Origin of the sequence: Tunturiibacter gelidiferens (assembly GCF_013410115.1) — a bacterium.
Taxonomy (GTDB): Bacteria; Acidobacteriota; Terriglobia; order Terriglobales; family Acidobacteriaceae; genus Edaphobacter; species Edaphobacter gelidiferens.
On the sequence record NZ_JACCCV010000001.1, the window covers coordinates 57,672 to 115,342 of the forward strand.

Annotated in this window: 51 protein-coding genes (2 of these 51 cut by a window edge); 31 read left to right on the plus strand and 20 right to left on the minus strand. The window is 59.7% G+C overall.

Annotation, left to right across the window (positions count from 1 at the left end; all coding sequences use genetic code 11):
- Positions 1-3,586, plus strand: partial view of a transcription-repair coupling factor gene (gene mfd, locus HDF12_RS00185; RefSeq protein ID WP_179580237.1) — the 3' portion only. It extends 164 nt beyond the left edge of the window; 3,586 of the gene's 3,750 nt are visible here — the last part of the coding sequence; its start codon lies beyond the left edge, outside the window; the stop codon is at positions 3,584-3,586.
- A 14-nt stretch (positions 3,587-3,600) separates the two neighbouring features.
- On the opposite strand, the gene HDF12_RS00190 is transcribed toward mfd, so the two are convergent.
- A complete protein-coding gene (locus tag HDF12_RS00190) occupies positions 3,601-4,533 on the minus strand; it encodes a DUF2950 domain-containing protein (RefSeq protein WP_179580239.1) in 933 nt (310 codons plus the stop codon).
- A complete protein-coding gene (locus HDF12_RS00195) occupies positions 4,530-5,846 on the minus strand; it encodes a DUF3300 domain-containing protein (RefSeq protein ID WP_179580240.1) in 1,317 nt (438 codons plus the stop codon). Before HDF12_RS00195 ends, HDF12_RS00190 begins: the two co-directional genes overlap by 4 nt.
- Positions 5,847-6,116: 270 nt before the next feature.
- On the opposite strand from HDF12_RS00195, the gene HDF12_RS00200 reads away from it, so the two are divergent.
- From HDF12_RS00200 to HDF12_RS22105, 6 genes are all read left to right on the plus strand, one after another.
- The gene (locus tag HDF12_RS00200; RefSeq protein WP_257025536.1) at positions 6,117-6,521 is read left to right on the plus strand and encodes a DUF3224 domain-containing protein; all 405 of its coding nucleotides are present in this window, start codon (positions 6,117-6,119) and stop codon (positions 6,519-6,521) included.
- A gap of 102 nt (positions 6,522-6,623) precedes the next feature.
- Positions 6,624-7,055 (plus strand): cupin domain-containing protein, encoded by a 432-nt coding sequence (locus HDF12_RS00205; protein ID WP_179580242.1) that lies wholly within the window; start codon positions 6,624-6,626, stop codon positions 7,053-7,055.
- A gap of 42 nt (positions 7,056-7,097) precedes the next feature.
- On the plus strand, positions 7,098-8,885 hold the full coding sequence (locus tag HDF12_RS00210; protein WP_179580243.1) for a DUF885 domain-containing protein: 1,788 nt from the start codon (positions 7,098-7,100) through the stop codon (positions 8,883-8,885).
- 3 nt (positions 8,886-8,888) lie between these two features.
- Positions 8,889-9,566, plus strand: a complete 678-nt coding sequence (locus tag HDF12_RS00215) for a hypothetical protein (RefSeq protein WP_179580244.1) — start codon at positions 8,889-8,891, stop codon at positions 9,564-9,566.
- Positions 9,567-9,583: 17 nt separating this feature from the next.
- A complete protein-coding gene (gene galU / locus HDF12_RS00220) occupies positions 9,584-10,465 on the plus strand; it encodes a UTP--glucose-1-phosphate uridylyltransferase GalU (RefSeq protein WP_179580245.1) in 882 nt (293 codons plus the stop codon).
- Positions 10,462-11,244 (plus strand): ferritin-like domain-containing protein, encoded by a 783-nt coding sequence (locus HDF12_RS22105; protein WP_257025279.1) that lies wholly within the window; start codon positions 10,462-10,464, stop codon positions 11,242-11,244. Before galU ends, HDF12_RS22105 begins: the two co-directional genes overlap by 4 nt.
- A 132-nt stretch (positions 11,245-11,376) precedes the next feature.
- On the opposite strand, the gene HDF12_RS00230 is transcribed toward HDF12_RS22105, so the two are convergent.
- Both HDF12_RS00230 and HDF12_RS00235 read right to left on the minus strand, forming a co-directional pair.
- Positions 11,377-11,763, minus strand: a complete 387-nt coding sequence (locus HDF12_RS00230; RefSeq protein ID WP_179580246.1) for a carboxypeptidase-like regulatory domain-containing protein — start codon at positions 11,761-11,763, stop codon at positions 11,377-11,379.
- 38 nt (positions 11,764-11,801) lie between these two features.
- A complete protein-coding gene (locus HDF12_RS00235) occupies positions 11,802-12,002 on the minus strand; it encodes a hypothetical protein (RefSeq protein WP_179580248.1) in 201 nt (66 codons plus the stop codon).
- A gap of 157 nt (positions 12,003-12,159) precedes the next feature.
- On the opposite strand from HDF12_RS00235, the gene HDF12_RS00240 reads away from it, so the two are divergent.
- The 3 genes from HDF12_RS00240 to HDF12_RS00250 all read left to right on the plus strand — a co-directional run bounded on the left by HDF12_RS00240 (position 12,160) and on the right by HDF12_RS00250 (position 15,221).
- A complete protein-coding gene (locus HDF12_RS00240; RefSeq protein ID WP_179580250.1) occupies positions 12,160-13,707 on the plus strand; it encodes a M20/M25/M40 family metallo-hydrolase in 1,548 nt (515 codons plus the stop codon).
- Positions 13,708-13,979: 272 nt separating this feature from the next.
- Complete coding sequence (locus HDF12_RS00245) at positions 13,980-14,249, plus strand: DUF1905 domain-containing protein (protein ID WP_179580252.1); 270 nt, start codon at positions 13,980-13,982, stop codon at positions 14,247-14,249.
- A gap of 144 nt (positions 14,250-14,393) precedes the next feature.
- Positions 14,394-15,221 (plus strand): rhomboid family intramembrane serine protease, encoded by an 828-nt coding sequence (locus HDF12_RS00250; protein WP_179580254.1) that lies wholly within the window; start codon positions 14,394-14,396, stop codon positions 15,219-15,221.
- Between the two features lie 181 nt (positions 15,222-15,402).
- On the opposite strand, the gene HDF12_RS00255 is transcribed toward HDF12_RS00250, so the two are convergent.
- Entirely contained in the window at positions 15,403-15,963 is a 561-nt protein-coding gene (locus HDF12_RS00255; protein WP_179580256.1) for a hypothetical protein, read from the minus strand.
- A gap of 526 nt (positions 15,964-16,489) precedes the next feature.
- On the opposite strand from HDF12_RS00255, the gene HDF12_RS00260 reads away from it, so the two are divergent.
- The gene (locus tag HDF12_RS00260; RefSeq protein ID WP_179580258.1) at positions 16,490-16,936 is read left to right on the plus strand and encodes a hypothetical protein; all 447 of its coding nucleotides are present in this window, start codon (positions 16,490-16,492) and stop codon (positions 16,934-16,936) included.
- 228 nt (positions 16,937-17,164) lie between these two features.
- Here HDF12_RS00260 and aspS read toward each other — a convergent pair whose 3' ends face one another.
- The 3 genes from aspS to HDF12_RS00275 all read right to left on the minus strand — a co-directional run bounded on the left by aspS (position 17,165) and on the right by HDF12_RS00275 (position 20,928).
- On the minus strand, positions 17,165-19,021 hold the full coding sequence (gene aspS, locus HDF12_RS00265) for an aspartate--tRNA ligase (RefSeq protein ID WP_179580260.1): 1,857 nt from the start codon (positions 19,019-19,021) through the stop codon (positions 17,165-17,167).
- A gap of 61 nt (positions 19,022-19,082) precedes the next feature.
- A complete protein-coding gene (gene hisS, locus HDF12_RS00270) occupies positions 19,083-20,375 on the minus strand; it encodes a histidine--tRNA ligase (protein WP_179580262.1) in 1,293 nt (430 codons plus the stop codon).
- A gap of 31 nt (positions 20,376-20,406) precedes the next feature.
- A complete protein-coding gene (locus tag HDF12_RS00275) occupies positions 20,407-20,928 on the minus strand; it encodes a gamma carbonic anhydrase family protein (RefSeq protein WP_179580264.1) in 522 nt (173 codons plus the stop codon).
- A 150-nt stretch (positions 20,929-21,078) separates the two neighbouring features.
- Here HDF12_RS00275 and rpsU point away from each other — a divergent pair, with 150 nt between their 5' ends.
- From rpsU to HDF12_RS00290, 3 genes are all read left to right on the plus strand, one after another.
- A complete protein-coding gene (gene rpsU, locus HDF12_RS00280; protein WP_014267628.1) occupies positions 21,079-21,276 on the plus strand; it encodes a 30S ribosomal protein S21 in 198 nt (65 codons plus the stop codon).
- 284 nt (positions 21,277-21,560) lie between these two features.
- Positions 21,561-21,974, plus strand: coding sequence for a zinc-ribbon domain containing protein (locus HDF12_RS00285; RefSeq protein WP_179580266.1), 414 nt, complete (start codon positions 21,561-21,563; stop codon positions 21,972-21,974).
- A 51-nt stretch (positions 21,975-22,025) separates the two neighbouring features.
- On the plus strand, positions 22,026-22,934 hold the full coding sequence (locus HDF12_RS00290) for an MBL fold metallo-hydrolase (protein WP_179580268.1): 909 nt from the start codon (positions 22,026-22,028) through the stop codon (positions 22,932-22,934).
- 109 nt (positions 22,935-23,043) lie between these two features.
- Here HDF12_RS00290 and rpmA read toward each other — a convergent pair whose 3' ends face one another.
- Positions 23,044-23,319 carry a 50S ribosomal protein L27 gene (gene rpmA / locus HDF12_RS00295; protein WP_179580270.1) on the minus strand — a complete coding sequence of 92 codons (276 nt, stop codon included), beginning with the start codon at positions 23,317-23,319 and terminating at the stop codon, positions 23,044-23,046.
- 94 nt (positions 23,320-23,413) lie between these two features.
- On the minus strand, positions 23,414-23,740 hold the full coding sequence (gene rplU / locus HDF12_RS00300) for a 50S ribosomal protein L21 (RefSeq protein ID WP_179580272.1): 327 nt from the start codon (positions 23,738-23,740) through the stop codon (positions 23,414-23,416).
- A 738-nt stretch (positions 23,741-24,478) separates the two neighbouring features.
- Between rplU and HDF12_RS00305 the strand changes: the two genes are divergently transcribed.
- Positions 24,479-24,721: a hypothetical protein gene (locus HDF12_RS00305; RefSeq protein ID WP_179580274.1), complete on the plus strand. Its 243-nt coding sequence runs from the start codon at positions 24,479-24,481 to the stop codon at positions 24,719-24,721.
- A gap of 11 nt (positions 24,722-24,732) precedes the next feature.
- On the plus strand, positions 24,733-25,503 hold the full coding sequence (locus HDF12_RS00310) for an SDR family NAD(P)-dependent oxidoreductase (RefSeq protein ID WP_179580277.1): 771 nt from the start codon (positions 24,733-24,735) through the stop codon (positions 25,501-25,503).
- 77 nt (positions 25,504-25,580) lie between these two features.
- Here the strand turns inward: HDF12_RS00310 and HDF12_RS00315 are convergent, their stop codons facing one another.
- Positions 25,581-26,537, minus strand: coding sequence for a helix-turn-helix transcriptional regulator (locus HDF12_RS00315; RefSeq protein WP_179580279.1), 957 nt, complete (start codon positions 26,535-26,537; stop codon positions 25,581-25,583).
- A gap of 116 nt (positions 26,538-26,653) precedes the next feature.
- On the opposite strand from HDF12_RS00315, the gene HDF12_RS00320 reads away from it, so the two are divergent.
- Positions 26,654-27,157, plus strand: a complete 504-nt coding sequence (locus HDF12_RS00320; protein ID WP_179580281.1) for a DinB family protein — start codon at positions 26,654-26,656, stop codon at positions 27,155-27,157.
- A 41-nt stretch (positions 27,158-27,198) separates the two neighbouring features.
- Here the strand turns inward: HDF12_RS00320 and HDF12_RS00325 are convergent, their stop codons facing one another.
- Positions 27,199-27,660: a gluconate 2-dehydrogenase subunit 3 family protein gene (locus HDF12_RS00325; protein WP_179580283.1), complete on the minus strand. Its 462-nt coding sequence runs from the start codon at positions 27,658-27,660 to the stop codon at positions 27,199-27,201.
- 216 nt (positions 27,661-27,876) lie between these two features.
- Here HDF12_RS00325 and dut point away from each other — a divergent pair, with 216 nt between their 5' ends.
- The 4 genes from dut (at position 27,877) to purF (ending at position 33,428) form a co-directional block, all read left to right on the plus strand.
- A complete protein-coding gene (gene dut / locus HDF12_RS00330; RefSeq protein ID WP_179580285.1) occupies positions 27,877-28,329 on the plus strand; it encodes a dUTP diphosphatase in 453 nt (150 codons plus the stop codon).
- Positions 28,330-28,384: 55 nt separating this feature from the next.
- The gene (locus tag HDF12_RS00335) at positions 28,385-29,281 is read left to right on the plus strand and encodes a DUF5996 family protein (protein ID WP_179580287.1); all 897 of its coding nucleotides are present in this window, start codon (positions 28,385-28,387) and stop codon (positions 29,279-29,281) included.
- Between the two features lie 44 nt (positions 29,282-29,325).
- Positions 29,326-31,845, plus strand: a complete 2,520-nt coding sequence (purL, locus tag HDF12_RS00340; protein WP_179580289.1) for a phosphoribosylformylglycinamidine synthase subunit PurL — start codon at positions 29,326-29,328, stop codon at positions 31,843-31,845.
- 179 nt (positions 31,846-32,024) lie between these two features.
- The gene (gene purF, locus HDF12_RS00345) at positions 32,025-33,428 is read left to right on the plus strand and encodes an amidophosphoribosyltransferase (protein ID WP_257025537.1); all 1,404 of its coding nucleotides are present in this window, start codon (positions 32,025-32,027) and stop codon (positions 33,426-33,428) included.
- A 190-nt stretch (positions 33,429-33,618) separates the two neighbouring features.
- On the opposite strand, the gene HDF12_RS00350 is transcribed toward purF, so the two are convergent.
- From HDF12_RS00350 to purD, 5 genes are all read right to left on the minus strand, one after another.
- Positions 33,619-34,494, minus strand: a complete 876-nt coding sequence (locus HDF12_RS00350; RefSeq protein ID WP_179580291.1) for a sugar phosphate isomerase/epimerase family protein — start codon at positions 34,492-34,494, stop codon at positions 33,619-33,621.
- Positions 34,495-34,544: 50 nt separating this feature from the next.
- A complete protein-coding gene (locus tag HDF12_RS00355) occupies positions 34,545-35,456 on the minus strand; it encodes a VOC family protein (protein WP_179580293.1) in 912 nt (303 codons plus the stop codon).
- Positions 35,457-35,534: 78 nt separating this feature from the next.
- A complete protein-coding gene (locus tag HDF12_RS00360; protein WP_179580296.1) occupies positions 35,535-36,029 on the minus strand; it encodes a DinB family protein in 495 nt (164 codons plus the stop codon).
- A gap of 115 nt (positions 36,030-36,144) precedes the next feature.
- Entirely contained in the window at positions 36,145-37,095 is a 951-nt protein-coding gene (locus HDF12_RS00365) for an aldo/keto reductase (RefSeq protein ID WP_179580298.1), read from the minus strand.
- Between the two features lie 174 nt (positions 37,096-37,269).
- Positions 37,270-38,562, minus strand: a complete 1,293-nt coding sequence (gene purD / locus HDF12_RS00370) for a phosphoribosylamine--glycine ligase (protein WP_179580300.1) — start codon at positions 38,560-38,562, stop codon at positions 37,270-37,272.
- 124 nt (positions 38,563-38,686) lie between these two features.
- On the opposite strand from purD, the gene HDF12_RS00375 reads away from it, so the two are divergent.
- Positions 38,687-39,292 (plus strand): hypothetical protein, encoded by a 606-nt coding sequence (locus tag HDF12_RS00375; protein WP_179580302.1) that lies wholly within the window; start codon positions 38,687-38,689, stop codon positions 39,290-39,292.
- A 69-nt stretch (positions 39,293-39,361) separates the two neighbouring features.
- Here HDF12_RS00375 and HDF12_RS00380 read toward each other — a convergent pair whose 3' ends face one another.
- Positions 39,362-41,236: a YXWGXW repeat-containing protein gene (locus tag HDF12_RS00380; protein ID WP_179580304.1), complete on the minus strand. Its 1,875-nt coding sequence runs from the start codon at positions 41,234-41,236 to the stop codon at positions 39,362-39,364.
- 419 nt (positions 41,237-41,655) lie between these two features.
- Here HDF12_RS00380 and acnA point away from each other — a divergent pair, with 419 nt between their 5' ends.
- From acnA to ilvA, 9 genes are all read left to right on the plus strand, one after another.
- Positions 41,656-44,562 (plus strand): aconitate hydratase, encoded by a 2,907-nt coding sequence (gene acnA, locus HDF12_RS00385; RefSeq protein ID WP_179580306.1) that lies wholly within the window; start codon positions 41,656-41,658, stop codon positions 44,560-44,562.
- Positions 44,563-45,124: 562 nt separating this feature from the next.
- On the plus strand, positions 45,125-47,140 hold the full coding sequence (locus tag HDF12_RS00390) for a glycosyl hydrolase family 28-related protein (RefSeq protein ID WP_179580308.1): 2,016 nt from the start codon (positions 45,125-45,127) through the stop codon (positions 47,138-47,140).
- 516 nt (positions 47,141-47,656) lie between these two features.
- Positions 47,657-50,134, plus strand: a complete 2,478-nt coding sequence (locus HDF12_RS00395) for a RelA/SpoT family protein (protein WP_179580310.1) — start codon at positions 47,657-47,659, stop codon at positions 50,132-50,134.
- Between the two features lie 239 nt (positions 50,135-50,373).
- On the plus strand, positions 50,374-51,612 hold the full coding sequence (gene trpB, locus HDF12_RS00400; protein ID WP_179580312.1) for a tryptophan synthase subunit beta: 1,239 nt from the start codon (positions 50,374-50,376) through the stop codon (positions 51,610-51,612).
- 10 nt (positions 51,613-51,622) lie between these two features.
- The gene (gene trpA, locus HDF12_RS00405; protein WP_179580314.1) at positions 51,623-52,384 is read left to right on the plus strand and encodes a tryptophan synthase subunit alpha; all 762 of its coding nucleotides are present in this window, start codon (positions 51,623-51,625) and stop codon (positions 52,382-52,384) included.
- A 115-nt stretch (positions 52,385-52,499) separates the two neighbouring features.
- Entirely contained in the window at positions 52,500-52,763 is a 264-nt protein-coding gene (locus HDF12_RS00410) for a chorismate mutase (protein ID WP_179580316.1), read from the plus strand.
- 88 nt (positions 52,764-52,851) lie between these two features.
- Positions 52,852-53,871 carry a 3-deoxy-7-phosphoheptulonate synthase gene (gene aroF / locus HDF12_RS00415; RefSeq protein ID WP_179580318.1) on the plus strand — a complete coding sequence of 340 codons (1,020 nt, stop codon included), beginning with the start codon at positions 52,852-52,854 and terminating at the stop codon, positions 53,869-53,871.
- Positions 53,872-53,889: 18 nt separating this feature from the next.
- Positions 53,890-54,744 (plus strand): prephenate dehydrogenase, encoded by an 855-nt coding sequence (locus tag HDF12_RS00420; RefSeq protein ID WP_218892274.1) that lies wholly within the window; start codon positions 53,890-53,892, stop codon positions 54,742-54,744.
- Between the two features lie 49 nt (positions 54,745-54,793).
- Positions 54,794-56,035 (plus strand): threonine ammonia-lyase, encoded by a 1,242-nt coding sequence (gene ilvA, locus HDF12_RS00425; RefSeq protein ID WP_373563824.1) that lies wholly within the window; start codon positions 54,794-54,796, stop codon positions 56,033-56,035.
- Positions 56,036-56,059: 24 nt separating this feature from the next.
- On the opposite strand, the gene HDF12_RS00430 is transcribed toward ilvA, so the two are convergent.
- Positions 56,060-56,701, minus strand: a complete 642-nt coding sequence (locus HDF12_RS00430; protein WP_179580320.1) for an energy transducer TonB — start codon at positions 56,699-56,701, stop codon at positions 56,060-56,062.
- A gap of 41 nt (positions 56,702-56,742) precedes the next feature.
- On the minus strand, positions 56,743-57,671 hold the 3' portion of the coding sequence (locus HDF12_RS00435; protein ID WP_179580322.1) for a D-alanine--D-alanine ligase. It continues 286 nt past the right edge of the window; the window shows 929 of its 1,215 coding nt (coding positions 287-1,215); the start codon falls outside the window, past its right edge; the stop codon is at positions 56,743-56,745.

Sequence of the window (57,671 nt, forward strand, 5' to 3'; positions counted from 1 at the left end):
AGCCCCCTGCGTCATCATCGTCGCCGACAACAAAGCCGCCGAAGCCCTCCAGGCCGCCGTAATCGCAGCCTGCGAGCTCACCGGCGCACTCCCCGCCGTATCCGTCCTCCGCCTCCCCGCCCACGACGTCCTCCCCTTCGAAAACCTCTCCCCCCACCCCGAGATCCAGGAGACCCGCGCCGCCACCCTCTGGAAGATCGCCACAGGCCAAGCCAAACTCGTCATCGCACCCGTCGAAGCCGCCTGCATGCGTCTCTTCCCCCGCGACTACTACCGCGCCCTCACCCTCCATCTCAAGATCGGCGAAGAGTACATGCCCGACATGCTCGTCGAGCACCTCCTCTCCGTCGGCTACGCCAAAGTCGACGTCGTCGAGATGCCCGGTCAGGTCACCCTCCGCGGCGGCATTCTCGACGTCTACTCCCCCGAGATGGACCGCCCCGTCCGCATCGACTTCTTCGGCGACGAGATCGAATCCATCCGCCGCTTCGACCCCGACACCCAGCGCTCCGCCTCCACCCTCGACAGCGCACTCCTCCTCCCTCTCACCGAAACTCCCGTCACCGACAAGCTCCTCACCGCCATCAACGCCCGCCTCACCCGCGCAGGCAAAGCCGGAGCAGCCCTCGAAGGCGGCGAAGAGCCCGCCGAACTCCTCACCCACGTCAGCACCCGCACCGGTGAAGCCACCATCTTCCCCGGCTGGGAGTTCTTCGCTCCCGTAGCCGGCGCCAACCTCACCCTCCTCGATCTTCTCAGCGCCTCCAGCCCCGCGGCCCCGCGCGTCTTCCTCGAAGAACCCGCAATGATCAAAAACCAGGGCGAGCGCTGGTGGAACAAGATCGAGCAGCGCCACGAGCGCTCCGGCATCGGCAACCTCGTCCGCCCCGAGGACATCTACCTCTCCCCCTGGGATCTCGACGACCGCCTCCACAAATTTTCCGGCATCGAACTCGACCAGCTCGGTGCCGTCGACATCCTCGACGCCGACCGCAGCGATCTCTCCGAAGTCGACTTCGCCACCCGCCCCACCATGCGCTTTCACGGCTCCATCCCCGCCATGATTGACGCCATCAACGCCCTCATCAAACAGGAAGCCCGCATCCTCCTCACCGCCCCAAACCAGGGCGAAGTCGAACGCCTCGCCGGCCTCCTCCAGGAGTATCAACTCCCCTACCGCCTCGGCTCCCGCAACGAGCAACACGGCAGCTCCACCGTCTACACCGAGTCAAGCTACCTCGGCGGAAACACCATCGACCTCCGCACTCCCGTCATCGTCAAAACCCCCATCGCCGCAGGCGTGCAAATCCTCGAGCTTCGTGAACGAGCCCTGGACAAAGGCACAGCCCACGGTCAGATCGTAATCTTCGGCGCGCAAGACCTCACCGACGACGCCGACGTAACCACTCGCCCCGTCCGCCGCGGCAAATCCAAAGCCGCCGCCTTCATCTCCGACTTTCGCGACCTCGCCGTCGGAGACTACGTAGTCCACGTCGAGCACGGCATCTCCCGCTACTGCGGCCTCCGCGTCATCGAAGAGAACGACGCCCCGCCACTCGAACTCATGATCCTCGAGTTCGCCGACGAAGCAAAACTCTACGTCCCACTCACGCGCCTCGACCTCATCCAGAAGTACCGCTCCAGCGAAACCGGCCCACCACCCGAACTCAACAAACTCGGCACCCAAGCCTGGCAGAAAACCAAAGCCCGCGTAAAAAAGGCGATGGCCGACATGACCGCCGAGCTGCTCAAGCTCTACGCGCAGCGCCAGGCCGCCGTCGGCACGCCCTTCTCGCCCGACACCAACATGCAGCACGAGTTCGAAGACGCCTTCGACTTCAACGAGACCGACGACCAACTCACCGCCATCGCCGACATCAAGGCCGACATGGAGTCCACTCGCCCCATGGACCGCCTCCTCTGCGGCGACGTCGGCTACGGCAAAACCGAAGTCGCCATGCGCGCCGCCTTCAAAGCCGTGCAGGACAGCAAACAGGTAGCCGTGCTCACTCCAACCACGGTACTCAGCTTCCAGCACTTCGAGTCCTTCAAGAAACGATTCGCCAACTTCCCCGTCAACATCGAGATGATCTCCCGCTTCCGCACCGCCAAAGAGAAAAAGATCATCCTCGAAAAAGCCGAAGCCGGCAAGATCGACATCCTCATCGGCACCCATGCCGTCCTCTCCAAAGACTTAAAGTTCCAGGACCTCGGCCTCCTCGTAGTCGATGAAGAACAGCGCTTCGGCGTCCGCCACAAAGAACGCCTCAAGCAGATGCGTGCCGCCATCGACGTCCTCTCCATGTCCGCGACGCCCATCCCACGCACCCTGCATATGTCACTGATCGGGTTACGTGATATGTCCGTCATCGAAACCCCACCCAAAGACCGCATGGCCATCCAGACCATCGTCGCCAAGTTCGACGAAAAGCTCATCCGCACCGCAATCGAGATGGAGCTCGAGCGCGGCGGTCAGATTTACTTCGTCCACAACCGTGTAGAAACCATCTACGACCTTGCCTCAAAGATTCGCGAATTAGTCCCGCAAGCCCGCATCGTCATCGGCCACGGCCAGCTCCCCGAAGCCGAACTCGAGCGCGTCATGCTCGCCTTCATGAACCACGAGTACGACGTCCTCGTCGCCACCAGCATCATCGAAAACGGCCTCGACATCCCCCTCGCCAACACCATCATCATCAACCGCGCCGACCGCCACGGCCTCTCCGAGCTCTACCAGCTGCGCGGCCGCGTAGGCCGAAGCAACCGCCGCGCCTATTCCTACTTACTCATTCCACCCGAAACTGAGCTAACCGAAATCGCCCGCCGCCGCCTCGCCGCACTCAAAGAGTTCTCCGACCTCGGCGCAGGCTTCAAAATAGCCGCCCTCGACCTCGAGCTACGCGGTGCAGGCAATATGCTCGGCGGCGAGCAATCCGGCCACATCGAAGCCATCGGCTTCGAGATGTACACGACCATGCTCGAAGAGGCCGTCCGCAAGATGAAGGGCGAAGAAGAAAAACCCGCCCACGCCAACACCGTCATCAACCTCGGCATCTCCGTCCGCATCGACAGCGACTACATCCCCGAAGAGAACCAGCGCCTCCGCATGTACAAGCGCATCGCCGGCGCCCAAACCCAGGCCGACCTCGCCGACGTCCGCGCCGAACTGCAAGACCGCTACGGCACACCACCCGAAACCGTCCTGAACCTCCTGGCCGCAGGCGAGATCCGCCTCCACTGCGAACAACTCGGCATCTCCCAGCTCGACCGCAAGCGCACACAGGTCGAACTCCCCAACCCCAAAGGCAACAGCGCCCGCGGCTCAGCAAAAGCCCAGCCCATCAAGACCTTCGTAGAGATGCTCCACGTCAAATTCGCCGCCGTCAACGCCGACCCCTCGCACTTCACCAACGGCAACAACAAAACCGTAGACCCTGCCACGCTGATGAAACTCGTAAGCCGCAACACCAAACGTGGAGCCCAGTTCACCCCACAAGGCACCTTACGCTGGCCCCTCCCCTCCGCGAAATCCGAGGAAGTCCTCAGCGAAACCCGCGCCCTCCTCGACTCTCTCACCACCACCTAGCCGGCAGCCGCCCTTCAGCGCGCAAGCTTCCACGAGCTATCCGGGTCATACATCGTCATCGCCTTCACAGCCGCCTCCGTCCCGTCTCCCAGATCCTTCTGATACACAGCCCCGCTTCTTCCAATAACAAAGGTCATCACGCCACTGGCCCCATACTCCGCCGGCCACGCAACGATAGCGAAACCGCCCGTCATCTTCCCGTCCCTCACATAGTCCTTCGCGCCGCCGACCGCATGCGCTCCCTGCGCCTTCAACACCCGGTAGTAGTAGCCATGAAACGGCGTACGCTTCCCGCCCTGCTGTATGTCGTACCCCTCACTAGTCGCTGCAGCCACCAGGCTGCCAGCCGGACTCTCCTCCTCGCCCTCCTTCGTCTCCCAGTAAAGACCATTCTCCTTGCCCGGCGCACTCACAACGTGCTCCGCATACGCGCCCCTGGGGTTCCCGTCATGGCCTGACTCGGCATACACCTTCTGCGCATCACGTAAGGCCCGGCACACCTTGATAGCGTCCAGTTCGTTTTGCCCAATCCGCCGATAAGCCAACTCCTGCGCGCCTTTTACCGCGTCGAAGTGCCATGCACCATCGGCCTTCACAATTGGGAACGGCAGCGGCCACGCACTCGTTCCCACGGTCAGGGTGACCATGTCCGGCCCGTTGTGAACAAACGCATGCGCCTTTTCGTAGCCCTTCAGGAAACCCACCCGCCCATTCTCATCGGCCGTCGCATCACCCGACGACAGCAGGTCCTGCGCCTGTGTCCCCAGGATCTCTTTCAATGCGGCATCATCCTTCGCCTTGACCGCCAACACAAACGCGCCCGCCGCCGCCCGATAGGTCGGAAATGTCTTCACCTGCGAGTCCTGCGCCAACGCAGACGCCGCACCGAAGGTCAGCAGTGTCGCAACAAGGGATCGAGACCACCAATCACGCCTGTAAAGTTTCATCTCGATCTACCTCCCGGACGTCCACCGGCACTGGCTTGGCCGCGACTGCTGGCCTGACGCGTTGCCGCGCCATTGTTGTTGCCACCAAACCCGCCCGGCCGCGAACCAGTCTGCGGCTGAGGCCGTTGCGCCGGCTTCGCACCACCCTGTGGATGCCCGGAATAAGACCCTCCCGGCGCAGGACGACTTGGTGCAGGCCGCGTAGTAGGCGTAGGGCGAGCCGTTGGCGCGGGCCGAGTAGTAGGAGTAGGAGTAGGACGAGGGGCTGGTGCCGGCCGAGTGGTAGGAGTCGGCCTGCCACCTCCACCATTCCCAGGAGGTCGAGTCCCTCCCCCATTCCCGGGATTTCCGCCATTACCCGGCGGACGAGTCCCGCCTCCATTTCCATTCCCAGGAGGCCGAGTCCCGTTACCATTCCCCGGACGATTCCCGCCGTTGCCGTTGCCAGGCGGCCGCGTCCCGACATTGCCCCCCGGTGGCCTTCCACCATTCCCATTATTCGGCGGACGTCCACCATTGTTCGGCGGCGGTCGATAACCCGGCTTGTTCGGTCCATTCGGTCGATACCCCGGCGGCGGCGGACGATACCCAGGACGGTTATTCCAATTATTCGGCGGTCGCGCATAAATAGGCCGGCCATACATCGGCGGCCGCGGCCGATACGGTGGATAAGGACTGTGGTAGTGGTTGTTGTACACCCAAACATTGTTATGGACGATCACACCGCGCCCACCCCAACCCCAACCCCATCCGCCCCACCCGTACGGCTGGTTGTTGTTGATCAGCGCCCCAATCGCGATCCCAGCCCCAAAGCTCAGCAAGGACGCCGCGACCACATCCCCCGTGCTCGGTCCGCTGACATAAACCTGCTGCGGCTGGTACTGCGGAACGTAAACCACCTGCGGATTCGCCGGCTGCACCACCACCACCTTCGTCCCACCGTCCTGCTGCACCGAAACCGTCTGGTACTCATTGCTGTCCAGCGTACCCGAGGCATACGCCTGCTGCCTCAACGTCTGTATCGCCGACATCACCGTCTGCTGGTTCGCCTTGAACGCCGCCCCCAGCGCCGCATAGTCATCAATATGCGTCGCCATCATGTCCAGCACCTGCGGAAAAGTCACCAGCGAGACAAAAGCCGGATCAAACCCACCCTTCAAAGCCGCATCCTGCAACGCCTGCCCCTGCAGCCCGGAGTTCTGTTTCACCCAGTTGTTCGCATCGATGATCTGCTGAGGATCCGTCGATGCCGCGCAGATCTGCGCCAGCAGAGTATCCGGATACAACGCGATCGGTGCTACCAGTTGGGTCAACTGGTCTCCCGTAGGAATAGCCTGGGCATGACTTACGCTGCCGGAAACCCAGTGGCACGCGATCAAAGCGGCCAGGACAATCACCATAACCCTGCGAAGGCACATCGAGTATCACCTCGAAACTGTCATATGAAACCATGTACAACAACCCGCGAGTTAACGAATTATCGGAGTGAAGGCACTCTAAGCCTGCCAATTATATGTCAATCTCCTCATCGTCCACCTCATACGCTTTCAACAACCCGGTCGCGATCTTCGAAGGAATCAAACCTGCAGACCCATGCCAACGGAACGTTTGAAGTGAAGACCACCCCTCAGCCCGCTGACTCCGATGCTGGAGGCGAGGCCCTGGGCCGTCTCCTCCTCGACAAGCAGTTCCACGGCGACCTCGAAGGCACCAGCAAAGGCACGATGCTTGCTGCCGGAACAGCCGTCAAAGGCTCCGCCGGCTACGTCGCCATCGAGATCGTCACCGGAACCCTCAACGGCCGCACCTGCACCTTCGCCCTCCAACACACCGGCACCATGACGCGCGGCACCCCAAGCCTCAGCGTCACCGTCGTACCCGACTCCGGCACCGGCCAGCTCACAGGCCTCTCAGGAAAGATGTCCATCAACATCGCCGACGGCAAGCACTCCTATGACTTCGAGTACACCCTCCCCGAAACCCAATAACTATCATTTGTCTCCGGCATGCAAACTTTCCGTCTTTTTTCGGGTTACAACTATCGGAGCTTGGACCCTCTCCCGTCTCATGGATAACAGAAAGGGGTAACCATGCATTACCCAATTCAAATCGGCAGAATCAGCGTCACCTTCCTCCAAAGCCGCCACGAAACCGGAGGCGCCTTCGATCTCTTCGAACTCATCGTCCCGCCTAACTTCTACCTCAGCGTCCCGCACCTGCACCGCGACTACGACGAGACCATCCTCGGCCTTAACGGCATCGCCACCTGGACCATCAACGGCGAAGAGATTCAGGTCAAACCAGGCCAACTACTCACCATCCCCCGCGGCACCGTGCACTCCCAGAACAATCTGCATAACGACACCGCCCGCATGATGTGCCTCCTAACCCCCGGACTCCTCGGCCCCGAATACTTCCGCGAACTAGCCGCAACCCTCAACACCGACGGCCCACCCGACATCGCCGGCATCGGCAACATTATGGTCCGCTACGGCGTCATCCCCATCTCAGCCGAGCGATAGCAGCCGAACAGCCAGTCATGCCGTAAACTCATTGCAATGTCAATGAACCGCACTCTCCTGGCAACCCTCGTGCTCACGCCAATCCTGCTCGCATCGGCTCCCCAGGCCCACGCCCAGCACCTCTCCGCCGACGGCGGTGTCCAGACGTTCAACTACCTCGCCGACCAGTACTTCTCCGACGTCTACTTTCACTTCGGCCCCACCGCCGGCACCTCCGCCGGTCTACACCAGTACGACGACAAGCTCGAGGACTACTCCGCCACAAACATCCAGAGAGAGATCGCCGCCCTCCACACCTACGAGAAAAAAGTCGAAGCCATCGACCCCTCCGCCCTCGACGCCTCCGTAGCCGGCGACCGCGCCATCCTCCTCAACAGCATCCGCAGCACCCTCCTCACCCTCGAGGTCATCCGCCCCTGGGAGAAGAACCCCGACAACTACTCCTCCGGCATCACCAACTCCGCCTTCGTCATCATGGAGCGCCCCTACGCCTCCGCCGACATCCGCCTCAAAGCCCTCGTGGCCCGCGAAAACCAGATGCCGCAAGTCCTCCTCGAAGCCCGCAAGAACCTCAAAAATCCCCCACACATCTACACCGAGATCGCCCTCGAACAGATCGACGACATCATCGGCTTCTTCCAGACCGACGTCCCCTCCGCCTTTACCGACGCCACCGACGCAGACACCAAAGCCGCCTTCGCAAAATCAAACGCCGCCGTCATCGAAGCCCTCAAGTCCTACGCCGCCTGGCTTAAATCCGACCTCCTCCCCCGCTCCAACGGCGACTTCAAGTTCGGCGCCGACACCTTCGCCAAAAAACTCAGCTACGACGAGATGGTCGACATCCCCCTCGACCGCCTCCTCGACATCGCCTTCGCCGACCTGCACAAAAACCAAGCCGAGTTCGCCCGCGTAGCCAAAGAAGTCGACCCCTCCAAGACCCCGCAGCAGGTCCTCGCCGAACTAGCCACCATCCACCCCGCCCCCGACAAACTCCTCAGCACCTTCAACGACACCTTCGCCAGCCTCATCGACTTCATCAACACCCACCACATCATCACCATTCCCTCCAAGGTCGAACCCACCTTAGAGGAGACTCCACCCTTCATGCGCGCCACCACGCAAGCATCGATGGACCCTCCCGGCCCCTTCGAAACCCACTCCACCAAGGCCTACTTCAACGTAACCCTGCCTGAAAAATCCTGGACGCCCGAACACATCGCCGAGCACATGGCCGCATTCAACGTCGGCACGGTCATCAGCACCAGCGTCCACGAGGCCTACCCCGGCCACTACGTCCAGTTCCTCTGGACCCCACAATTCCCCTCCACCGTCCGCAAGATCCTCGGCGCCAACACCAACATCGAAGGCTGGGCCCACTACACCGAACAGATGATGCTCGACCAGGGATACGGCCAACCCGGAACCGGAGCCCAAAACGAGCGCGAAGCCAAACTCATCCGCCTCGGCCAGATCCAGGACGCCCTTCTCCGCGACGCCCGCTTTGTCAACTCCATCAAGCTCCACACCGGACAAGGCGCCCCCGGAGGCCAGTGGACGATCGATCAGGCCGTCAACTTCTTCGTCACAGACGGCTACCAATCCCACTCCGTCGCCCTCGTCGAAACCAAGCGCGGCACCGCCGACGCCACCTACCTCTACTACACCCTCGGCAAACTCGAGATCATGAAGCTTCGCGCCGACATGATGAAGAAACAAGGCGCAGCCTTCAACCTCCAGACCTTCCACGACGACTTCATGCGCCAGGGCTTCGCCCCAATCAAAATCGTCCGCAAAGCCATGCTCCACGACGACTCGCCAGTCCTGTAGACGATGAAATTGTCGAGACAAACTAGAGCACGGTTAGCGTGGATTAAATCTTTCTTTAAGGCCTCCTGGCGCTTCGAAGACTATCCTATTGATTACATCGACCAGGGAGAAAGTTCATCCGATCTCCCAGAACGCCTCCAAAAGAAGCGATGGCGCGCAGACCTCTTGGGTGCATATTACCTATCGGGCTTAGGTGATGATCATCGATCCGCATTGGATGACGCAAAGCGCAAGTACACTGATTTTGTAGCTACTGGACAGAGAATGCCCCGACCCGGTTCGAAACCAAAAATCACCTTCGCGTCCGATGAGCGAGTCTCGCGCTTCCCGGAACTGCGGGACAACTTCATCAAGGAAGTCCTGCAGCTGGAATGGGCATTGGTCACCGATGAATCTTCACTCTGGGATTTTCATACCGATACCGACAACAGAAACATGTATTTGAAAATTGCCGGGGTTTACGGAGTAGACGTGTCCCACATCATAAGCGCAAACCTCGCCGATATATTGAACGGCATCATGGACGAGATTGGCACTTTTCCTGAAGACGATATATCAAAGGCTATTAGGCTTGGTCGGGATGCGCGCGCCCGCTACAACATGGGACTGCCCCGAACAACCGTGGAATCCGTATCAATAACATTTCTGACAGGTTTGTTAAACTACCTAACAGCCAATTGAATCGAGATTGCTGAACCATGACTCCCCAGAAAATCCGCAAAGCCGTCTTCCCCGCCGCAGGCATGGGCACCCGCTTCCTCCCCGCCACCAAGGCCATGCCCAAAGAGATGCTCTGCCTCGTCGACAAGCCCCTCATCCAGTACGGCGTCGAAGAGGCAGTAGCCGCCGGCTGCACCGAGATCATCATCGTCACCGGACGCGGCAAGTCCACCATGGAAGATCACTTCGACCGCAGCCCCGAGCTTGAAGCCTCCCTCGCCGCAAAGAATAAAACCGCCCTCCTCGAAGTCGCGCGCTCCGTCGCAAAGCTCGCCAAGATCACCTACACCCGCCAGCCCGAACCCCTCGGCCTCGGCCACGCCGTCCTCATGGCCAAAGAGCTCGTCGGCGACGAACCCTTCGCCGTCCTCCTCCCCGACGACATCGTCGACGCCACCATCCCCTGCATGAAGCAGATGGTCGAAGCCTTCAACGAAACCCAATCCAGCATCCTCGGCTCCGAGATCGTCGAAGGCGCAGCCATCCAGAACTACGGCTGCCTCGACTGCACGCCCGATCCCAAAAACCCGCGCCTGCTCGCCGTCAAAAACCTCGTCGAAAAACCCAAACCCCAAGACGCCCCATCGCAGAATGCGATCATCGGCCGTTACATTCTCACCCCGCGCATCTTCGAGATGCTCGAGCACATCACCCCCGGCGCAGGCGGCGAACTCCAGCTCACCGACGGCATCAAAGCCCTCCTTCAACACGAAAAAGTCTACGGATTCAGCTACCAGGGCAAGCGCCACGATGCAGGCGACAAGCAAGGCTTTCTCCGCGCCACCGTAGAGCTCGCCCTCAAGCACAAAGACCTCGGTCCCTCCTTCCGCGCCTGGCTCAAAGCCCTACCCATCCAATGACGCAGCTTCGCCGCCGGTCAGCCGCTCCTGACGAGAGCAAAGCCGACGCCGTAGCCTTCGGCAAACTCTTCATCTCCAACCCCGGCCTGCCCGCGCGCCCCGATGCCACAACGTTCTACGTTCAGGCACCACCGGCTGCACCGATTACCCCATGTAAACCGATTCCGCAACAGCCGCAATCATTCTCTTCCAATGATTGCGGCTCCCACATCCTCTGCCATGCTCAATCAACCCTTCATAAACTCCAGCTACACTTCCTGCATCTCACAACTGACACCACTACCGCAGCAAGCACTGGAGAACACATGCCTGATAAAGCAACCGCACCCTCGGTCATCACCCGCGAAAAACTAGTCGATCTCCTTAACGAAGATCTCTCCCGCGAATATCAGGCCATCATCGCCTATGTCGTCTACTCGCAGGTCCTCAAAGGCGCTCAATATATGAATATCGCCGACGAGCTCGCCGTCCACGCCACCGAAGAGCTCGCCCATGCCATCGCCCTCTCCAATCACATCGACTATCTCGGCGGCATGCCATCCGTCACCCCCAAGCCAGTCAAGACCTCCGAGAAGGCCGAGGATATGCTGCGCTTCGACCTCGAAAACGAGAAGAAGACCATCGCCAACTACCGCCGCCGCATCCGCCAGTGCGACGAGCTCAACGAGTTCGCCATCGGCGAGTCCCTCCGCGAGATCCTCATGCAGGAGCAGGACCACCTCATCGCCCTCGCCACTGCCCTGGGCGTAGACCCACCCGACCCAGGCATCGCCGACTAGATCTGTCCCGGCGCAGCAAGCCTGGAGTCCTCCTTCCGACCAACGGGAGGACCCAGGCATCTCGCCATCAAGACCGGTGTACAAGTCACGAAGTGACCGCCCCACGCGTAGTGGGCCCGTCCGGCAGGACAGCTACTTGCTTATCTTCAAATCGATATAAAACTGATTTTTATTGTCGAAAGAGCTGATCGTCTTCACGCCGCTCTTCTTCCCGTTACTCTCAGCCCAGATCTCATAATCCGTATTCTGCACCAGCTGCCCGAAACGGTAGCCGCCCGCATCGTCTGAAAAGTAGCTCTTCACCGCGAGGCTATGATCGTCCTTCAAGTAGACCACCGCGCCCTTCACGGCCGTCCCTTCGGCATCGACAACTTTGCCCTGGACAACCCGTTGCACTGGACCCCGCTGCTCCGCAACTGCGGAAATCGACTGCACAGCACCAAAGACAGTCATCAGCGAGCAAGACGCGAGAATCACCCTACCGGTAAACGAACGGAGCAAGAGATCAGTACGCTTCATGTCTTCCAGTATACGGCTATCACCATCCAGATCAGCCGTTACTCCTCTTCCTCCTCGTCGGTATGCGTTACATCTTCATCGTCATAACCCGCATCGTCGACAGCCGCCAATTCCAGTGGATCAACAGAAACAACCTCGAGATCGACGCCGCACTCATCGCACTGCACCGTCTCTCCCTCTTCCACTTCATCGACGTCAACAACAATCGGGTTATCGCATTCCGGACAAACAACAGCCATGGTCGTGCCTCCAGGGTCTTTGGGCCCACTCGCCCGTCTATAGGATTACAGGAACATCCCGACGGACGCCCTTGCTATTTATTTAGCGGCCATCCCGTTCCCACGTCAAGCATACGATTCACCCGGCACCCCGGTTTTGCAAAAGGAGAAAAATTTCGTGATCGCAGCATCCGTCTCGCCCGCACGCCCGGCCCGCTCTCGCTTCCTCGGAACCACCGCCCTCCTCGCCTGCACCCTCCTGCACGCACAACAGCCGCTCGCCACCGGCAAGCCCATCACCCCCGCACCAGCCGACCCCGCCATCGCCGCAGCCCTCGCGCAAATCTCCCCCGACCACATCAAAGCCACCATCACCAAACTCGTCTCCTTCAACAACCGCAGCACCCTCTCCAGCATGGACACTGACCTCGCCCCCAACACCGGCGTCAACGCCGCTGCCGACTGGATCGAGTCCGAGTTCAAATCCATCTCCACCGCCTGCAACAACTGCCTCGAAGTAAAGCGCGACACCTTCACCGAACCCGCCAGCTCCGTACCAAATGCCCGCATCACCAAACCCACAAAGATCTCGAACGTCTACGCCATCCTCCGCGGCACCGACCCCGCACAGGTCGCCCGCATGGTCCTCGTCACCGGCCACTACGACTCCCGCAACTCGAAGAACGAAAACACCCACGACCCCGCCCCCGGAGCCAACGACGACGCCAGCGGAGTAGCCGTCTCCCTCGAATCCGCCCGCGTCCTCTCCAAACTCAAGTTCCCCGGCACCATCGTCTTCGTAGCCGTAGCCGGAGAAGAACAAGGCCTAAACGGCAGCGCCCACCTGGCCAAACTCGCGCGTGAAGAAAACTGGCAGCTCGAAGCCGTCCTCAACAACGACATCGTCGGCGGCGACACCACCCCCGGCAGCACCACGCCGCCCAACATCCAGGACAAGACCACCGTCCGCGTCTTCTCCGAAGGCATCCCCGCCAATGCCACCCCCGACCAACTCCGCACCATCGAAAATCTCGGCGCCGAAGGCGACTCCCCCTCCCGCGAACTCGCCCGCGCCATCGTCGACGTCTCCTCCACCTACTTCCACCCCACCTCGCAGCGCCTCTCCGCCGGAACCCCCGCCAACCGCCCCCACAGCACGGCCATGCACATGATCCCCGCCTTCCACCCCGTCCTCATCTTCCGTCGCGACCGCTTCCTCCGCGGCGGCGACCACACCAGCTTCAACCAGGAGGGCTTCGCCGCCGTCCGCTTCACCGAGTGGACCGAAAACTTCAACCACCAGCACCAGGACGTCCGCGTAGAAAACGGCACCCAATACGGCGACCTCCTCCAGTTCGTCGACTTCAACTACGTCGCCAACGTAGCCCGCCTCAACGCCGCCACCCTCGCCACCCTCGCCTCCGCCCCCGGCGAGCCGCAGAATGTCCGCACCCTCACCACCGCCCTCGACAACAACACCGAGCTCACCTGGCAGCCCCCCGCCGGCGCTCCCGCCAGCACCACCTACGAGGTCGTCTTTCGCGAGACCGACCAGCCCGTCTGGACCGACTCCGAGGCCGCAGGCTCCTCCCTCAACCTCAAGCTAGCCATCTCCAAAGACAACGTAGTCTTCGCCGTCCGTTCCGTCGACCCCGCCGGCCACCGCAGCATAGCCGTCCTCCCCACACCCGAACGCGGCCAGCGCCCCCCAACCCCGGCAAAATAGTAATGTCCTGCCGGACGGTCCTCCTGCGCGGAGGGCGGTCACTTCGTGACGCGTATACCAGTCTTGCCGGAATGAGCGGCACGGGTCCTCCCGCTGGTCGGAAACATCTTCCTTCGCGACCAACGGAAGCGCCGAGCAAAGCCCTACACAAGTCACGAAGTGACCGCCCCACGCGTAGTGGGCCCGTCCGGCAGGACACAGCGCTCGAAAACAGCTTATATTGCTTCCAGGCAAAACGGAGTTCCTGGCCGGATGACAGGAGGTCACACCCAATGCTGAACAAAACTTTCACCGCCACCCTGCAAAAGAGCCCTGCCAAAGGTGGTTGGACCTACGTCGTCTGGCCCGACTCAGTAAAATTCTTCGGCACGCGAGGACTCGTCAAAGTCACCGGAAAGATCGATGGCCACCCCTTCCGCAGTTCTTTCATGGCCCTCGGCGACGGCACCCATAAACTGCCCGTCAAGGCAGACATCCGTAAAACCATCAACAAACAGCCAGGCGACAAGGTAAAGGTGCTGCTCGAAGATCGCATCGACTAAATCCGGAAACAACAGCGTGTAAATCCGCAGACCAACAGCAAGGCGTCCCGTTTTGATGAAAAAATCAGCGCCGTCCGCGCAAATCGGCGCAAACTCTCCCCGCCACCGGACCGGAGAACCTATGATGAAATAAGAAAAGCATCCATGCCTCGCTCCGGCCCCATCTCGCTCGCTCTCCCCGCCTTCGAAGGCACCACCCGCAAGCTCATCCTTCTGAACGTCGGAACCTTCTTCGGCCTTCTCCTCCTCCGCTGGCTCGCCCCGGGACTTCAGGCCGTCCTCCTCGCCCACCTCATCCTCGAGCCCCTCGCCGTCCTCCACGGCGAAATCTGGCAGCTCCTCACCTACTCCTTCGTCGAGCAGGGCATCCTCGGCATCCTCTTCGGTATGCTCACCCTCTGGTTCACCGGCTCCCTCCTCGAGCCCTCCTTCGGCGGCCGCTGGCTGGCCGAGCTCTACCTCACCTCCGTCATCGGCGGCGCCATCCTCGCCTCCGCCCTCTCCTTCACCCACGTCCTCGGCCTGCGTCCCGACATCGTCGCCGCCGGAGCCTGGTCCGGCATCTTCGGCCTCATGGTCGCCATCGCCATGATCTTCGGCGACCAGGAGTTTCTCCTCTGGTTTGTCCTTCGCATCAAGGCCAAGTACATGGTCGCGATCTACATCCTCATCGCCATCGCCATTCTGCTCAAGCAGGCCGACAGCTTCAACGCTCTCATCCAGCTCTCGGGCGCCCTCTGCGGTGCGCTCTTCGTCAAATTCGCTCCCCGCCGCGGCCTCGCCTTCGCCGTCTCCGAGCGCTACTTCGGCGTCCGCAACCGCTACTACCGCTGGAAGCGCCGCCGCGCCGCCCGCAAGTTCGAGGTCTACATGAAGAAGCAGAACCGCGAGGTCCACTTCGACAAAGACGGCCGCTACGTCGACCCCGACGAGCTCCGCAAGAACCCCAACGACAAGCGCTGGATGAACTAGCCAAGCGCTGGATGAAAAGGAGTGCACGTCACCGCAGGGTGCTCTAGCGGCATTCCGTTGACGGCGAAGAGATCTCTCATCGCGACCATCGGGAGCGCCAACCTAAGGGGTATACCCGTCACGAAGTGACCGCCCCGCGCGCAGCGGAGAGACCTGCTCCCCTCAAAACGGCCCAGGCCATCTACCGCGAAGCCACCGTCAAGCTGCCAAACGCCTGCTGATAATTCGCGCTCCAAACCCCCTCCGCATCCTCGCTCTGCAGATAAACCCGCTTCTCCCCGGCAAACTCCGGTGCAAACTCCACCACAAGATTCACCGTCAAACTCTTCCCCTCAATCTCCGACGAAGCCCCCGCCGCCATCACCGTGCACTGCGAGTTCTTCAACATCGCCCCGCTCCCCACCCTCGCCGCATGACTCCCCCACACTCCACCCATATTCGGCACCAGGTCAATCTCCTGCGCCCGCACGTCGTATCGCACCAGGCACTCCTTCGCCGACCACCCCCTCTGCTCTCCCGGCCGCACGTTACTCGACATCACCGACACCGTGACCTCACGAATATGCCCGCCCCCTTTAGGATCCTGAAAGGTCGCCGCAATTCTCTGCTCGTATCCCTCGCCACGCGACACAACAACCGACACCGGAGTCGACGAATCCATCCTCATAGGAGCCACCCGCCTGCATCCCGTCAGCAAAGACCCGCAGACAATCGCCACCGCAATCACCCTCACATCCCGCACGCCAGCCCTCCCAGAACCAACCTGCCCTCTTCAGCCAGCCCTCAGATTCAAGAAACTTACCGAAGAAGGCTTCGCTCTGCCTAGACCTCAAGAACGAATTCCGGAGATTTCTCACTGCCCTAAAATTCAACCGCCTCACTTGTTGAACCACCGTTCCCGTAACCGTGTCATTCCGACTAAAGCGCAGCGAAGTGAAGGAACCAGCATCTCGCCAGACCCCACAAAACCGAGCATTCCCCAGAAAAAACACTGTCAACCCCACAAACCATCTAACCAAAACAAAACAAACAAGATCGACGTGGCGCATTAGTTTCACTCAACTTGGTAAACTTGAAAGGTAGAGATCTCAAAAGCCCCGAGCCAAAGCTTGGGGCTTTCGTTTTTAAACCTAAACCCTTTAGAAAGACGTATTTGCCGCTAACCCCAATGGTTGCACGAATTTAGCAAAACGACAATTTGTCATCTTGTTGCAAACATTCAACTTATACGGAAATAACCCCCCAGGGGGTACTCCAGGAGAGGCACCATGGAATATCCAATCTGCCGTCACATCAAGACCAACGGTCTGCAATGCCACGCGCCCGCCCTCACCGGCGGCGACTACTGCTACTTCCACAATCGCCTCCACGTCCGCCACGCGCAGTTCCGGCCCAACGACATCTCTCGCCCCTACTTCACTGCCGGCCGAGATCTGGAGCTGTGCGCTCTCGAAGACCGCGAGGCGGTTCAGTTTGCACTCTCCGTGGTCATCAACGCGCTCGCCACCAACCGCATCGACACCAAGCGCGCCACGGCGCTCCTCTACGGACTTCAGCTGGCCTCGTCCAACGCCGTCCGTCTCAACAACACTCCGGAGACACCCGATGTGGTCCGCGCCGTCGAGTCCTCGAACGACGGCCTCGACCTCGCCGAACCCGGAGCCATCATGGAAGTCTTCACTCGCCTTGAGCTCGAGCAGAGCACAAGCTCATAGATGCCTGTCCTGCCGGACGGGCCCGCTACGCGCGGCGCGGTCACTTCGTGACTTGTATACCGGCTTCGCCCCGGCGCTCCCGATGGTCGCGAACGAATCTTGATCCCGACCATCGGGAGGACCAGCCGAAGGGGTATACCCGTCACGAAGTGACCGCGCGAATCGGGGTCCCCACAAACAGGTCTTCGTTTGTGGGGTGACAAAGCGCAGTGGGCCCAAGCGGCAGCGCTAGCTTCTAACCGAGGTCTTCAAATGCAGCTCCCGCATCTGCTGATCGCTAACCGGCGTAGGCGCATCGACCATCAGGTCGATCGCCTTCGCCGTCTTCGGAAACGCAATCACCTCACGGAGGCTAGTCGCACCAGCAAGTATCATCACAATCCGGTCCAGCCCCAGCGCAATGCCGCCATGCGGAGGCGTGCCGTACTCCAGCGCATCCAGGAAGAAGCCAAACCGCTCCTTCGCCTCTGCGTCCGACATGCCCAGCGACCGGAAGATCTCGGCCTGCACATCCTGCCGGTGAATACGAATCGAGCCCGAACCAAGCTCCGTTCCATTCAGCACGATGTCGTAAGCAAGCGCCCGCACAGCGCCCTTATCGTTCGTTAGCTTGCCCGACTTGATGTCCTCTTCATGCGGAGAGGTGAACGGATGATGCGCCGCATTCCAAACCTTGGTCTCCTCATCCCACTCATACATCGGGAAGTCGGTGACCCAGAGAAACTTGAAGTCAGCCTCGGTACCAGTCTTCACAAACCGTCCATGCTTGTCGGCAAACTTAGTGGCAAGCTGCAACCGCAAAGCACCAACCCGCTTATAGATCCACTGCGGATCGAAGTTCCACTTAGCCGGAGCACCAATCTTGGGAGTAACAACAATGATCAGATCGGCAGCATCAACCTGGCTCGCAGCACCTTCAAACCGAGTCTGCTCCTCCGACAGCTTCGCCTCAATCACAGAAGCTAACGGAGCAAACGCATCATTCGTCTTCAACCGAGCCACATCCAGAAAGTCCAAGCCGCAGTCGCCAAACGTAGCGCGAATCTCCTCCACCAGCGCACGCTTCTGCGTCCCGCTCAGCATACCCGCCTTGGGAATTACAAACCCAAGCACCGGCAGCTCTTTCTCAATCTTCAACGTCTCCCTCAACTCAGGAGTCAACTCATCAGTCAGCGAAACCATCGCCGGCAGCCGCATATCCGGCTTGTCGATCCCGTAGTTCTTGATCGCATCGTCATAAGTCATCTGCACAAAAGGAGTCGTCAACGAGATCGAAGCCGTCTTGAACGCAGCAGTCAGAAAACCCTCGACGACGCGAAACACCTTCTCCTGCTGGGGAAAGCTCATCTCAAGGTCGATCTGGGTAAACTCCGGCTGCCGATCTGCACGTAGATCCTCATCGCGGAAGCAACGAGCAATCTGAAAATACTTATCGAATCCCGAGATCATCAGGATCTGCTTGAAGATCTGCGGCGACTGCGGCAGCGCATAGAAGCTGCCCGCATGCACCCTGCTCGGCACCAGGTAGTCACGCGCTCCCTCAGGCGTAGAACGCGTCATGAAAGGAGTCTCAATCTCAAGAAAGCCCTGCTCAACAAGGAAGTTGCGAATCGCCATCGCAACCCTGCTGCGCAGCGCGAAGTTATGCTGCATCTCCGTGCGTCGCAGATCGAGATAGCGATACTTCAACCGCACCTCTTCGTTCGCAATCGCATCTTCCGCAGGGGAGAATGGAGGAGTCTTAGCCTCGTTCAGTAGCAACAACTCGCTCGCAACCACCTCAATCGCACCAGTAGGCATATTGGGGTTCTCAAGCCCCGCACCACGCCGCCGAACCTTACCCTTCACCGCAACAACGTACTCCGACCGCGCAGCCTCAGCCTTAGCATGTGCCTCGCCGGACACCTCTTTGTCGAGCACGACCTGAGTAATCCCACTCCGGTCCCGCACATCGAGAAAGATCAGGTTCCCATGGTCGCGACGGCGATTCACCCAGCCCATCAACACCACCGGCTGCCCATCTTGCTCCACGCGAAGCTCGCCACATATATGGGTCCGCTGCAAACTACCTAAAAAATCCAACATGATCTCATTCACTTTCAAAATCGAAGTCGCTCGCGAGGAGCTAATCAGGAAGCAGAGTTCACTAAGCGCGCAGAAAGCCTGCAAGCTCAGCGCGAGGAACCTTCGTCTGCTCTCCAGCGCTAAAGTCTTTAACCGTCAGAATACCCGATGAAACCTCATCTTCGCCGACAATCACCATTCTCCGAGCGAGCTTATCGGCAGCCTCGAAGGACTTCTTCAGCCGGAAACTTCCATCTCCAACCTCAACCGAAAGTCCCGCGCGACGAAGCTCCTGAGCCAGCGCAAGCGCAGCAGCATTTCGCTCAACTCCCATCGGAGCAACGAACGCATCGAGCTTCCGCTCCTTCGCCGCAGATTCCTGCGCCTGAAGCGTAAGGATCAACCGATCTTCGCCAATCGCGAACCCGATTCCAGGAGCCTTCGGACCACCAAGCATCTCCGACAATCCGTCGTATCTTCCTCCACCAAGCAAAGCGTTCTGAGTCCCCAAACCGCTTCCATCAGGCACAGTGAACTCGAACGTCGTCCGTGTGTAGTAGTCCAAACCACGAACCAGCCGAGGATTCACCGTATAAGCAACTCCACAAACATCAAGCGCAGCAAGCACCTGCGCAAAGTGCTCCTTGCTCGCCTCATCCAGGAAGTCGGCGATCTTCGGCAGACCGTTGATGATCTCCTGATCTCCAGCATCCTTCGAGTCCAGCACGCGCAGCGGATTCGTCTCCGCGCGACGTTGGTTATCTGCACTCATCTTGTCCTTCACCGGAGCCAAAGCCTCACGCAGCGCAGCAATGTACTTCGGCCGATCCGTCGACGAACCAACCGAGTTCACCTCAAGCTTCCACCCCTTCACGCCCAACTCGTTCAGGAAGGTAGAAAGCATCTCCAGAACCTCAGCATCACGCAGGGCACTATCAGCACCAGACCAGGCCGGACCAAGCACTTCCGCCCCAATCTGCCAGAACTGACGATATCGTCCACGCTGCGGTCGCTCGCGCCGGAACTGCGGCCCAATGTAGAACAGCTTCTGCAGCATTCCAGTATCCGCAAGCTTGTGCTCGATATACGCACGCACAACTCCAGCCGTATTCTCCGGCCGCAACGTCAGGCTCTGCGCGGTATCACTATCAGCCCGCGTGCGATCCTCCCACGTATACATCTCCTTGGAGACAATGTCCGTCTCCTCGCCCACACCACGCGCGAACAGCGACGTGTCCTCGAAGATCGGTGTGCGAATCTCCCCAAATCCATAGCGTGCAAAGACGGCTCTCGCCGTAGCCTCCACATAGTTCCAAAGCGCCGTCTCGGGAGGCAACAAGTCCCGAGTCCCGCGTACTGCCTTCAAAGTAGCCATCACTTCCAGTGTAGCGAAAGCCTCACCTGATTTACGCACCAGCAGCTTCGGCCAGGTAAATCGCCGTGTAATCCAGATAGTTCTGTGCGTACTTCAGGATCAACTCCCGATCCGCATCGCCCAGTGTTCGCCTCACCTTCCCCGGAACACCCGCAACCAACGAGTTCGGCGGAATCACCGTATGCTCTGGAATGACCGCTCCCGCCGCGATGATAGATCCCTCCCCAATTCGGGCGTCGTTCAAGATGGTCGCGCCGATGCCAACCAGAACCATATCTTCCAACACGCATCCGTGCACGGTGGCATTGTGTCCGATGGTCACCAGCTCCCCTACGATCACCGGATAGAGATTGCGCATACCATGCAGAACCGCACAGTCTTGTACATTGCTCTTCGCACCGATGCGGATCGAATTCACGTCACCCCGGACGACCGCGTTCATCCAGACACTCGCTTGTTCGCCGAGGATAACGTCACCGATGATTTGAGCTGACAGATCGACGTAGGAGCTGGCAGGAATTGTCGGTGTGTGTGTCTGGTAAGTGCGAATCATGAACAAATTCTACCCTCGGAATGCAAAAGATTTCAGCTTTCGCAAGAGTCGGTATCCGGCCTCGAATTACCAACGATTTATGTGATTTTCTTGACGAAGGGGCGTATTCTGGATATATCCCGATTGGGAGTGTTTGGAGGTGTATTTTTGTTGGCAGAGGTTCGAGTACAAGAAGGCGAACCCCTTGAGAATGCCCTGCGGCGCTTTAAGCGCAAGGTGCAGACGGAAGACATCATCAAGGAAGTCAAGCGTCACTCTTTTTATCTGAAACCAGGTGAGAAGAAGCGTGTGAAAGAAGCGCTTGCACGCAAGCGCAATCGCAAGAAGGTCCGTAAGGAGCAGGATTAGTTAGCTCCCCAACCACGACGTGCCGTCTCTTCCTCTATCAGCGAGTTTGAAGAGACGGCCGCCTGAACCGCTAGAGATGGACTCCCGCCATTGACTAGCCCCGGCAGACAGAGCCTGATTACGGGTTCACATTGACCGGCAAATCTGAGCAAATTCCACGAACTCGCAGTTTCGGGCCCCCTTCAAATCCAAAGTAATGGTCATCAGCAAAGGTAAGCCCCTTGCGGCGTTGCCACGATCGAGCCCTCGGGTGTTCTTCCTTTCCGTAGGACGGGAGAAGCGGCATGGAATTTCTGGATCGGCTATTAACCTGTGCAGATTGCGGCGGCGAGTTCATCTTCACCGCCGGGGAACAACTCTTTTTCTTCGACAAACAATTCAAGAACGACCCGAAGCGCTGTAAGCCATGCAAGTCCAAACGGTCCGGGGTGGGGCTTAAGGCTGGCGCGGGACCGGCGGCGGCAGGCCTGTCAAGAACCGAGACTCGTACCGAGTGCTCCGAGTGCGGGGTGGAGACTACTGTGCCGTTCAAGCCGACACAGGGGCGGCCGGTGCTTTGCAGGCAGTGCTTCCAGAGCAAGCGTGCTCCTACGTCGGGGGCGCTGGTGACCGCGGCAGCGACAGCGGGAATGGTCGCTGGTGCTCCTGGAGAGCACGTTGCGGCCAGCGTAGAGTTGCTGGCGGCTTCGCGGGTCTGACTGTCTACCTCTCGACTATATCCCTCACAGTAGGATGTGAGTGAGGGACTTATGGCCTTTGGGGACGGAAGCGGGCTGCACGATGCGGCCGCGGAGTTGGTTCGGGCGCGGACTAAGGTTGGGGACTTCGAGCTGACAGTTTGTACGGATGGGACATACAAGCTCGATGGCGGCGCTATGTTCGGCGTGGTGCCGAAGCCGTTGTGGGAGAAGCGGGCCGCGGCGGATGAGCAGAACCGTATTCTGCTGGGGCTGAATACGGTGGTGGTGCGAACCGGCAGGAATACGGTGGTGATCGAGACCGGAGTCGGCAACAAGCTGTCGGCGAAGATGCGGGAGATCCAGTGCAACCAGGAGCTTCTGCCCCAGTCGCTCGCTGCGGCGGGCGTGAAGGTTGAGGAGGTGGATGTTGTGGTGAACACTCACCTCCACTTTGATCACTGCGGTTGGAATACCACGCTGCATCCGAATGGTTCGGTAGCTCCGACGTTCCCGAATGCGCGGTACTTTGCGCATCGTGGCGAGGTGGAACATGGTCGTCTGCAGCTGGATCGGGATCGGGTGAGTTATCTGTCGCCGAACTATGATCCGCTGGTTGAGTCGGGGCAGATGACGCTGCTCGACGATGCTGGAATCAGGGCGAATCCGGGGATCTGTCCGGGCGTTAGTGTGGAGGTTTTCCCTGGTCACACGGCGCAGTTGATGGCGGTTCATATCGAGTCGAAGGGTCAACATGCCTGCTATATTTCGGATTTAATTCCAACTAGTTCGCATCTGGATCCGACCTGGGTGATGGGGTACGACCTGGATCCGGTGGAGACGATTGCGCAGCGGAAGCGGTTTTATGCGCGGGCGATTCCGGAGAGCTGGCTGGTGCTGTTTACGCACGATCACGAGACGCCGATGGGGCGAATTGGGTTGAATGAGAAGAACAAGCCTGTTTTGGTTGCGAGGAAGTAAGGTCGGACGACAGTCCGAGACTAGAAAACCCTGCCGAGGCAGGGTTTCCAATCCAAAATCGCGGTGACTTTATGGTGACTTTTGGCCAGTTGTTGGTGACTGCTGGCGACTAGACAGGAACGGAAGTAAGCTCGGCTGGATCGACGTTGACGAAGCGGCCGTGCTGGCCCTTGTCCTGGAACCGGACGATGCCGTCGACTTTGGCGAAGAGAGTGTCATCTTTGCCGCGACCGACGTTGGCGCCGGGCTTGAGCGGGGTGCCACGCTGACGGACGATGATGCCGCCGCCGAGGATCGTCTGACCACCGAATACTTTGACTCCGAGCCGCTGGGCGTTTGAGTCGCGGCCGTTTTTGGAAGAACCTAAACCTTTTTTATGTGCCATTCGATTGCCTCTTTCGCGCTGCCCTCTGGGCTTTTGCGCTCACTGAATCTGGAAACGGAAGTAAAACAAAACTTTTCGCAGAGAAGCTGTTTCTTTATGCTTCCTTGAAGCTCTTGCCGTTGACGAGGATCTCGTTGATCTTGACCTCGACGAAGTTCTGGCGGTGGCCCTGCATCTTCTTGTACTGCTTCTTGCGCTTGAGCTTGAAGACGAGGATCTTTTCGCCGCGGCCTTCGCCGACGACGGATGCGAGAACCTTGGCGCCGGTGAGGTCGGACTCGAACTTGCCTGCTTCACCGCTGACGGCGAGGACGTCTGAGAACTCGATGTTGCCGTTCTCGTGGGCGGTGGTTTCAATCTTCAACTTCTCGCCAGGGGAGACCAGATACTGTTTGCCGCCGGTGCGGATGACTGCGTACATGACTAGAACCTCAAGCGATCGCGTGCTGACCGCTTTCTTCAAAGTAGATTGTGCTGCATGGGGCGCATACAGGAGCACTGCAGTAAGCCAACCGGTCAAGCCATCGCAGTCTGAGTTTCCAATGACCGCCGGGCCTAAGCCTGTCGTCCCTGCAACCCTTGAGATGAAGACACAGGGGTTGCAGCGCCAAACTTAATGAGTGTATCGCGTTCCGCGAGGGGGGTCAACGTTGTTTGGTGGTGAAAGTCTGCTGGTGCGGGGTGCCGCCCCCCGGGGGGGACCCCAAACTAAGTCGCTTCGTTTCAATAATATCCTAAAATCGGTCCTTCCAAAATATTGCATTCAAAGGGGTTAGAGGCAAATACGTCATATCAAACGGGTTAGCGTTTCTGTTGGATGGGATAGAGTCTGTACGACACTTTTTCATCTATACCTTTCCATTTTACCTTGTGGAATGAAACTAATACGCCACGCGAAAAGCCGCGGCTGGAGCGGGTTTTGTTGTGTTTGGGGCTTGACAAGAGTTTGGGACGCGTGAGGAAAGGGGTTTCTCCACTGCGCGGCTCACGGTGTTGCTGTGAGCCGGTCGCAAGAACTTTTGTCGAACGGCAAAAATGAAGGGCAACAGCAGATTCCTCCGCTGCGCTGCGGAATGACAACAAAAAGGCAACGGCAAAGACAAGCACAAATACAAATGCGAATACGGGGATCCTTCGGCTGCGTTGCTCACAAGATGCCGTGAGCAACTTCCCTCAGGATGACGTGGCTTTGATTGTTGAGAGAAAGAAGGCAACCTCAACGGCAACAGCAACAGCAACGGCAACAGCAACGGCAACAGCGGCCTCAGCAACGGCGACGGCAGCCTCAACAGCAACGGCAACAACAACTGCAACAGCGACTGCAGCGACAACGGCGATTGACGGTTGCGGTGGCAGTGGCAATGGCGTAATTGACTCGCTGGTGGAAGGGGCGGTGCAGTAATCTCGGGAGGTATGAAGGTTGCGATTGTTACGGGGGCGGCGCAGGGGATTGGGCGTAGGGCGGCGGAGGTTTTGGCTGCGGCGGGGTATGGGTTGTTGCTGATGGATCTGCGGGCTTGTACGGCTACGGTGGAGGCGGTGAAGAAGGCTGGGGCCGAGGTCGAAGAGGTGTTGGGGGATATCTCGGATGAGGCAGTGGTGAAGCGGGCGGTGGAGGTGGTGCGTTCGCGGTGGGGTCGCGTGGATGTGCTGGTGAATAATGCGGGCATCAGCTTTATTGCTCCGGCGGAGACGGTGGAGGGGAGGGCGTTTCTGCGGGTGCTGGAGGTGAATCTGCTGGCTCCGTTTTTGCTGGCGAAGGCGTTCGGCGCGATGATGCTGGAGCAGAGGAGCGGGAGCATCGTGAACGTGGCTTCGATTGCGGGGCTGGTGGGGATTGGCGATCGTTCGGCGTATAACGCCTCGAAGCATGGGTTGATCGGGTTGACGAGGACGCTGGCGGCGGAGTGGGGTGGGCGCGGTGTGAGGTGCAATGCGGTGTGTCCTGGATGGGTGAAGACGGAGATGGATGTGGCGGACCAGGCGGGTGGTGGTTACAACGATGCGGATATCGAGGGCGTGAATCCGATGGGGCGGTTTGCTGCGCCGGAGGATATTGCGCAGGCGATCTTGTTTCTGGCGGAGCCGGAGCGGAGTGGTTTTGTGAATGGGCAGGCACTGGCGGTGGATGGCGGGTGGACGGTGGATGGAAGTTGGCAGAGCTTGAGGATGCGGAAGCGATAACGTCGCTTTTTATGAGAACGAGTTGAACCGCGAAATCGTGTCTGACTGGAGTTGATTCGACTTTGCATTCGAAGTCGTTACGAGACACGATGCATGCGGCGGATTTCGGCTTTGATGTCTTTGCGGAGGTCGGGTGGCGCAATGGCGGCTGCCCGAGAGCCCAGGCCCAGGACGACGAAGCGGGCTTGCCGGTAGCTTTCGAACTCCACGTGGAAGAGACGCCAGCCCTTGTGCAGGGTTCGTGCTGCGCGATGGTTGAGCGCAGGAACCATGGGACACCAACGTTCGATGGATGCGACGGCTTCGTCCGAGAGCGCAAGGATGGTGGAGATGGTCTGGTGGCGGTCTTTGAGTGCTGCGGTACTTTGCTTCCAGTAGGCGGCGAGATCGAAGTTGGACGGCCGGGTAGATGAGAGAGCCAGGACGACAACTTCGTGCATGCGAGAGATCCGGTAGGTGCGGGTGCCTGCCTGGGATTGCGCGATGAGATACCAGACGGTTTGTTTGCAGACGAGGCCAAGAGGATCGACGGTGCGGGTGCTGATGTCGCCGTCGGCGCGGGTGTAGAGAAAGGTGAGCTTGCAGTCGCGGGCGAGGGCGTCCTGCACGATGGGGAGCATAGAGAGGTCTTCGGGGGAGGGTCTCCAGCCGGTGGGGTCGATGTGAAGTCGGGCCTGAATGGAGTGGGCCTGAAGGCGCATGGCGGTTGGCATGGAGGCCATGAGCTTGTCGAAGGCGCGCTGGGCGGCGGCGGTGAGTTTGCGGTCGCCGAGAGCGCTGGGCTGGGCCATGAGGAGGGCCTGGAGTTCGGCGTCGTCGAGGCCGGGGACTTTGGTGCGCCAGCCTCTTTGCAGCTCCCAGCCGCCGGTTGCGCCGCGATGGGCGATGAGGGGAATGCCCGCTGTACATAAAGCTTCCATATCGCGATGGGCGGTGCGCTGCGAGATCTCGAGGCGCTCGGCTACCTCGCGGGTGGAGAGACGGCCGTGAGCTTGAAGCAGCATGAGGGTGGAGAGGAGGCGGTCGGACTTCATTGGATTGGCTGCCCTCGCTTCCCAACAGAGTTATTTCTTTAATATGACAGCAGATGTCATATATGGGCGACTAACTTTCGAAGTGAGAGCCCGAGGCTTTCTGAGGAGGAAGTGCGATGGAGTTCAAGAGATATTTTCTGGAGCAGTTGGAGTGCGAAGCGGAGGCGTCACGGAAGGCGATTGAGAGGGTGCCTGAGGGGCAGAATTCCTGGAAGCCGCATGAGAAGTCGATGGAGTTGGGGAAGCTGGCGGCGCTAGTGGCGACGATGCCTGGCTGGGTGGCGTTAATGATCGATCACGACGAACTGGATTTAAATGGGAATGGAAAGAGTTTTCAGACGAAGGCGGTGGAGACGCGGGCGGAGTTGCTTTTGCTGCTTGAGGATGGGCTAAAGGCTTCGCGGAAGGCGCTGGAGAATACGACGGAAGACCATTTGATGAAGACGTGGCGGCTGAAGATGGATTCGCAGGTGCTATCGGAGGGGCCGAGATACGTCACGATTTCGAATGGCGCGCTGAGTCATCTGGCACATCATCGTGGGCAGCTTACGGTTTATCTGAGGCTGAACGATGCGAAGGTGCCGGCGATCTATGGGCCTAGCGCGGATGAGTTTCACTAGACTACGGGAGCAGATAGCGGGGTGATTCCTGCTATCTGCTGTCAGGCGGCGAGGGCGAGGGTGTGGGTGTGGAGGTCTGCCAGCCAGCGGGCGAGGTCGAGCTTGCGCGTGGTGAGGTCGCGGGTGGCGATGAGGCTGAGGATGGCGTCCTGCAGCTCGGCGGGTAGCTCGGTGAAGGAGTAGCCGGTGCGAGTGCGGGTGATGGTTTCGATCTCGTCGAGGCCGAGGCGGTAGTCGAAGGTGATGGGGGGCGCGGGCGCGTCGGGTTCGGCCTCGCTGGCGCTGGTGGCGAGGGTTGCGTCGAGTCGGGAGGCGGCGTAGCGCGAGCCCGGATAGGAGAGGAGCAGGGTGATGGCTTGCAGGGTTGCGAACTGATTGGGGTTGAGGTTTTGGGGGATGTAAAGGGTGCCGCTGTCGATGAGGCGTTTCAACCAGACGGTTGGCAAAGGGTCAGTTGTTCGGTGCAAAGGAGTTGCAGTCAGCTGGTCGGCGTTGATGGCCACGATACGACTCTCCTGTTGTTTCGGGCACTGCATATCAAGACGTCCCTCGCTTCTGATTGGACGCTGGGAGACGGAGGAAAAGCCGAAAAATGAGCACGTGGTTCTCCCCCAAAGGTGGGATACCGGAATGTTGGATGCTATGGGGGATGTGGATAACGAGGTAGTAACTCCGGTTCGGGTGAGAATAGAGTTTCGTCGGATTTTTTTGGAGGATGGATGGCATTGGAGTTGGGAGATGTGGTGCGGATTCGGGTGGTGAAGTTGCGGCCGGAGGCTCAGATGCCGAGGTACGCGCATACGGGAGAGTTTGGGGACCTGGCGGCGGATCTTTATGCGGTGGATGGGGCGACGCTGGAGGCGGGAGCGACGATGCCAGTGGCCACGGGAGTGGCGATGGAGTTTCCTTCGACGCATGGGGCGCTGGTGGAAGATCGGTCGGGGCTTGCGGTGCGCGGGGTGACGACGCTGGCAGGGGTGATCGACCCGGGGTATCGAGGGGAGATCAAGGTAGTGATGACGAATTTGAGCGCGGCGGCGGTGGAGATCACGGCCGGGGATCGCATTGCGCAGTTGCGGATTGTGCGGCGGATTGAGGCGGCGTTTGAAGAGGTGAGTGAGTTGGTGGAGGCTCCGCGGGGCGCGAAGGGGTTTGGGAGTACGGGGAGCTAGGCTTGCGGTTGCGGCGTATGCTTCGGCGTGTGGTTTGTGAGTCGCGGGAGGGGTTATGAGTGGAGTTTCGCAGTGGCCTGAGTTGGCGTGGGGGGACTGGGCGGCGACGGCGGATACGCTGCATATGTGGACGCAGATTGTGGGGAAGACGCGATTGGCGCTGACTCCGCTGCAGAATCACTGGTGGAACGTGCCGCTGTATGTGACCGCGCGGGGGCTGGGGACTTCGGCGATGGACTATGGGGATGATGTGCTGGATATCGAGTTTGATTTTTTGGCGCATGAGCTGCATCTGCGGATGGGGTCGGGTGGGACGCAGGTGATGAAGCTGAAGGCGCGAACGGTGGCGGATTTTTATGAGGAGTACCTGGGTTGCCTGAAGGAGCTTGGGGTTTCGGTGAAGATCGATCCGATGCCTTGCGAGTTGGCGAAGCCGGTCAGGTTTGATCTTGATACGGAACACGCTTCTTATGATCCGGAGTATGTGCATCGCTTCTGGCAGGTGTTGGTGCATGCAGAGAAGGTGTTTCGTGCGTGGGGGACAGGGTTTCTGGGGAAGGTGAGCCCGGTGCACTTCTTCTGGGGGAGTTTCGATCTGGCGGTGACGCGGTTTTCCGGGCGGGCGGCACCGCCTCGTCCCGGTGCGGACAAGATTCAGCGGGAGGCTTACTCGCATGAGGTGATCTCGGCGGGGTTCTGGCCGGGGAATGGCGGGTTTGGAACGGCGGCGTTCTATTGTTATGCGGCTCCGGTGCCGGAGGGGCTGGCGGAGGCGAAGATTCGGCCCGATGGGGCGGGATGGGATAAAGCGTTGGGGGAGTTTGTGTTCAAGTACGACGCGGTGCGGGCGCTGGCGGCTCCCGAGAAGGCGATGATGGAGTTTCTGGAGAGCTCGTATGGCGCGGCAGCGGATGTGGCGAGGTGGGATCGGGCGGCGCTGGAGCGGCGGTAAGGTGCAGCAGGGGGCTTAGCGTGCGACAATCTTAATAGCGAGCCATGCCAAATCTGCAAGCCCAGCAAGACAAAGCCCCCTCCCCAGCTACCATTACTCCGGAGCTGCTCAAGCAGCACAGTATCACTCCGGAGGAGTACGCGCGCATCGAAGCAGCACTCGGACGCACCCCTTCCCTGACTGAGTTGGGGATTTTTTCTGTGATGTGGTCGGAGCACTGCTCGTACAAGTCTTCGCGCGTGCATTTGAAGCGGCTGCCGACGAAGGGTGAGCGCACGACGGGGCCGGGGAGCGTGGTGCAGGGGCCGGGGGAGAACGCGGGGATTATCGACGTGGGCGATGGATGGGCTTGTGCGTTCAAGATTGAGTCGCACAATCATCCGAGCTACATCGAGCCTTATCAGGGTGCGGCTACGGGTGTGGGCGGGATTCTGCGAGACATCTTTACGATGAATGCGCGGCCGCTGGCGGTGATGGATTCGCTGCGGTTCGGGCCACTGGATGAGTCTGAGCCGGATGAGGCGCTGCGGCGGAGGAATCACCAGATCGCTACGGGTGTGGTGCATGGCGTGGCCGGGTATGGGAATTGTTTTGGCGTTCCGAACGTTGGGGGAGAGACGCGATTTGAGGCCTGTTATTCGGGCAATCCGTTGCTGAATGCGTTTGCGCTGGGGCTGGTGCGCAGCGATGAGATCTTTTATGCGAAGGCTACGGGCGTTGGGAATCCTGTGATCTACGTTGGCGCGAAGACGGGCCGTGATGGGATTCACGGGGCCACGATGGCGTCTGAGGAGTTCACCGAAGGTTCGGAGCAGAAGCGGCCTAATGTGCAGATGGGCGATCCATTCCTGGAGAAGCTGCTGCTGGAGGCTTGCCTGGAGGCGATGGCCACCGGTGCTGTGCTTGGGATTCAGGATATGGGCGCGGCTGGGTTGACTTGCTCGACGTGCGAGATGGGCGCGAGAGGCGATCTTGGATTGACCGTGGAGTTGGATCTGGTGCCGCAGCGCGAGACATCGATGTCGAGCTACGAGATTATGTTGTCGGAGTCGCAGGAGCGAATGCTGCTGGTGGCCGACAAGGCGCGGGCGCAAGAGGTTCTGGATGTGTTCGCGAAGTGGGGGCTGGATGCTTCGATCGTCGGGGTGGTGACGGAGAAGCCGAACATGGTGATCACGCAGCATGGGGAGCTGGTGGCGGATATTCCGAATCGATCGCTGACCGACGATGCGCCGCTGTATCACCGGCCGGTTGGAGTCTGGAAGGCTCCGGTGCCGCTGGATCCTCCGGCACATGTGCTGGAAGAGTTGAAGAAGCATCGGGACTACACGGCGGATTTGAAGAAGCTGCTGGCGAGTGCCAATATCTGCGATAAGCGTTGGGTGTTCGAGCAGTATGACTCGATGGTGCAGACCAATACTGTGCAGGGGCCGGGTGGTGAGGCAGGTGTGATCCGGATTAAAGGGACCGGGAAGAGTGCGAGAGCGGCGCGTCATCAGGGACTGCTCGGCAAGCTGGCCGACCTGGTGGCCTCTTCGACCCCTAAGGGTGAGGCGACGCTTGCGACTGATAACCTGGACGCAACGAATCCTGTGGTTTCGCCGGATGGCTCGCATGAGTTTGCGGAGACGGCGAAGGGCGATCGTGGATTGGCGATGGCGCTGGCGGGCAATGGACGCTGGACGTATCTCGATCCCAAGCTCGGTGCAATGCATGCTGTTGCTGAGGCGGCGCGGAAGGTGGCGTGTACGGGCGCGATGCCGGTGTCGGCTACGAACTGTTTGAACTTTGGCAATCCTGAAAAGCCGGAGATTATGGCGCAGCTCTCGCAGGCGATTGATGGAATTGCTGAAGCTTGTATTGCACTGGGAACGCCTGTGACGGGCGGGAATGTTTCGCTCTACAACGAGACTAAGGGTGAGGGGATTTATCCGACGCCGGTGCTGGGGATCGTTGGAATTATTGATGACGTGACGAAGGCGGTGCCTTCTGCGTTCCGCAAGGCGGGCGATGTGATTCTGTTCCTCTCGGCGTTTCAGGGCGAAGGACGAAATATCGAACGGGAGTTCGGTTCGACCGAGTACGCGAAGACTGTGATGGGTGAGCTTTGGGGGCAGCCCCCGTTACTGAATCTTACGGAGGAGGCTGCACTGCATAAGGCGCTTGCGGCTCTTTCGGCCAAGGGTGTGTTGGCTTCGGCTACAGACATCTCGGACGGGGGCTCATTGGTTGCATTTGCGAAGGCGTGTTTTCCTCGCGAGTTGGGTATACGCACGTCGATGAACGTGTCGGAGATGGAGCCGTTCGCGTTGAAGGAGCGATTCTTTAGTGAGATTGGATCCTCGGTGATCGTCTCTACGGATAAACAGCATGTGGAGTCGATTCGGAGTGTTCTCGCCGAGCATCCTAAGGTGTGGATGGCCCCGCTGGGCGAGGTCACCGCGGGAAACTACGAAGTTGTGATCAATGGGAAGAAGATTATCGATGAACCTGTCTCCGCGCTGAAGGGTTCGTGGACGGGCGCGCTGGAAGAGCAGTTGGCCGCAGAGGTGGTAACGGCATGAGCGATCTTCTGTTGCGGGATGAGTTGGTGATTGGGCAAGAAGGTGCAACAGCAGATTCCTCCGCTGCGCTGCGGAATGACAACAAAAAAGGCGGGCGAAAGCCCGTTGACCTGGGCGTTGATCTGCATGACGAGGAGGACGAGACGCCGTTCGATAAGCTTCGCGAAGAGTGCGGAGTAATGGCGATTTATAACCATCCTGATGCGGCTCGGATGACCTACTGGGGGCTTTATTCGCTGCAGCACCGGGGGCAGGAGTCGGCGGGGATTGCCAGCGCGGATGGGTACCAGGTGAACGACATCAAAGGTATGGGGTTGGTGTCGGAGATCTTTACGGATGATGTGCTGGGCAGGCTGCCGGGGCATATTGCGATTGGGCATACGCGGTACTCGACCACGGGTGACTCTGCGCTGTTGAATGCGCAGCCGATCTCGGTGGAGAGTACGAAGGGTCTGATTGCGATCGCGCACAATGGCAACCTGATCAACCTGGGCACGGCGAAGGAGAGGCTGGAGCGCGATGGAGCGATCTTCCAGACGACATCGGACTCCGAGATCATCATTCAGTTGATTGCGCATTCGACGAAGAACACCCTGATTGACTGCATGGCTGAGGCGCTGATGCAGGTGGAGGGCGCGTTCTCGATTGTGATGATGACGCGCAACCGCATCTTCGCGGCGAGGGACCCGCATGGGTTTCGGCCGCTGGCGATGGGGCGGATCGAGGGTAAAGACGGCGCGCCGGATACGTTTGTTTTTGCGAGTGAGACGTGTGCGTTCGACCTGCTGCATGCGAAGTACGAGCGCGATGTAAAGCCGGGTGAGCTGGTGATGGTGTCGGAAGATGGCGTGACGAGCCGCTACTTCAACACGACAACCGAGCAGGCGAGCTGCGTGTTCGAGCATGTTTATTTTGCGCGGCCTGACTCGAAGATCTATGGGCGTTGGGTGCAGCAGTCGCGCGAAGAGATGGGGCGGCAGCTGGCGCGGGAGTCGGGTGTGCCGGCGGATCTGGTTGTGCCGGTGCCAGACTCGGGCGTGACCGCGGCGATTGGATATGCAGCGGAATCAGGGATTCCGTTTAATTTTGGGCTGATTCGAAACCACTATGTGGGGCGGACGTTTATTCAGCCGGAGCAGCGGGTGCGGGACTTCGGCGTGAGGATGAAGCTGAACCCGATGCGGAATTTGCTGGAAGGCAAGCGCGTGATTCTGATCGATGACTCGATCATTCGCGGGACTACATCCAGAAAAATTGTGAGGATGGTGCGAGCTGCGGGGGCGACGGAGGTGCATCTGCGGATCTCTTGTCCGCCGACGATTTCGCCTTGTTTTTACGGGGTGGATACGCCGAGTAAGAAAGATCTGATTGCGGCGAATAAGTCGGTTGCGGAGATCTGCGAGTTTGTCGAGGCGGATTCGCTGGCGTACCTGAGCCTGGTGGGGCTGACGCATGCGTGTACGAAGGGAGAGCCGGCGCATGGGCTGTCGCCGGGGAGCTTCTGCACGGCTTGTTATACGGGGGACTATCCGACGCAGTGGGTGGATGTGTCGGAGATTCTGCCTGCGGTGACTACGGCTTAGAGATCCTGTCCTGCCGGACGGGCCTCCTGCGCGGAGGGCGGTCACTTCGTGACTTGTATACCTTGTTTTGGGTGGGATGAACTGCAAGGGACCTCCCGTTGGTCGGCTTGATCTTGCTTCCGACCATCGGGAGGACCGAGCGAAGCCTTAAGAAGGCGTGCGAACGCCCGCCCCACGCGTAGTGGGGTTTTCAGGCCTTGATGGTCTGGAGGTAGGCGAAGTTTTCTTTGAGGCTGTCGAGGATCGGAAGCGTGGTGTCGTCCTGATCGAGGTAGGCGTAGCGGATACCCTGCTTGTGAGCCTCGGCGAAGATCGCTGGCCAGTTTAGCGTCCCTTTGCCCATTTCGGTGATGTGTTTGGCGGTGGGGCCCATGACGAAGCCGGTGGGGGCATTGGCGATGCGGTCTTTGAGGTGGAGGAGACAGACGCGGTTGGCGTAACGGGTGAGCATGGTGAGGGGATCCTGGCCGGCCTGGGCGAGCCAGTACATGTCGAACTCGAGCTTCACCAAGGCCGGGTCGGTGTGCTTCATGAGTTCGTCGAAACCTGTGGTGGTGCCGTCGGTGGTGGTTGCCTGCGGGGCGAACTCGTAGCAGTGGTTGTGAAAGACGAATTGCATGCCGGCGTCGTGGACGCTGTGGCCCCAGGTGTTGAAGTCGTCGGCCGCTTTGTGGAAACCATCAAGATTCCATTGATCTTTGGGGATCATGGGGCAGACCATGTACTCGAGGCCGAGCTGGTGGGCGTAGTCGATCTTTGTGGGTACGCTGGCGTAGTCGAAGTGGGCGGAGACTAGGCCGAGGCCGGAGTCGGCGACGATGCGGCGGAGCTCGGGCGCGGGGTGGGTGTAGACGATGGGGAAGAGCTCGATTTGGGTGAACCCGACCTGCCGGATGGCGTGGAGGATGCCTGGGAGATCCTGCGGGGCCTCTTTGCGAACCATGTAGAGCTGGACGCCGTAGATGAAGGGAGCTTCGGCGGCGAAGGCGGAGGGAATGCGGCCGAGGGTGCAGCCAGCGGCGGTGGCGAGGGCGGAGAGGCGGAGGAAGTCGCGGCGGGTGGGCATTGTCGGTGCTCCTGGAGTTCTTCGAGCTGGGGTATTAGCGGTTCAGCTGTCTAGCGGTTTTCGGCTTCGGTGGGAGCCTTGCCGAGGATTGGGGAGCAACAGGGTGTGCCGGAGGGCTTGAACTCCATGTATTCGACGCGGGTGAGGTCGGGGTCGAAGAGGTTGAGCTGGACCTTGCCGTCTTTGCCCATCTGGGTTTTGGCGCAGTTGGGGCCTTCGCATTTGTTGCGAGCGAGGGATGCAACGACGTCGCTCATCTGGTTGGTACCGAGTGATAAGTGGTTCAGTACGCCGAGCTGTTTTGCGGAGGGGGTGGCGATGTCGTAGAGCATGTACTCGAGCCAGTCGGTGCCGTCTGGAACCTGCTGGCTGACCCAGTCGGTCTTGCCCTCCTGCATGCCGCCGTGCCAGTAGGGGCGGAAGCCGAGGAGGTCCTTGTAGAAGCGGTCTTCGGTGGCGGCGTCTTTGACGAGGAATCCGGTGTGGATGATGCGATGGGAGGTGGCGTTGGGCGAGGTGATGGGAAGGCCGGGGATTTTGGTTCCCTCTTGCACGAAGTAGACGAGGTTGCCTTCGGGGTCGTGGACGGCGAAGATGCCGTGGGCGAGAGGTTGCTCGATGACGACGTTGTGGGCCTTGAGGAAGCGCTCGAGAGCTGGGGCGTCGTGGGTGGTGAAGCCGATGGCTGCGAGGCGACTGGCAGGTGCGGGGGTGGGCAGGGCTTCAACCTCGAGCCATTGGAGGTCGTTGACGGAGTAGCGAGTGATGCCGTCGCTTTCTGCGTGACCAAGGCCGAGAGTTTTGCCGTAGAAGATAGCGGAGGCAGCGGGATCGGCGGTGTACATGCGGATGAAGGCGATGCCGGTGATGGCGGGGCGCTCTTGTGCGAGGGAGAGACCGGAGAGGCTGAGTAGGAGGCAAAGTGCGAGGGAGAGCGGAAGACGAGGCCTGACTCTGCGCATGGGAGTCACTTTAGTTGGTGGTCCGACCTTTTGTCAAAAAAGATGCGTGACAAGGGTTGATTTGACGAACTGGACGGATCAGACCGCCTCGAGGTTCATGAGCAGGTAGTCCATTCCCCAGGCGGGCTTGATGCCTTGCTGACGGGCGAGGGTGGCGAGTTGTGCGTAGTGACGGATGCTGTGCAGTAGAAGGTGAAACAGGATGGTTTTGGGAGTGGACCGTGCGGGGCCCATGACGCGGGTCGAAAACTCGATGGGTTGGTCCCAGTCCATCTCGGAGGCGAGGAGTTTGTGGACGAGTGCGAAGGCGTGGTCGTGGGTGGCGTATATTTTTTCGACTGAGTCGTAGGAGATGCTGGTGTAGTCGGTCGCGGTGAGATCGGAGAGGCGCTCGGCGAAACGAAGCTCAACGGCGACGATGTGCTGCAGGAGCTGGGCGACGGATTGAACGTTGTTAACGTCGCAGGGCACAGCGAGCAGTTCTGGGTGGGCGGCTAAGAGGTTGCGCCAGCCGGTGGATGTTTTTTCGACCCAGGCGATGAGTTCGTGCGCGGTGAGAGCTGGTTCGGTCATGGTCTTCTCCCTTTTCCTATTTACGAAAGATGTCATAAGAATGTTCGACTGGTCGCGACAGGGCTGCGCATAAAAAGCGCGTGTATTTGCTGCAGCCCTGTCTTGATGTTTCGGTTTATGGATGTGCGGCGAGGAAGGCGTTGATCTCCGCGTATTCGGCTTCGGTGAGGCGGAAGGTGACGGCGGGGGTGACGCCTTCGACCTGTTCGGCGTTGCGGCCTCCGACGATGGCTGCGGTGATGGCGGGGTTGTGGAGCGTCCAGGCGATGGCTACGACGCCGGCAGTTACGTTGTGACGTGTGCCGACGGTTTTCAGGAAGTCGGCGATGGAAAGGTTGCGGGAGAGGAGCGGCTCCTGGTAGTTCTTTGCGTTGCGGCGGAAGTCGTCGCTGGGGAAGGAGGCGACGCGCTCTTTGGTCATGGCTCCGGTGAGCAGGCCGGAGTGCATGGGGGCGTAGTTGATGGTGCCGATGTTGTGTTTGTGGGTGAAGGGGAGAATCTCGGCTTCGATGGCGCGGTTGAGCATGGAGTAAGGCGGCTGGTTGGAGGTGATGGGGGCGATTTTGAGGGCGCGCTCCATCTGCGAGACGCTGAAGTTGGAGACGCCGATCCAGCGGACCTTTCCTTCGCGCTGCAGGTCGGCCATTACCGTCCAGCCTTCTTCGATGTCTTCGTCTGGCTTGGGCCAGTGGACTTGATAGAGGTCGATGGCTTCGACTTGGAGGCGGCGAAGACTGTCTTCGACTTCGCGGCGGATTTGTTTGAGCGAGTTCGTGATCTCGCGCTTGTCGTCCCACACCATGGAACACTTGGTGAAGAGGTAGGGTTTTTGTGATGCGGATTTGACGGCTTTGCCGACGACCTCTTCGGAATGGCCTAGGCCATAGACGGCGGCGGTGTCGATCCAGTTGATGCCGAGGTCGAGTGCTTTGTGGATGGCGGTGATTGAGTCGTTGTCGTCCTGGGGGCCCCAGGAGAAGGCCCAGTCGCCGCCACCGATAGCCCATGCGCCGAAGCCAATGGGGGAGATTAAGAGATCAGATTTGCCGAGTTGTTTCTTGTCCATTTTTATTGGACGCTTCGAGGGCAACGGAGGCTTCAACAGGAGATGAATAGCTGGGTTATAGGTTTGTGGTAGAGAAGCAGATTCCTCCGCTGCGCTGCGGAATGACAACAAAAACGGCAGCGGCAACGGCAACGGCAACGGCAACGGCAACGGCAACAGATTCTATGTTGGTTCTTAGCGTAAGGCACGGTGGCCGATGTCGCGGCGGAACTGCATGCCTTCGAAGGATATCTTCGCGAGTTGGGCGTAGGCCTTGTCGAGGGCGGTTTGCAGATCGGGCGCGAAGGCGGAGATGGCGAGGACTCGGCCTCCGGCGGTGACGGTCTTTCCGTCTTTGAGGGCTGTCCCGGAGTGGAAGATGACCACGTCTTCCTCTTTGGCTTTGTCTCTCGCGTCGCCGATCGAGTTGTCGGGCAGGCCGGAGATGGGATAGCCCGAGGCGTACTTGCCGGGGTAGCCGCCGCTGGCCGCGATGACGCAGACGCTGGCTCCGGGGCGCATGTTGATGCTGAGCTCGTTGGCGGTGCCGTCGATGGAGGCGTTGAAGAGATCGAGGATGTCGGTCTCGAGACGGAGGAGGATAGCTTCGGTTTCGGGATCGCCGAAGCGGGTGTTGAACTCGAGGACCATGGGGCCGCGCGGTGTCATCATGATGCCGCAGAAGAGGATGCCTTTGAAGGGTTCGCCTTCGGAGTGTATGCCGTCGACTACCTTTTGCGCGACGTTGTGGAGCAGCCAGCTGCGCATGGCCGGCGTGGCGATGCCGTCGGTGGAGTAGGCTCCCATGCCGCCGGTGTTGGGGCCGGTGTCACCTTCGCCGATGCGCTTGTGGTCCTGCGCGGAGGCTATTTCGATGGCGTGAGTGCCGTCGCAGAGAGCGAAGAAGGAGAGCTCTTCGCCGGTGAGGAACTCCTCGAGAACGACTGCCTCCTCCGTCGTGCCGAGGAGGGAGCCGCTGAACATCTCGGCAGCGGCGGCTTCGGCCTGAAGGTGAGTCTCGCAGATGACGACGCCTTTGCCGGCGGCGAGGCCGGAGGCTTTGACGACGATGGGGACGGCGAAGCGAGGGAGCTCTTCGCGGACCTGCGCGAGGGTGGTGCAGATGCCATACTCCGCGGTGGGAATGGCGTGGCGTTGCATGAACTCTTTGGCGAAGGCTTTGCTGGTCTCGAGCTGGGCTGCGCCTTGCGTGGGGCCGAAGACGCGGTGGCCGCGTTTGGTGAACTCGTCGACGATGCCGATGGAGAGTGGGAGCTCGGGACCGATGACGGTGAGCGCGGGCTGCTCGATGGACACGATGTTGACGAGCTCGTGGAGGTTGCCGGGGTCGCAGGGGATGCAGCGGGCGAGCGCGGCGATGCCGCCGTTACCGGGAGCGCAGAGGACCTCGGTGACCTGAGACGATTTTAGGAGAGCCCAGACGATAGCGTGCTCGCGACCGCCGCCGCCAATTACCAGAACCTTCATTCCTTGACCTTCATTTGCTGATGCGCTCCTGTGGATGCGAAATTTGCTTCGCAACTTCGAGGCTAGCATCGTGGGAGATGAAGTCAAACCGAGTCGGCTGTAAGCTATTGACCGAGGGAAGAGAATGATTGGCGATGCAGCGCAGTATCAGGAGCTGGTGAAGCTCTACGCGGCCTATGGGGATGACGAGTTGTTGGGGCTGGCTCGGGGGATGAGTGACCTTACGGATATGGCGCAGGAGGCGCTGCGCGGAGAGATGTCGCGGCGTGGGCTTAAGGCTTCGTCAGCGCCGGAGCGTTCGGAGCAGAGGGTACTGAGTGATGACGATCTGGCGGATTTGAGGGCGTTTGCCGCGCTGGCTCCGGCGGAGTGTATCTTTGAGTACAAAGATGGGCGCGGGGCGGTGGCTGCCTCGCTGGCGCTGCGAGAGGCAGGGATTGAGTCTATCGTCTTGCAGCGAGATGGATCGCGGATCGACGTGCAAGGGCCTCGTGTTGTGGTCGCTCCAGAGAATGCGGAGGACGCGGCGATACTGTTGTCGCAGCCGTTGGCGGAGCGGTTCAAGGCGGAGGTTGACGAGTCTGCGTCGGGAGAGTTTACGTTGCCAGCCTGCCCGATATGCGGGAGCCACGAGACCCTGCTGGAGGCGGTGGAACCAGCAAACCGATGGCGATGCGATGACTGCGATCATGACTGGCTGGAGGGAGAGGCTTCGTCAGCGGTGGAGTGATTTTTTGATGGAGAGGAATAAAAAGACCCGCGCCAGGCGGGTCTTTTCACGTGCAACGGCGAAAGTAGCTTAGTGTGGCTTTCCTTCTCCGTGTGGAGCGGGTCTCGCCTCAGCCTGCTGCCTAGCTTGAGGTGCCGGACGCGACTGTGGTTGAGGTGCCGGGCGTGACTGGGGTTGAGGCGCCGGACGCGATTGCGGCTGAGGCGCGGGGCGCGATTGTGGTTGAGGGCGTGGCTGCGGTTGGGACTGAGGACGGGCTACGTTCTGCGGGGTTGGTTCAGGTCTGCTCTGCGGTTCAGGTCTGCTCTGCGGTGCAGGGCGAACCTGGAGCTGAGGCTGGGGTTGGACAGGACGGGTTTGGGGTTGCGGCTGGACCGGTCGTACCTGCGGTTGGACTGGTCTGGTTTCGGGTTGGGCGGGTCGTACCTGTGGTTGAACCGGTCTGGTTTCGGGTTGGACTGGTCGCACCTGCGGTTGGACCGGTTTGGTTTCGGGCTGAGTGGGTCGTACCTGGGGCTGAACCGGACGAGTCTCGGGTTGCACGGGACGAGTTTGAGGCTGGGCTGGACGGCTGACTTCGCCGGGCCTCGTGTTGGGCTGACCAGGGTTTGGTTGAGCAGGACGAGTTTCAGGCTGTGTGGGGCGGCCTGGCTGGACGGCCGGCTGACCAGGACGTGCAGGTTGTATAGATGGCTGGCCGGGGCGATTATTTTCGCCGGGCCGCGTATTTGGCTGGCCGGCGTTTGGCTGACCGGGTCGCGTTTCAGGCTGGACGGGGCGGCCGGATTGCACTGCCGGCTGGCCAGGGCGGGATGGCTGTATGGCAGGTTGGCCGGGACGGTTGATCTCGCCAGGACGCGTGTTTGGTTGGACGGGCTGAGTGGCACGGACTGGTTGCACGGCTGGACGAGCGACCGCGGCGATAGGACGGGGTGAGGCGACCAGAGCGGGACGGCCCTTGTTCACGTTGTAGAACTGCTGGCGATTCTGTGCGGCCTCGCGCTGGTTCTGAAGTTGCGTGGTCATGGGCGGGACGCGAGGGCCGCGGTTGGCTGCGACCTCGGCGGGCTGGGGGCGTACGTTGACGCCGCCGCGGCCGCCGTTGTAGGAGACCCGGTTGATGGTGGTGTTGTTAACGACGACCGTGCGGTTGTAAACGTTGGTGATGCGTGTGACGTTAACGTTGTTGACCGAGCGATTGTAGTAGAAGTTGCGGCCCTGCCAGTAGCCACCGTGATAGCCGCTGCCGGTGTAGCCGAAGCCGTAGTTCACGCCGCCGTAGAAGCCGATGTGCGGGCCCCAGAAGCCGCGATGAAGGATGTAACGGCCTCCGAAGAAGCCCCAGTAGCCGGGGGTCCAGAGAGCTCCGTAAAAGGGTGGAGCGCACCAGGCTCCGGGTACCCAATAGTAGCCGACGGGGGCGTATCCCCAGTAGCCGGGCGTCCATAGATAGTTGGGCGCAGGGGCTTCGGGCTGCTCGTATTGAGGGAGGGGTGGGGGAGGCTCGTTGGCCTCTTCGAGAGCCTGCTGACCGGCGTCTACCTGCGACTCGTCGTAGTTGCCGGGTGCGTTGTAGTCGTAGTTCTGATCGTAGTTCTGGTCGTTGTTCTGAACGGGGGGCTGGGCGCTCTGGGCGGCAGTGTAGGCCTCGTTTTGAGGCGGCGGGGCGGCTGCTTGCGGAGCGTACTGCTCGGAGTTTTGCTCCGGCGTGGATTGGGAGCGGATGCCGAGGACTCTTCCCTGCACGGGCTGTGGGGCAGGGGCGGCCTGGGGCTGGCTGTTGTCTACCGGGGCCGTGTTGGCATCAGCAGGGTCGGGACCGGAGTTGTCGGGAATGGCTGCAGGCTCTACGCCCTTGTGGCAGCCTGAGAGTGTCACTGTTGCTGCGAGTGATGCAATGCCAAGCGATAGACCTAGAAAAATCCTGGGAAATGATTTGTACATACTGCCAGTCTCCTCGTACCTGCTGCGGGTATAAACACGAACTTCTTGAATGAGATGCATTTTTCTTACAATTGCGGACTTTGCGAGTGATGACGCAATAGCCAAAGCGGCGCGTTGTGCTGTGGAGTCTGATAGTTGCGAAGCTTTGGACGCCAGCCTGCCGCGTTTTGCAATCACCCTTTGGTGGGAGGGTCAGGCGCTTTACCGCAACCGGACGGAACGCAGTAAAATTAGTTTGATGGCAGGCTGTCTTCCCAACACGAAGCGCTTTCGCCACGGTCGCCCTGACCGCGGACGCTGCTAATTCGACCCCTCCCCTGAAAACTTGATAGGCTTCAGCCGTCGCCGTCTGCGGTTCGAAGATGTGACCACGGCCCCAACCATCGCGCTTCCGAAGAGCGCGCCTCGGAGAAGATACCATGCCGACACAATCGCATCCTGATTCGTTTAAGAGCTTATCCACACTAGCTGTAGGGAAGAGCACGTACGATGTATTTCGACTGAAGGCGCTGGAGGGGACGGGTGTTGACCTTGGCCGGCTTCCCTTCTCACTGCGGATTCTGCTGGAGAACCTGCTGCGGCATGAGGATGGCCGCACCGTGACTGCTGAAGATATTCAATTTCTGGCGTGCTGGGATCCGAATGCGGAGCCTTCGCGAGAGATTGCTTACATGCCGGCGCGAGTGTTGATGCAGGACTTTACCGGCGTGCCTGCTGTTGTCGATCTGGCTGCGATGCGGGATGCGATGAAGGCGCTGGGCGGTGATCCGGAGAAGATCAATCCGCTGCAGCCGGCAGAGCTGGTGATCGACCACTCGGTTCAGGTGGATGAGTTTGGAACACAGCGGGCGTATGACCTGAATGCGGCGCTGGAGTTTCAGCGCAATCGCGAGCGCTATGCGTTTTTGAAGTGGGGGCAGACGGCGTTCGATAATTTTTCAGCTGTGCCGCCTGGAATGGGGATCTGTCATCAGGTGAACCTGGAGTACCTGGCGCGGGTCGTGTTTACGACGACGCCGGATGCGCAGGGGAAGGTGTTCGCATATCCCGACACTTTGGTGGGAACCGACTCGCACACGACGATGGTGAATGGTTTGGGCGTGCTGGGCTGGGGCGTAGGCGGCATTGAGGCAGAGGCAGCGATGCTGGGACAGCCGGTGAGCATGCTGGTGCCACAGGTGGTTGGGTTCAAGCTGACGGGCAAGCTGAAAGAGGGCACGACTGCTACGGACCTGGTACTGACCGTGACGGAGATGTTGCGGAAGCTCGGTGTGGTGGGTAAGTTCGTGGAGTTTTATGGGTCGGGGATTACAGAGCTGCCGCTGGCTGACCGCGCGACGATTGCGAATATGGCTCCGGAGTACGGGGCTACTTGCGGAATCTTCCCGGTGGATGCGGAGACGCTGAAGTATCTGCGACTGACCGGGCGCAATGAAGAGCAGATTGCACTCGTAGAGGCTTACTACCGCGAGCAGGGGCTGTTTCATACGGCGGATGCGAAGGAGGCCGTTTACTCGGCGACGATTTCGCTGGATCTGGCGACGGTAGAGCCGAGTGTGGCCGGTCCGAAGAGGCCGCAGGATCGAGTTGCACTGTCGCAGGCAGGTGCGAGCTTCAAGGAGCAACTACCCGGGCTGCTGGGGCCGAATGGAAACAAGCATGTGATTCGGCAGATGGTGCGCTGGGAGGGAGAGGGTGGGACGGCTTCGGAATCGGGCGATCTGAGCAGCAGCGTAGGGGCTTCGGCTCCTGTGGTGGAGGCTCCGGTAGTGCCGGTGATTACGATCAGCGATCAGACCATACCGCTGCTTGAGGCTCCGCATGTGTCGATTCGGAGCAGGTTTGGCGTAGATCCGGATCAGTATCTCGATCATGGATCGATTGTGATTGCGGCGATCACCTCCTGCACGAATACTTCGAATCCTTACGTGATGATGGCTGCAGGTTTGCTTGCGAAGAAGGCTGTGGAGAAGGGGCTGAGCACGCCGCCGTGGGTGAAGACTTCGCTGGCTCCGGGTTCGCGCGTGGTGACTGATTACTACGTGAAGGCCGGGTTGATGCCGTATCTCGATCAGCTGCGTTTTCAGGTGGTGGGGTATGGATGTACGACGTGCATAGGAAACTCGGGACCGCTGCCCACAGATGTTTCGAAGTCGATCGAGGATCATGGATTGGTGGCAGTGTCGGTGTTGTCGGGGAACCGTAACTTTGAGGGGCGAATCTCGCCGGAGGTGAGGGCGAACTACCTGATGAGTCCTCCGCTTGTGGTTGCGTATGCGCTGGCGGGGCATATTGCGCACAACTTCGAGACGGAGGCACTGGGCCGCGATCTCGACGGCAAGCCTGTCTTCCTGCGCGACATCTGGCCTACGCAGGCAGAGGTCTCGGCGGCGGTGAATTCTTCGATCGATTCCGGGATGTTCCGTCGGCAGTACTCCACGGTCTCGGAAGGCGACAACAACTGGAAGAGCCTGAAGTTTCCGGATGGCGAGACGTATGGGTGGGAGCCGGATTCGACCTATATTCGCAAGGCTCCTTACTTCGACGGGATGCCAGCGACGCCTGCTCCGGTTGGAGATATTCATGGGGCTCGCGTGCTGGCGGTGCTGGGAGATTCGGTGACGACGGATCATATCTCGCCGGCGGGTTCGATCAAGCTGAATGGGCCTGCTGGGAAGTACCTGACCGAGCATGGGGTGAAGCCGTCGGACTTCAACAGCTATGGATCGCGGCGCGGCAACCATGAGGTGATGGTGCGCGGCACGTTTGCCAATGTGCGGTTGCGGAACAAGCTCGCTCCTGGAACTGAAGGCGGTGTGACGCGGCTGCTGCCGGAAGATGTGCCGATGTCGATCTACGATGCGAGCGTGGAGTATGCGAAGCGTGAAACGCCGCTGGCGATTCTTGCGGGCAAGGAGTACGGCTCGGGCTCTTCGCGCGACTGGGCGGCGAAGGGGCCGCGGCTGCTGGGGATCAAGTTTGTGATCGCGGAGAGCTATGAGCGGATTCACCGGTCGAACCTGGTCGGGATGGGGATTCTGCCGCTGCAGTTCCTGCCGGGTCAGAACGTCGAGTCGCTGCATTTGACGGGCGAGGAGTTGTTTGCGATCGGGGATGCGCCGGGTCAGTTGAAGGCGATGCTCGATGGCAAGTTCGCCGATGGCAAGGTGGTGACGGTGTTCGCGGAGTCCGATCTGGGCAAGACGATTGAGTTCTCCGCTACCGTGCGCATCGATACGCCGCAGGAGATTCTGTACTACCAGAACGGCGGAATCCTGCAATACGTGTTGCGGCAACTGGCGGGGAAGGTTCCGGCCTCGGCTTAGCTGTCGGTACTACCGTTTCTCCTTTCTCCCTATCTCCAGTGGGGGAGGGGTACACCCCCCTCCCCCATGTTACCGGGGGATAAAGCGCTTGTATTCAACAGCTTGGAGATAGTCGATGTCTGCAAAATATAGATAATACATGGTTTGCGTACAGAATCCTTGTTATCAACAAGTTAGCCCCGGAGGGAGTCTATCCCTGCGGGGCCTGCTTGTTTTTGATCTCTGTATCAAGTGTAGCGAATGGAGTGAAACTAAAGTGCCAAGTTTGGCAGAATCTATCTATTTTGTTATGTGTGGGTTAATGAGTTTTTGAGAGGTTTGGGGCTTGACAGGATTTCTGTGGAGGAGCTGACGCGGCAGAACGAACAATCACACCTCCTGCAACGCTCACTCTCGAGTAGCCCGTCTTAGCAACATAGCCTTGCGTCTTACCCCGAAGTTGTATATAAAAGGTCCGCCCGCGCTCGACCGGATATCTAAAGCGCGTGGCTCGAGGCAGCCTGCTCGGTGGGTCCAACCGTCCTCTTTGTGTGCCAAAAGAAAAAGCTAATCAGGAGGCATCATGAAATTTCAGGGATTCCTGAGTCGCGCGTCTCGCTTTGTCCTGTGCCTGACCGCATCGTATGCTCTACCCCTCTACGCAGCTCCCCAAACCCCTTCGGTAACCCGCGCGGCGCTTGACCCGTCGCTGGTCGATGATCGTGGGGCGAACGCTCACTTTGTTGAGCAGGAGGCTGAGAATGCGGTGACCGACGGCACGATCATTGGCCCCGCCCGGACCGCATACACGCTTCCCGCCGAAGCGTCGGGTCGCGCGGCGGTCCAGCTCCTCCCCGGACAATATGTCGAGTTCACCCTGCCCGAAGCGGCCAATGCGATTACGGTGCGTTACAGCATCCCGGATGCGCCAACCGGCGGAGGTATTACGGCACCGCTTGAGGTCTCAGTTAACGGCCGTTCTCTTGTCACCATGACGCTCACTTCGCAGTACGCATGGCTCTATAACCAGTACCCGTTCTCCAATGATCCGAACGCCGGCCTGTTGTTTCCCGATCAATATATTACCGAGTGTGCCTGCGTACCGTCGGCCACGACCCCGCCGCCGGTGATCACCAAACCGTTCCGACCGAACCACTTCTACGACGAACAGCGTTTGCTGCTCGGTCACAGATACCATGAGGGCGACAAAATCCGCCTCACCGCTCCGGCCTCGAGCAATGCCGCCTGGACAGTAATTGACTTGCTTGACTCCGAGTTGGTTGGCCCCCCGCAGCACCGCGACGAGCCTGCCGTGAACGTGCAGCGGTTCGGTGCCGATCCGACCGGGCAGCGCGATTCGGCGGACGCGTTTGACACAGCGATCGCATTCGCGAAGGCCTGGCACCGCGAGGTCTACTTGCCGCCAGGCACATATCAGGTGAACCGCCATATTCTCGTTGACAACGTCACGATCGAAGGTGCGGGTAGCTGGTACACGATCGTCAAGGGACACCAGGTGACCCTAAGTACTCCTTTGCCCGATGGCTCGGTGCACACCGGCGTCGGTTTCTACGGCAAGTACGTTGCCGACGGTGGCAGCTCGAATGTCCATCTCTCCGGCTTCGCCATCGAGGGTGATGTCCGGGAGCGCATTGATAGCGACCAAGTAAACGGCATAGGCGGCTCGTTGAGCCATTCGACGATCGAAGGGCTCTACATCCATCACACGAAGGTGGGCATGTGGTTCGATGGCCCGATGTCGAACCTAAGAATCCGCAACAACATCATCGTGGACCAGATCGCCGATGGGATCAACTTCCACACCGGCGTCACCAACTCGGTCGTGGCGAATAACTTTGTTCGCAACACCGGGGACGACGCCCTAGCTATGTGGTCGGATAAGATTGAGGATGCCAACAACACCTTCGATCACAACACGGTGCAGACACCGGTGTTGGCCAACGGCATCGCCCTCTACGGTGGCACGGACAACACCATTTCGAACAACCTCGTGGCCGATCCGATCCGCGAAGGCAGCGGATTACAGGTTGGTTCCCGCTTTGGAGCCCAGCCGTTCACCGGGAGCTTATGGATCACGAACAACACTACGGTTCGGTCTGGCCCGTTTGAGCTGAACTGGAACATCGGCCTGGGCGCCATCTGGATCTACGCGTTGGAGGGAAGTATTAACGCGGACCTTGAGGTGGTCGGCAACAGCTTTCTTGACAACACCTACAACGCGATCATGCTGGTCAGCGATTTCCCCGTAAAAGACCTGTACACGATCACGAACGTGCACTTCAAGGATGACCGGGTTGACGGCACGGGCACCTCGGTGGTCAGCGCACGGGTGGCCGGTTCGGCATCCTTCGAGAACGTGGAGGCCCGCAACGTAGGCGCCGTTGGCGTCAATAACTGCGGTTCGTTCCACTTCACTCCGGCCGGGTCGGAGTTCACGCTGACCGATCTTGGCGGCAATGTTGGCGGCGGCACTACCGGACCCTGGCTGGCCCCGTGGGAGCTGCCCAATACTATTACTTGCGACGACCGTCCACCGGTCGTTCCACCACCGCCGCCTTCTCCCTGGGTTACGCCCTAGTAGTACGCAGCGGAAAGATGTTCTGTTCAACCCCGATTCCCCACGTCTCTTACGAACTTTGAGACGTGGGGATCGGCGTTTTTCTGGCGATCGTTTCAGTAGGAGTAGGCCGCGTCCGCCACAAGGAGCGTGTAATAGGCGGGGTCAGCCAAGCCCGCATCGCTGCTGGTAAAGGAGTCGACTCCTGGAGTTGGGAGCCTCCATGGTATCGCCGAGCTAACAAGAACCAAGCGATTTACGCGCAGCCGTCAGAAAGAGCGCGTGAGGGCGCTCGTCGAGCTCTTCACTTTCCCAAGATGAAACGGCACAAGTGGTGAAAGCGCGATGACTGTAATAGGCGCGCGCTCGTCTTTTCGCGAGCTAGGCGAGATGAGTCCTCACAAACGCGCTTCTCGTCGGTGGACTTCCGGTTTGTCGGAATTCCCCAAAGTTGGGGGCGTGGCAGATCTCCTTGAAGCGCATAGCCTTCTTTCGTTATGGCTGTTAAGGGGTTGACCGGTCGGCCTATAATGAACTATGGCAATCGCTCCTCCGGCCTCTTCGCAGGCTGGCCCGCAGCCGAAGCCGCACGACGAACCGAAGAGCCAACCGGATGTGGAACATACCGATACGGGGATCGAGCTGGAGACAGCTCTTCCGGTCGCGGAACCACCGGTTGGATCGGACACGACCTCTCGCGTGAAGAAGAAGAAGCCTGCGGTGCCTGATTCCTCGGCGCTGGTGATTGCGGGCGTGGAGGAGTCGTCGGCGACCCATCTGGCGGGCAGTTCGGCGAAGGATATTCATGCGGTGGATGCGAAGTTTCACCGACTTTTGGAGACAGTGCATGAGAACCGGCCGGCGGATGATCTGGAGATCATTCGCGGAGCGTGGGCGTTCTGCCTGCAGCAGCATGAGGGACAGAAGCGGGCTAGTGGCGAGCCTTACATCATTCACCCACTGGAAGTGGCGCAGGTGCTGGCCGAGTTGAAGATGGATTCGACTGCGATTGCAGCGGGTTTGCTGCATGACGCGGTTGAGGATACCGATGTCACCTCTGCTGAAATAGCCAAGCGGTTTGGGGACCAGGTGGCGCACATCGTCGAGGGTGTGACGAAGCTCGAAAAGATCAAGTTTGCAAATCGCGAGGATCACCAGGCGGAGAACATTCGCAAGATGCTGCTGGCGATGGTGACCGATGTTCGCGTGGTGATCATCAAGCTCGCGGACCGGCTGCACAACATGCGAACGCTTGAGCACCTGAAGCCGGAGAAGCAGCAGAAGATCGCGCGGGAGACGCTGGATATCTACGCTCCTTTGGCGCACCGGCTGGGTATGGGCAAGCTGCGTGGGGAGTTGGAGGATCTGGCGTTTCGATACACCGATCCTTATGCGTATGAGCAGGTGTCGACCGAGGTAGACGCACTACGCGGCGCCGGCGAAGAGTTTCTGCAGAAGATCGTGACGCAGCTTGAGGCGAAGCTGAAGGAGTTCAAGATCCAGGGTCGGGTGGAGTCGCGGATCAAGCGGCTTTATTCGATTCAACAGAAACTGGTGGATCAGAAGATCCCCGTCGATCAGGTCTACGATTTGCTTGCGATTCGCGTGATCTGTAACTCGGTGCAGGATTGTTATGCGCTGCTTGGGTTGCTGCACTCGATCTGGCGTCCGGTGCCAGGCAGGATTAAGGACTTCATCGCGATGCCTCGGCCGAACCTCTATCAGTCGTTGCATACGACGTTGATTGCTGAAGGTGGTCATCAGTTCGAGGTGCAGATTCGTACCGAGGATATGCATCGTGTCGCGGAAGAGGGTATCGCGGCGCACTGGAAGTACAAGGCCTCGGACAATGTGAGTGCGAAGGACGAGCAGAGGCTGGCCTGGGTGCGGCAGTTGATGGAATGGCAGCGGGAGATGACCGATCCCAATGAGTTCATGTCGACGCTGAAGATCGATTTGTATCCGGAGGAGGTTTACACCTTCACGCCGAAGGGCAAGGTGGTGGTTCTGCCGAAGGACGCGAGCCCGATCGATTTCGCGTATACGATTCATACCGAAGTTGGAAACACGACGGTGGGCGCGAAGGTGAATGGTCGGATTGTTCCGCTGCGGACGAAGTTGCGCAACGGCGACATCGTCGAGATTACGACGCAAGCAGGGCATGCTCCTAGCCGCGACTGGCTTAGCTTTACGAAGAGTTCGCGGGCGCGGAACAAGATCAAGCACTGGCTGAATGAGCATCAGCGGGAGCGGGCGATCGAGATCGGCAAGAAGCTGCTGGATCGCGAGGCCAGGAAGTACAAGCTGTCGCTGGGCAGGTTTCATGAGGCTGACTATGACAAGGTCGCCAGTGAGTATGGGTTAGGGACTCAGGCGGAGCTGCTGGCGGGTGTCGGGTTTGGGAAGTTTTCGGCTCGACAGGTGTTGAATAAGCTGGAGCCGGGTTCGACGATGTCGGCGGAGCCTGCGGCGCCGGAGGGTGGAGTCGGCAATACGGTTGGGCAGATGTCGGAGGCGGTGAAGCGGGTCTTCTTCGGCAAGGGATCTGACTCGTTGCAGGTGGAGGGGCAGGACGATCTGCTGGTGTACCGGGCGCGTTGTTGTAACCCAATTCGTGGTGAGGAGATTGTGGGTTACGTAACGCGAGGAAAGGGCGTGGCGGTGCATGCGAGAAGTTGTCCGAATGTGCAGAATTTGCTGTATGAGTCGGATAGAAGGATTCAGGTGGAGTGGTCGCCTTCTCCGACGGAGCCGGGAACGAATAAGGCCCAGACGTATCCGGTTAAGCTGACGGTGTTGTGTGACGACCGAGCGGGTATGTTAAAGGAGTTTACGGCTATCATCTCCGATGATGGGACTAATATCCGGAGTGTGGATACGAAACCGATGCCGGATGGTCAGGTGATGGTGGACTTTGTGGTGGAGACGGTGGACGTACGGCACCTGAACAAGCTGGTGCAGAATTTGCGAAAGGTGCCGGGGGTTCGGGATGTTCAGCGAGTGCAGAAGATCTAGCTTCGTGACTGTCGGGGTTGCAGAGGCGGCGAGCAGGATGTATGGTTGATACCAAGATGATTACTCAGTCCAGCCGAATTTCGTTTATTCTCCGCTATTGGCGCACAATAGCGGCCTCGGCGGAGTAGCTTCATCTGAGAGATATCTGTAACTTCAGTTGATTCGACATCCTAACGAGCCGCGACCTTCCAAGTCGCGGCTTTCGTTTTTTACGCAAGGCGAGATTGCAGGAGAGACCAATGAGTGTCAGTTCGACGGCAGGTGTGACGGCGGCGGTGGCGGGGCGGTTTGGAGCGTATGGCGGGAGATATGTTCCGGAGACGCTGATGGCGGCGCTGGAGGAGCTGGAACAGGCGTATGCGTTGGCTCAGAGTGATCCGGAGTTTCAGGCTGAGCTGGATGACCTGTTGCACAACTACTGTGGACGGCCCACTCCACTGTACTTTGCGAAGAGGCTGACCGGGCAACTGGGCGGGGCGAAGATCTATTTGAAGCGCGAAGATCTGCTGCATACCGGCGCGCACAAGATCAATAATGCGCTGGGCCAGGGGTTGCTAGCGCGGCGGATGGGGAAGCAACGGATCATTGCGGAGACGGGTGCCGGGCAGCATGGGGTGGCGACGGCGACCGTTTGTGCCTTGCTGGGTCTGGAGTGCGTCGTCTATATGGGCGAGGAGGACATGCGGCGGCAGGAGTTGAATGTCTACCGGATGCGCCTATTGGGGGCTGAGGTGCGGGGGGTTTCGGCTGGGTCGGCTACGTTGAAGGATGCGATCAATGAGGCGATGCGGGACTGGGTGACGAATGTTCGAACGACCTACTACATTCTTGGAAGCGCTCTGGGGGCGCACCCTTATCCGACGATGGTGCGGGACTTTCATCGCGTGATCAGCCGCGAAGCACGCGCGCAGATGCTGGAGCAGGAGGGAAAGCTGCCGACGGCGATTGTGGCTTGTGTGGGAGGTGGGTCGAATGCGATTGGAGCGTTCTACGAGTTTTTACCGGACGCGAGTGTGCAGTTGATTGGTGTTGAGGCGGGTGGGCGCGGGACGGCGTTAGGAGAGCATGCGGCGCGTTTCCAAAAGGTTGGGGGTGGCCTGCCGGGTGTGCTGCAGGGTACGTACTCGTATGTGTTACAAAATGACGCTGGGCAGGTGAGCAGCACGCACTCGGTCTCTGCGGGGCTGGACTATGCGAGCGTGGGGCCAGAGCACGCGATGCTGCATGATTCCGGGCGGGCAAGTTATGTCTCGTGTTCGGATGATGCTGCGCTGAAGGCGACGGTGACGTTGTCGAGGACGGAGGGGATTCTGCCCGCGCTTGAGAGTGCTCATGCGGTTGCGGAGGCGATTCGACTAGCTCCGACGATGGCAAAGACGGATGTACTGATGGTGAACCTATCGGGACGGGGGGATAAGGATATGGGGATCCTAGCGAGGGAGCTTGATTTGAAGGGCAGTGAGAGAGCGAAAGGCTAAGTACAGGACGATGGCGATTGAGTTTAGAAAGAAGCCGGGGATTGTTGCTTATTTGACGGCGGGCGATCCGCACCTGGCGACGACCAAGGATATTGCGCTGGCTGCGATCGATAACGGTGCGGACGTGATTGAGCTGGGTGTTCCCTTTAGCGACCCGCTGGCGGATGGACCAGTGATTCAGCGAGCCAGTGAGCGGGCCGTGGCGCGAGGAGTGAGGTTGACCGATGTGCTAGAGCTGGCGAAGGAGCTGCGTGCGTTGCGGCCAGCTGCGGGATTGGTGCTGTTTTCTTACCTGAACCCCGTAGTACGGATGGGAATGAAGACGTTTTGTGCACGCGCGGCCGAAGCCGGGGCCGACGGAGTGCTGTTGACGGACATGATTGTCGAAGAGGCGGGCGAATATCTGGAGGAGATGAAGGCGAACAGACTGGCGCCAATCTTTCTGGCGGCACCGACGAGTCCGGACGCTCGGCTGAAGGCGATCGCTGGGGTGTCGCAAGGGTTTGTGTATGCGATCTCCCGGGTCGGGATTACCGGAACACAGCAGAAGGTGGCCGGAGATGCTTCGGAGTTGGTGTCGCGACTGCGACAGTTTACGAAATTGCCGATTGCCGTGGGATTCGGCATCTCCAATGCTGAGCATGTGAGGGCGGTGGGTGAGTTTGCGGACGCAGCGATCGTCGGGAGCGCTCTCGTGGCTCTGATTGAAAAGACTCCGCCGCCAGAGGCGTCGACCGTAATCGGGCAGTTCATCGCGGGGTTGAGAGCATGAGGATCGTCAGTGTGTCGGGACGAAGCGGCGCGATGGGACGTTTATCATGGTTAGTACAAAATACTCTGCGGCGAGCTGCGTTTAGACGTGCTGCGTTGCACTGCGAGGCGAGTGGATGGATATCTCCGACTGGAGACAGAAGATTGATGAGCTGGATGTTGAGATCGTTCGACTCATCAGCCGGCGAGCGGAAGCTGCACGTGCAATTGGAGAGCTCAAAAAGACTGCGGATCTGCCGGTCTATGAGCCGCGGCGGGAGCAGGAGGTCTTCGATCGTGTCCGCAAGGCAAATCCGGGACCGCTGGCGGACGCTGAGCTGCTGCATGTGTACGAGCGGATCATCGACGTAATGCGAACGCTGCAGCGAAGAGACCTTTAGCTGGCCACACCGGTACTGGAAGCAATGCGACCTCCGAAACCGGTTTGTATCTAATTTAGTTACGTACAAAGAGAGTGAAGCGAAGACAATGATAGTTGCGATGCATGACCGGGCGACGGAAGAGAATATTCAGCAGGTGATTGAACGAATGGTGGAGCTCGGCTTCAACGTTCACCGCACTACAGGCGCGGCACAGACGATTCTGGCGGGCGTGGGAACTCCAGAGCACTTCGAGGTCGCGGAGTTTAAGGTGTTGGCTGGCGTTTATGACGCTTATCGAATCTCGTCGCCGTACAAGCTGGCTGGGCGGAACTTCCGACCCGAAGGAACTACGATTACATTTCCAAATGGCGTGGTGGTAGGCGGAGAGGAAGTTGTCGTGATGGCAGGGCCGTGCTCGGTGGAGTCACGGGAGCAGATTCTGACCAGCGCAAAACAGGTTGCCGCAGCAGGAGCGAAGTTTTTGCGGGGTGGTGCTTTTAAACCTCGCAGTTCGCCCTATAGCTTTCAGGGCATGGGGCTCGATGGACTGAAGCTGCTGCGTGAGGTCTCCGATGAGACGGGGCTGCTGGTTATCACGGAGGTGATGGAGATCTCGCAGATCGAGTTGATGCTGCCCTATATCGACTGCTTCCAGGTGGGCGCGCGCAATATGCAGAACTTCAACCTGCTGCGCGAGCTTGGGCATGTGCGAAAGCCGGTGCTAATGAAACGCGGGATCTCCGCGACCATCGAAGAGGTGCTGTTGAGCGCCGAGTACATTTTGTCAGGCGGCAACTACAGCCTGATGCTCTGCGAACGAGGGATCCGGACGTACGAGACCTATACGCGGAATACGATGGATATCTCGGCGATTCCGGTGCTGAAGAAGCTGACCCACCTTCCTGTGCTGGGTGATCCGTCGCATGGCGTCGGGATTCGCGATCTGGTGCCGCCGATGGCTCTCGCGAGCGTGGCAGCGGGGGCGGACGGGTTGTTGATGGAGATGCATCCTAACCCCGATAAAGCGATGAGCGATGGAGCGCAGAGTTTGTATCCCGAACAGCTACAAAAGCTTATGGCACAGCTAAGGTTGCTGGCGCCGGTGGTGAAGAGGACGATTGCTTAAGGCGAGGATTCCAGGATAATGGAGCGGGTATTCATCATTGGGACAGGGCTTATTGGCGCTTCGACGGGCCTGGCGCTACGTGCGGCTGGTTTTGGGGGCCGCATCGACGGGTGGGATACGAGTCAGCTCGAGATGGCTTCGGCCGTGCAGATGGGCGCGATCGACGGCAGGGCTGCGAGTCGAGAGAATGCTCTGGAACTAGCGCGACTGGCTGATGTAATTGTTCTGGCGGTCCCGGTGCTTGCGATCAAAGACTGGATGCAGCAACTGGCGCCCGTGCTCCACACTGGGCAACTTGTGACTGATGTAGGGAGCACGAAGCTTGAGATCGTGGAGTTGGCTCGGCAATTATTCGCAGGAGATGCTGATGCTGTTTTTCTTCCTGGACATCCGATGGCGGGCAAAGAGTCTGGAGGCGCTTTGCTGGCGGAGGCGGGATTGTTTGATGGCGCGATGTGGCTGTTTACGCCGATAGCGGTCGAGATGACAGCGATTGAGAAAGACTGGCGCGGGTGGATTGGGTGCTTCGGGTCGCGGATGCTGGATATGGATGCGACGCGGCACGACGAGATGTGCGCCTGGGTGAGTCATCTGCCGCAGATGCTGTCGACTGCGCTGGCGGCGCTGCTTGAGGAGAAGTTTGGCGATGCTCCGGAGATTGCGGCGATTGGCGGGCGCGCGCTGCGAGAGACGACGCGGCTGGGAGCCAGTCCATACAGCATGTGGCGAGATGTAGCGATGACGAACACCGGGCCGGTCGCGGATACTCTGCTGGCGTTGGAGCAAAGATTGCAGCACGTGCGGGAGAATCTGCGGACGCCGGAGTTGCGGGATGAGTTTGTGCTGGCTAACCGGTTTCGTCAGCGGCGGTGATTGAGCGTTGCGCTAGAAGATTGATGTTTTGCGAGTTTGAAGAGAGATCATGATGCCTGTGAAGGATTCAATAAGCCAATTGAGTATCGGCCTTGCGGACGTCGCTGCTGCGCGAGAGCGGGTACGTGGAGCGATTTACTATTCGCCTTGCCCGCACTCGCAGATGCTGTCTGCGCTGACAGGGCAACAGGTGTATTTGAAGCTCGAAAATCTGCAGATGACCGGCTCGTTCAAAGAACGCGGGGCGCTGAACCGGATTGCGATGCTGACGGCGGAGCAAGCTGCGCGTGGCGTGGTGGCGGCAAGCGCGGGGAACCATGCTCAGGGTGTGGCCTACCACGCGACGAAGCGAGGGATTCGTGCGCTGATCGTGATGCCACTGGCGACGCCTCTTGTAAAGGTAACGGCGACGCGTGGATTTGGCGCGGAGGTGGTGCTGCACGGGGCGAACTATGACGAGGCTTGCGAGGAGGCTACACGGCTTTGCGAGGCGGAGGGAATGACGTTTATTCATCCGTTCGACGATGCGATGGTAATGGCCGGCCAGGGCACGATTGGACTGGAGCTGCTGGAGCAGGTGCCTCAGTTGGAAGCGGTGGTGGTTCCTATTGGCGGCGGGGGGTTGATTGGCGGGATCGCCTGCGCGATCAAAGAGTCGCGCCCGGAGGTTCGTGTGATTGGAGTTCAGACCTCGAGACTGCCTTCGATGGTGGCGGCGCGAACGGTTGGACATCCGGTGACGCTGGAGCCTTCGACGACGATCGCAGATGGTATTGCGGTGCGGCGTGCGGGAGATACGACCTTTCCAGTGGTCGAGCGCTATGTCGATGAGATTGTGACCGTTGATGAGGATGAGATTGCTTCGGCGATTCTTGTTTTGCTCGAGCGCGAAAAAACATTGGCCGAAGGCGCGGGAGCTGCGGCATTGGCGGCGTTACTACAGAGGAAGACTACGTTGAATGGGGCGCATACTGCGGTGATGGTGTGCGGCGGAAATATCGATGTGACGCTGCTGAGCAGGATTATTGAACGCGGCCTCGTGCAGGACGGAAGGATGATCCGGTTGAGGATTCATCTGCTGGATAAGCCCGGGGCGCTTGCGGAGCTGACGCTGTTGATTGCGAAGTACCGCGCGAACATCGTGGATACGCTCTACAACCGGGCATATTACGGGGTAAACCTGGGCGATACGACGATCGATATCACCCTGGAGACGCGCGGACGAGAGCAGGTAGAGGAGTTGCTGGCCGCGATGACGGCTGGCGGTTACAGGTACAGCCAAGTGATTTAGCGGTCTGCGCTGGCGCTTTGGCTGTCAGGCTTTTTCGTAGTGGAAGTGAAGTTCCTGCTCGCTGGCTACGGGCTGGCCGTCTTTGGTGGCGGGATGGAAGGTCCAGTGCTGAACGGTGGCGATGACGTTTTCATCGATGCCGTGGCCGAGACCGCTGGTCATTTTTATGTCGGCGATCTTGCCTGTAGTGTCGATGACGATGTCGAGGATGACGTCGCCTTTGGTGCCATGTGGGAGCGCGGACAGATCAGGTTTCGGCGGCGGGAAGTAACTTACCAGAGCGATGTTGATGTTTCCGGAGCCGAGTGAGTCGGCGCCAGCGGTCGAGTCAGGCTGGGCGGAGGCTGGGGAAACGGCGTTGGGTGAGGCGGTCGGCTCTTTGGGCTTTTGCGTGGGTGGCGATGGCAGCGGAGTGGTGGACTTGGCCTGTTTGGGCTGGGTCTTGGGGTTTGGTGCCGAGGTTTGTAGCGGGGCTTTGCCCGGGGAGTACGTCAGAAGCAGATTGGTTCCGTGCGGACTGCCGGGGAGGCGGATGGGTGCGATCCAGGAGGCGTGTTGGTGGACGAGAACGGCGATGAGAAGCAGATGCAGAAGGGACGAGGCTATAGCGTAGGTCGGCGTGCGGTGTGGAGCTGTGACGGGTTTGCCGATGGTATCTATACTCAATCTCCTCCTTTATCTGAGATGTGACCGCAATGCGATCTCTGTTAGACGCGAGTGAAGGTGGTCTGTTGTTTTTCTTGGTGGCGTTCGGCGGCAAGGGCGATGAGGCGGTCGATGAGTTGTCTATAGGGTAGGCCGGAGGCTTCCCATAGCTTTGGGTACATGCTGATGCTGGTGAAGCCGGGCATGGTGTTGATTTCGTTGAGGTAGATGTGGGCGGCTTTTGATTCTTTGCCCTTCTTATTTACCACCGCCGGTTCCATGAGGAAGTCGACACGGGCTAGACCCGCGCAGTCGCAGGCGCGGAAGGCGGCAATGGCCATCTCGCGGATTTGTTTTGATTCGGATTTGGAGAGCTTCGCCGGGATGATGGGGATGGAGGCGTCGGAGTGGTACTTGGCGTTGTAGTCGTAGAATTCGGCGCCGGGGACGATCTCGCCGACGACGGAGGCCTCGGGGGAGTCGTTGCCGAGGACGGCTACTTCGAGTTCGCGGGGTTTGGCGCCGGGGCCGCCTACTCCCTGCTCGATGATGAGCTTGCGGTCGAAGCTGGCGGCGAGGTCCATGGCGGGGGCGAGTTCACTGCGGTCGTGAACTTTGCTGATGCCTACAGACGAGCCTAGATTCGCTGGTTTTACGAAGACGGGGTACGAGAGCTTCTTCTCGATGCGCTTGATGCAGCGCTTGGCTTCGGCCTTCCACTCGCTGCGCAGGAGATTGACGTGTGGGGTTTGGGGCAAGCCAGCTGCGGCGAAGAGCTGCTTCATCACAGACTTGTCCATGCCGGTGGCGGAGCCGAGGACGCCAGAGCCTACGTAGGCGATGTCGGCTAGTTCGAAGAGGCCCTGGATGGTGCCGTCTTCGCCGAAGGTGCCGTGGAGGACGGGGAAGATGACGTCGAGGGATTGGGCGAGGGAGCCGTTTTGCTGCGCGAGAGCTTCGTGGCTACTGGTGCTGGTGCGGAGTGCGACGG

What these genes read in the sequence shown, in the direction of transcription:
- HDF12_RS00375 (WP_179580302.1), top strand. Translation starts at nt 38,687, where the DNA reads ATGATTGGCGATGCAGCGCAGTATCAGGAGCTGGTGAAGCTCTACGCG.
- purD (WP_179580300.1), bottom strand. Translation starts at nt 38,562, where the DNA reads ATGAAGGTTCTGGTAATTGGCGGCGGCGGTCGCGAGCACGCTATCGTC.
- HDF12_RS00390 (WP_179580308.1), top strand. Translation starts at nt 45,125, where the DNA reads ATGAAATTTCAGGGATTCCTGAGTCGCGCGTCTCGCTTTGTCCTGTGC.
- HDF12_RS00205 (WP_179580242.1), top strand. Translation starts at nt 6,624, where the DNA reads ATGCATTACCCAATTCAAATCGGCAGAATCAGCGTCACCTTCCTCCAA.
- purL (WP_179580289.1), top strand. Translation starts at nt 29,326, where the DNA reads ATGCCAAATCTGCAAGCCCAGCAAGACAAAGCCCCCTCCCCAGCTACC.
- HDF12_RS00365 (WP_179580298.1), bottom strand. Translation starts at nt 37,095, where the DNA reads ATGGACAAGAAACAACTCGGCAAATCTGATCTCTTAATCTCCCCCATT.
- dut (WP_179580285.1), top strand. Translation starts at nt 27,877, where the DNA reads ATGGCATTGGAGTTGGGAGATGTGGTGCGGATTCGGGTGGTGAAGTTG.
- trpB (WP_179580312.1), top strand. Translation starts at nt 50,374, where the DNA reads ATGAGTGTCAGTTCGACGGCAGGTGTGACGGCGGCGGTGGCGGGGCGG.
- HDF12_RS00260 (WP_179580258.1), top strand. Translation starts at nt 16,490, where the DNA reads ATGGAATATCCAATCTGCCGTCACATCAAGACCAACGGTCTGCAATGC.
- HDF12_RS00290 (WP_179580268.1), top strand. Translation starts at nt 22,026, where the DNA reads ATGGCCTTTGGGGACGGAAGCGGGCTGCACGATGCGGCCGCGGAGTTG.
- trpA (WP_179580314.1), top strand. Translation starts at nt 51,623, where the DNA reads ATGGCGATTGAGTTTAGAAAGAAGCCGGGGATTGTTGCTTATTTGACG.
- HDF12_RS00275 (WP_179580264.1), bottom strand. Translation starts at nt 20,928, where the DNA reads ATGATTCGCACTTACCAGACACACACACCGACAATTCCTGCCAGCTCC.
- aroF (WP_179580318.1), top strand. Translation starts at nt 52,852, where the DNA reads ATGATAGTTGCGATGCATGACCGGGCGACGGAAGAGAATATTCAGCAG.
- HDF12_RS00210 (WP_179580243.1), top strand. Translation starts at nt 7,098, where the DNA reads ATGAACCGCACTCTCCTGGCAACCCTCGTGCTCACGCCAATCCTGCTC.
- HDF12_RS00420 (WP_218892274.1), top strand. Translation starts at nt 53,890, where the DNA reads ATGGAGCGGGTATTCATCATTGGGACAGGGCTTATTGGCGCTTCGACG.
- HDF12_RS22105 (WP_257025279.1), top strand. Translation starts at nt 10,462, where the DNA reads ATGACGCAGCTTCGCCGCCGGTCAGCCGCTCCTGACGAGAGCAAAGCC.
- HDF12_RS00350 (WP_179580291.1), bottom strand. Translation starts at nt 34,494, where the DNA reads ATGCCCACCCGCCGCGACTTCCTCCGCCTCTCCGCCCTCGCCACCGCC.
- HDF12_RS00250 (WP_179580254.1), top strand. Translation starts at nt 14,394, where the DNA reads ATGCCTCGCTCCGGCCCCATCTCGCTCGCTCTCCCCGCCTTCGAAGGC.
- ilvA (WP_373563824.1), top strand. Translation starts at nt 54,794, where the DNA reads ATGATGCCTGTGAAGGATTCAATAAGCCAATTGAGTATCGGCCTTGCG.
- aspS (WP_179580260.1), bottom strand. Translation starts at nt 19,021, where the DNA reads ATGTTGGATTTTTTAGGTAGTTTGCAGCGGACCCATATATGTGGCGAG.
- HDF12_RS00355 (WP_179580293.1), bottom strand. Translation starts at nt 35,456, where the DNA reads ATGCGCAGAGTCAGGCCTCGTCTTCCGCTCTCCCTCGCACTTTGCCTC.
- acnA (WP_179580306.1), top strand. Translation starts at nt 41,656, where the DNA reads ATGCCGACACAATCGCATCCTGATTCGTTTAAGAGCTTATCCACACTA.
- HDF12_RS00310 (WP_179580277.1), top strand. Translation starts at nt 24,733, where the DNA reads ATGAAGGTTGCGATTGTTACGGGGGCGGCGCAGGGGATTGGGCGTAGG.
- HDF12_RS00190 (WP_179580239.1), bottom strand. Translation starts at nt 4,533, where the DNA reads ATGAAACTTTACAGGCGTGATTGGTGGTCTCGATCCCTTGTTGCGACA.
- galU (WP_179580245.1), top strand. Translation starts at nt 9,584, where the DNA reads ATGACTCCCCAGAAAATCCGCAAAGCCGTCTTCCCCGCCGCAGGCATG.
- HDF12_RS00285 (WP_179580266.1), top strand. Translation starts at nt 21,561, where the DNA reads ATGGAATTTCTGGATCGGCTATTAACCTGTGCAGATTGCGGCGGCGAG.
- HDF12_RS00315 (WP_179580279.1), bottom strand. Translation starts at nt 26,537, where the DNA reads ATGAAGTCCGACCGCCTCCTCTCCACCCTCATGCTGCTTCAAGCTCAC.
- HDF12_RS00215 (WP_179580244.1), top strand. Translation starts at nt 8,889, where the DNA reads ATGAAATTGTCGAGACAAACTAGAGCACGGTTAGCGTGGATTAAATCT.
- HDF12_RS00245 (WP_179580252.1), top strand. Translation starts at nt 13,980, where the DNA reads ATGCTGAACAAAACTTTCACCGCCACCCTGCAAAAGAGCCCTGCCAAA.
- HDF12_RS00235 (WP_179580248.1), bottom strand. Translation starts at nt 12,002, where the DNA reads ATGGCTGTTGTTTGTCCGGAATGCGATAACCCGATTGTTGTTGACGTC.
- HDF12_RS00360 (WP_179580296.1), bottom strand. Translation starts at nt 36,029, where the DNA reads ATGACCGAACCAGCTCTCACCGCGCACGAACTCATCGCCTGGGTCGAA.
- HDF12_RS00230 (WP_179580246.1), bottom strand. Translation starts at nt 11,763, where the DNA reads ATGAAGCGTACTGATCTCTTGCTCCGTTCGTTTACCGGTAGGGTGATT.
- rplU (WP_179580272.1), bottom strand. Translation starts at nt 23,740, where the DNA reads ATGTACGCAGTCATCCGCACCGGCGGCAAACAGTATCTGGTCTCCCCT.
- HDF12_RS00410 (WP_179580316.1), top strand. Translation starts at nt 52,500, where the DNA reads ATGGATATCTCCGACTGGAGACAGAAGATTGATGAGCTGGATGTTGAG.
- HDF12_RS00395 (WP_179580310.1), top strand. Translation starts at nt 47,657, where the DNA reads ATGGCAATCGCTCCTCCGGCCTCTTCGCAGGCTGGCCCGCAGCCGAAG.
- HDF12_RS00320 (WP_179580281.1), top strand. Translation starts at nt 26,654, where the DNA reads ATGGAGTTCAAGAGATATTTTCTGGAGCAGTTGGAGTGCGAAGCGGAG.
- rpmA (WP_179580270.1), bottom strand. Translation starts at nt 23,319, where the DNA reads ATGGCACATAAAAAAGGTTTAGGTTCTTCCAAAAACGGCCGCGACTCA.
- purF (WP_257025537.1), top strand. Translation starts at nt 32,025, where the DNA reads ATGGCGATTTATAACCATCCTGATGCGGCTCGGATGACCTACTGGGGG.
- HDF12_RS00335 (WP_179580287.1), top strand. Translation starts at nt 28,385, where the DNA reads ATGAGTGGAGTTTCGCAGTGGCCTGAGTTGGCGTGGGGGGACTGGGCG.
- hisS (WP_179580262.1), bottom strand. Translation starts at nt 20,375, where the DNA reads ATGGCTACTTTGAAGGCAGTACGCGGGACTCGGGACTTGTTGCCTCCC.
- HDF12_RS00380 (WP_179580304.1), bottom strand. Translation starts at nt 41,236, where the DNA reads ATGTACAAATCATTTCCCAGGATTTTTCTAGGTCTATCGCTTGGCATT.